Annotated in this window: 40 protein-coding genes (2 of these 40 running past the window's edge); 11 read left to right on the forward strand and 29 right to left on the reverse strand. The window is 72.8% G+C overall.

Going from position 1 to position 57,671, the window contains the following annotated elements:
• The 12 genes from QPK52_RS25710 to QPK52_RS25765 form a co-directional block, all read right to left on the reverse strand.
• Positions 1 to 375, reverse strand: the 5' portion of a protein-coding gene (locus tag QPK52_RS25710; protein WP_410539871.1) for a 3-hydroxyacyl-ACP dehydratase FabZ family protein. It extends 111 nt beyond the left edge of the window; 375 of the gene's 486 nt are visible here — the first part of the coding sequence; it begins with the start codon at positions 373 to 375; its stop codon lies beyond the left edge, outside the window.
• Positions 372 to 770, reverse strand: coding sequence for a 3-hydroxyacyl-ACP dehydratase FabZ family protein (locus QPK52_RS25715; RefSeq protein ID WP_410539872.1), 399 nt, complete (start codon positions 768 to 770; stop codon positions 372 to 374). The genes QPK52_RS25710 and QPK52_RS25715 overlap by 4 nt, the downstream gene beginning before the upstream one ends.
• A complete protein-coding gene (locus QPK52_RS25720) occupies positions 767 to 1,030 on the reverse strand; it encodes an acyl carrier protein (protein ID WP_093663355.1) in 264 nt (87 codons plus the stop codon). Before QPK52_RS25720 ends, QPK52_RS25715 begins: the two co-directional genes overlap by 4 nt.
• A 33-nt stretch (positions 1,031 to 1,063) precedes the next feature.
• Positions 1,064 to 2,179: a beta-ketoacyl synthase N-terminal-like domain-containing protein gene (locus QPK52_RS25725; RefSeq protein ID WP_410539873.1), complete on the reverse strand. Its 1,116-nt coding sequence runs from the start codon at positions 2,177 to 2,179 to the stop codon at positions 1,064 to 1,066.
• Between the two features lie 46 nt (positions 2,180 to 2,225).
• Positions 2,226 to 3,176, reverse strand: a complete 951-nt coding sequence (locus QPK52_RS25730; RefSeq protein ID WP_410539875.1) for a beta-ketoacyl synthase N-terminal-like domain-containing protein — start codon at positions 3,174 to 3,176, stop codon at positions 2,226 to 2,228.
• Entirely contained in the window at positions 3,173 to 4,312 is a 1,140-nt protein-coding gene (locus tag QPK52_RS25735; protein ID WP_410539876.1) for a beta-ketoacyl-[acyl-carrier-protein] synthase family protein, read from the reverse strand. Before QPK52_RS25735 ends, QPK52_RS25730 begins: the two co-directional genes overlap by 4 nt.
• A complete protein-coding gene (locus QPK52_RS25740; protein WP_410539877.1) occupies positions 4,309 to 5,565 on the reverse strand; it encodes a beta-ketoacyl-[acyl-carrier-protein] synthase family protein in 1,257 nt (418 codons plus the stop codon). Before QPK52_RS25740 ends, QPK52_RS25735 begins: the two co-directional genes overlap by 4 nt.
• Before the next feature lie 138 nt (positions 5,566 to 5,703).
• Positions 5,704 to 5,961, reverse strand: coding sequence for an acyl carrier protein (locus tag QPK52_RS25745; RefSeq protein WP_155074276.1), 258 nt, complete (start codon positions 5,959 to 5,961; stop codon positions 5,704 to 5,706).
• 82 nt (positions 5,962 to 6,043) lie between these two features.
• The gene (locus QPK52_RS25750) at positions 6,044 to 7,762 is read right to left on the reverse strand and encodes a phytoene desaturase family protein (protein WP_410539878.1); all 1,719 of its coding nucleotides are present in this window, start codon (positions 7,760 to 7,762) and stop codon (positions 6,044 to 6,046) included.
• An 88-nt stretch (positions 7,763 to 7,850) separates the two neighbouring features.
• Positions 7,851 to 8,570 carry a 2-hydroxychromene-2-carboxylate isomerase gene (locus tag QPK52_RS25755; RefSeq protein ID WP_410539880.1) on the reverse strand — a complete coding sequence of 240 codons (720 nt, stop codon included), beginning with the start codon at positions 8,568 to 8,570 and terminating at the stop codon, positions 7,851 to 7,853.
• Between the two features lie 28 nt (positions 8,571 to 8,598).
• Complete coding sequence (locus QPK52_RS25760) at positions 8,599 to 9,600, reverse strand: hypothetical protein (RefSeq protein WP_410539881.1); 1,002 nt, start codon at positions 9,598 to 9,600, stop codon at positions 8,599 to 8,601.
• 16 nt (positions 9,601 to 9,616) lie between these two features.
• Positions 9,617 to 10,366 (reverse strand): alpha/beta fold hydrolase, encoded by a 750-nt coding sequence (locus QPK52_RS25765; RefSeq protein ID WP_410539883.1) that lies wholly within the window; start codon positions 10,364 to 10,366, stop codon positions 9,617 to 9,619.
• Between QPK52_RS25765 and QPK52_RS25770 the strand changes: the two genes are divergently transcribed.
• Complete coding sequence (locus QPK52_RS25770; protein ID WP_410539884.1) at positions 10,355 to 10,624, forward strand: hypothetical protein; 270 nt, start codon at positions 10,355 to 10,357, stop codon at positions 10,622 to 10,624. The genes QPK52_RS25765 and QPK52_RS25770 overlap by 12 nt on opposite strands.
• A gap of 100 nt (positions 10,625 to 10,724) precedes the next feature.
• Here QPK52_RS25770 and QPK52_RS25775 read toward each other — a convergent pair whose 3' ends face one another.
• The 8 genes from QPK52_RS25775 to QPK52_RS25810 are packed head-to-tail and all read right to left on the reverse strand — an operon-like array spanning position 10,725 to position 42,788.
• Positions 10,725 to 11,927, reverse strand: a complete 1,203-nt coding sequence (locus tag QPK52_RS25775; protein WP_410539885.1) for an NAD(P)/FAD-dependent oxidoreductase — start codon at positions 11,925 to 11,927, stop codon at positions 10,725 to 10,727.
• On the reverse strand, positions 11,924 to 13,702 hold the full coding sequence (locus QPK52_RS25780; protein ID WP_410539886.1) for a non-ribosomal peptide synthetase: 1,779 nt from the start codon (positions 13,700 to 13,702) through the stop codon (positions 11,924 to 11,926). The genes QPK52_RS25775 and QPK52_RS25780 overlap by 4 nt, the downstream gene beginning before the upstream one ends.
• 53 nt (positions 13,703 to 13,755) lie before the next feature.
• A complete protein-coding gene (locus QPK52_RS25785; protein WP_410539887.1) occupies positions 13,756 to 16,833 on the reverse strand; it encodes an amino acid adenylation domain-containing protein in 3,078 nt (1,025 codons plus the stop codon).
• A gap of 30 nt (positions 16,834 to 16,863) precedes the next feature.
• Complete coding sequence (locus tag QPK52_RS25790) at positions 16,864 to 17,688, reverse strand: mycofactocin-coupled SDR family oxidoreductase (protein ID WP_410539888.1); 825 nt, start codon at positions 17,686 to 17,688, stop codon at positions 16,864 to 16,866.
• 47 nt (positions 17,689 to 17,735) lie between these two features.
• A complete protein-coding gene (locus QPK52_RS25795; protein ID WP_410539890.1) occupies positions 17,736 to 18,437 on the reverse strand; it encodes a thioesterase II family protein in 702 nt (233 codons plus the stop codon).
• A gap of 44 nt (positions 18,438 to 18,481) precedes the next feature.
• A complete protein-coding gene (locus QPK52_RS25800) occupies positions 18,482 to 27,346 on the reverse strand; it encodes an amino acid adenylation domain-containing protein (RefSeq protein ID WP_410539891.1) in 8,865 nt (2,954 codons plus the stop codon).
• Positions 27,343 to 35,088: an amino acid adenylation domain-containing protein gene (locus QPK52_RS25805; RefSeq protein WP_410539892.1), complete on the reverse strand. Its 7,746-nt coding sequence runs from the start codon at positions 35,086 to 35,088 to the stop codon at positions 27,343 to 27,345. Before QPK52_RS25805 ends, QPK52_RS25800 begins: the two co-directional genes overlap by 4 nt.
• The gene (locus tag QPK52_RS25810; protein WP_410539894.1) at positions 35,085 to 42,788 is read right to left on the reverse strand and encodes an amino acid adenylation domain-containing protein; all 7,704 of its coding nucleotides are present in this window, start codon (positions 42,786 to 42,788) and stop codon (positions 35,085 to 35,087) included. The genes QPK52_RS25805 and QPK52_RS25810 overlap by 4 nt, the downstream gene beginning before the upstream one ends.
• A 384-nt stretch (positions 42,789 to 43,172) precedes the next feature.
• Here QPK52_RS25810 and QPK52_RS25815 point away from each other — a divergent pair, with 384 nt between their 5' ends.
• The 3 genes from QPK52_RS25815 to QPK52_RS25825 all read left to right on the forward strand — a co-directional run bounded on the left by QPK52_RS25815 (position 43,173) and on the right by QPK52_RS25825 (position 45,520).
• Positions 43,173 to 44,396, forward strand: coding sequence for a cytochrome P450 (locus QPK52_RS25815; protein WP_410539895.1), 1,224 nt, complete (start codon positions 43,173 to 43,175; stop codon positions 44,394 to 44,396).
• Positions 44,397 to 44,400: 4 nt separating this feature from the next.
• Positions 44,401 to 44,598: a ferredoxin gene (locus tag QPK52_RS25820; protein WP_410539896.1), complete on the forward strand. Its 198-nt coding sequence runs from the start codon at positions 44,401 to 44,403 to the stop codon at positions 44,596 to 44,598.
• Between the two features lie 124 nt (positions 44,599 to 44,722).
• On the forward strand, positions 44,723 to 45,520 hold the full coding sequence (locus tag QPK52_RS25825; protein WP_410539898.1) for a hypothetical protein: 798 nt from the start codon (positions 44,723 to 44,725) through the stop codon (positions 45,518 to 45,520).
• A 71-nt stretch (positions 45,521 to 45,591) separates the two neighbouring features.
• On the opposite strand, the gene QPK52_RS25830 is transcribed toward QPK52_RS25825, so the two are convergent.
• The 5 genes from QPK52_RS25830 to QPK52_RS25850 are packed head-to-tail and all read right to left on the reverse strand — an operon-like array spanning position 45,592 to position 47,999.
• Entirely contained in the window at positions 45,592 to 46,572 is a 981-nt protein-coding gene (locus QPK52_RS25830) for a hypothetical protein (RefSeq protein WP_410539899.1), read from the reverse strand.
• Positions 46,569 to 46,979 (reverse strand): hypothetical protein, encoded by a 411-nt coding sequence (locus tag QPK52_RS25835; RefSeq protein ID WP_410539900.1) that lies wholly within the window; start codon positions 46,977 to 46,979, stop codon positions 46,569 to 46,571. Before QPK52_RS25835 ends, QPK52_RS25830 begins: the two co-directional genes overlap by 4 nt.
• Positions 46,979 to 47,392: a hypothetical protein gene (locus QPK52_RS25840; protein WP_143071818.1), complete on the reverse strand. Its 414-nt coding sequence runs from the start codon at positions 47,390 to 47,392 to the stop codon at positions 46,979 to 46,981. Before QPK52_RS25840 ends, QPK52_RS25835 begins: the two co-directional genes overlap by 1 nt.
• Positions 47,392 to 47,748 (reverse strand): DsrE family protein, encoded by a 357-nt coding sequence (locus QPK52_RS25845; protein ID WP_410539902.1) that lies wholly within the window; start codon positions 47,746 to 47,748, stop codon positions 47,392 to 47,394. Before QPK52_RS25845 ends, QPK52_RS25840 begins: the two co-directional genes overlap by 1 nt.
• Positions 47,748 to 47,999, reverse strand: a complete 252-nt coding sequence (locus QPK52_RS25850; RefSeq protein ID WP_410539903.1) for an acyl carrier protein — start codon at positions 47,997 to 47,999, stop codon at positions 47,748 to 47,750. Before QPK52_RS25850 ends, QPK52_RS25845 begins: the two co-directional genes overlap by 1 nt.
• 242 nt (positions 48,000 to 48,241) lie before the next feature.
• Between QPK52_RS25850 and QPK52_RS25855 the strand changes: the two genes are divergently transcribed.
• The 3 genes from QPK52_RS25855 (at position 48,242) to QPK52_RS25865 (ending at position 51,426) form a co-directional block, all read left to right on the forward strand.
• Positions 48,242 to 49,408 carry a beta-ketoacyl-[acyl-carrier-protein] synthase family protein gene (locus QPK52_RS25855; RefSeq protein WP_410539904.1) on the forward strand — a complete coding sequence of 389 codons (1,167 nt, stop codon included), beginning with the start codon at positions 48,242 to 48,244 and terminating at the stop codon, positions 49,406 to 49,408.
• Positions 49,405 to 50,397: a beta-ketoacyl synthase N-terminal-like domain-containing protein gene (locus QPK52_RS25860; RefSeq protein WP_410539906.1), complete on the forward strand. Its 993-nt coding sequence runs from the start codon at positions 49,405 to 49,407 to the stop codon at positions 50,395 to 50,397. The genes QPK52_RS25855 and QPK52_RS25860 overlap by 4 nt, the downstream gene beginning before the upstream one ends.
• Positions 50,398 to 50,538: 141 nt before the next feature.
• Positions 50,539 to 51,426 carry a hypothetical protein gene (locus QPK52_RS25865; RefSeq protein WP_410539907.1) on the forward strand — a complete coding sequence of 296 codons (888 nt, stop codon included), beginning with the start codon at positions 50,539 to 50,541 and terminating at the stop codon, positions 51,424 to 51,426.
• A 134-nt stretch (positions 51,427 to 51,560) separates the two neighbouring features.
• Here the strand turns inward: QPK52_RS25865 and QPK52_RS25870 are convergent, their stop codons facing one another.
• The 4 genes from QPK52_RS25870 to QPK52_RS25885 all read right to left on the reverse strand — a co-directional run bounded on the left by QPK52_RS25870 (position 51,561) and on the right by QPK52_RS25885 (position 53,881).
• Positions 51,561 to 52,328 carry a thioesterase II family protein gene (locus QPK52_RS25870; protein WP_410539909.1) on the reverse strand — a complete coding sequence of 256 codons (768 nt, stop codon included), beginning with the start codon at positions 52,326 to 52,328 and terminating at the stop codon, positions 51,561 to 51,563.
• Positions 52,329 to 52,352: 24 nt separating this feature from the next.
• Positions 52,353 to 52,571 (reverse strand): MbtH family protein, encoded by a 219-nt coding sequence (locus QPK52_RS25875; protein ID WP_410539911.1) that lies wholly within the window; start codon positions 52,569 to 52,571, stop codon positions 52,353 to 52,355.
• An 87-nt stretch (positions 52,572 to 52,658) separates the two neighbouring features.
• Complete coding sequence (locus QPK52_RS25880) at positions 52,659 to 53,000, reverse strand: LysR family transcriptional regulator (protein WP_410539913.1); 342 nt, start codon at positions 52,998 to 53,000, stop codon at positions 52,659 to 52,661.
• Positions 53,001 to 53,323: 323 nt separating this feature from the next.
• Entirely contained in the window at positions 53,324 to 53,881 is a 558-nt protein-coding gene (locus QPK52_RS25885; protein ID WP_410539915.1) for a M23 family metallopeptidase, read from the reverse strand.
• A 342-nt stretch (positions 53,882 to 54,223) separates the two neighbouring features.
• Between QPK52_RS25885 and QPK52_RS25890 the strand changes: the two genes are divergently transcribed.
• From QPK52_RS25890 to QPK52_RS25905, 4 genes are all read left to right on the forward strand, one after another.
• Complete coding sequence (locus QPK52_RS25890; protein WP_410539916.1) at positions 54,224 to 55,027, forward strand: maleylpyruvate isomerase family mycothiol-dependent enzyme; 804 nt, start codon at positions 54,224 to 54,226, stop codon at positions 55,025 to 55,027.
• 586 nt (positions 55,028 to 55,613) lie between these two features.
• Positions 55,614 to 57,314, forward strand: a complete 1,701-nt coding sequence (locus QPK52_RS25895; RefSeq protein ID WP_410539917.1) for a carbon starvation protein A — start codon at positions 55,614 to 55,616, stop codon at positions 57,312 to 57,314.
• Entirely contained in the window at positions 57,311 to 57,568 is a 258-nt protein-coding gene (locus QPK52_RS25900) for a cory-CC-star protein (protein ID WP_093662821.1), read from the forward strand. Before QPK52_RS25895 ends, QPK52_RS25900 begins: the two co-directional genes overlap by 4 nt.
• Positions 57,559 to 57,671: the 5' end (the start) of an ArsA family ATPase gene (locus QPK52_RS25905; RefSeq protein WP_410539918.1), read on the forward strand. It continues 880 nt past the right edge of the window; 113 of the gene's 993 nt are visible here — the first part of the coding sequence; the start codon lies at positions 57,559 to 57,561; its stop codon lies off the right edge, out of view. The genes QPK52_RS25900 and QPK52_RS25905 overlap by 10 nt, the downstream gene beginning before the upstream one ends.

Below are 57,671 nucleotides of genomic sequence, written 5' to 3' on the forward strand. Positions count from 1 at the left end.
CTCGAAGATCATCGTGTCGTTCACGGCGCGCTCCAGCCGGGCGTGCTGTTCGACGGTGTCCCCGGGGAAGACTTGCCGGTGGAACTCGATGCCGCTCATGGAGCCGAACAGCATGACCTGGCCGTCGGCCGCCTCGCCCGCCAGGCGCTTGGCCAGGATGCCCGCCGTCTGCGTCCACGACTCGATCAGCAGGAAGTCCGGGTAGGCGAGGTCGCCCCGCGTCGCCTGCGGACCGAGCCGGGCGTACCACGGCTCGTTCAGCGTGACGGCCTTGACCGCCCGTATTCCCTCGTTCCCCATCTCGACCACGCGGTCGACCAGCAGCATCGGGTACCGGTGCGGCAGCGCGGCGCGGACGCCCTCACAGGTGATCACGCCGTCGCCTCCCGCCGGTAGCGGAGGCGGACCGAGGCGGCCTGGCCGCGCCCGGTGGCCACCCGGGCGCTGCAGCGCCATCCCTCGCCGCGCGGTGACCAGCTCAGCTCGATCGCCAGCTCGTCACCGGGGTAGACCGCGGCCAGGAACCGGCTGGATTCCACGGCCGCCAGCCGCAGCTCGCCGGACTCGGGCGGCTTCGCGGCCTCCGCGGCGCGGCGCACACACTCCATCACGCAGACGCCGGGAAAGATCGGGAAGTCCGGGTAGTGCCCGGCGAAAACGGGCTCGCTCTCGTCGATCGCCACCGAGAACCCGGCCGACCACCCTCCGGAGCCCTCGTCACGGGCGGGTTCGCGCACCGGCCGGGGGACGGCCAGGACCGGGCTGGTCACGAACGCTCCTGCAGCTTCTGCCGCACCAGGTCGTAGGCGCTGTCCAGGGTCCGCACCGAACGCATCTCCGTCTCGGTGAACTTGACCCCGTACTTCCGCTCCAACACGACGACGACTTCGAGGGCCATCAACGAGTCGACCCCCAGTGTCTCCACGAAGTCGGCTCCGTCCCGGACCTCGGCCACGTCGGCGTCGATGGTCTCGGCCAGCAGTTCCCGCAGCTCTTCCCGGTCGAGCCTGGTGACCGCGTCGATTGACATGCTCTTCCCTTTCGTAGGACCGGTGAGCAGCCGTCAGCTCACCGGCAGGCGCAGCGCGGCGCAGGCGACGACGCCGTTGTCGTCCACCGAGGAGACGAGGGCGACGCCGCCTCCGGGAGCCGCCGACTGTTCGGCGACGCTCAGCAGGGACCCGATCTGGAAGGCCGCGGAGGCGGCCGCGGTGTCCCCGATGGGGGCCATGGACGGCGCCCGGTCCAGCACCTCCGCGCCGAAGCGCTCGGCCAGCACCTCGCGCTCCTGCTCGCCGGCGGAACCCGCCGGGCCGGAGACCGAGACCGCCCACACGTCCCCGGAATCCACCCCGCCGCGCCGCAGCACTCCCTCGACGCACGCGGCGAGCGCCTCGCGCAGATCGTCGCCGAAGTACACCCGCGACTCCACGGCGAGTACCTCGGCCAGGGCGCGACCGTCCGATCCCGTCGGGTCGGCGGACTCCAGCATGAACATGGCACACCCCTCACCGAGGAGGGCGCCGGTGGATTCCCCGCCGCGCCGGTGGTGGTCCAGCCACGCCCGCGCGTTCGAGAACTCCTCGGCGGCGCCGTACAGCACGGTCCTGGCGCGGCCGGAATTCAGCAGTCCGCCGGCGTAGCTCAGCGCGGACAGTCCGGCGACGCGGCCGCCGGCGATCGTGGTGTTCGGCCCCTTGAGACTGTGCCAGATGGCGCACTGGCCGGCGGCGCAGTTCATCACCGCGTTGGGCATCAGCGACGGGTCCACGTAGAACGGACGCTCACCCACCAGCGAAGCGCGGGTGAAGTCCATCATGCTCTGCGCGCTGCCGGTGGTCGTGCCCAGGACCAGGGCGGTCTCCTCATCGGAGGCCGTGCGCCGGTCCCCGGAGTCGCGCAGCAGGTCGCGGACCGCGGTGACGGCCAAGCCGGTCACCCGGTCCATCGACCGGGTGCCCTTCTTGCCCAGGACCTCGCGGAGCGCGAATCCGGGCACCACACAGGCGTGGTCGTCCGGACCCGCCCACTCCTCGGAGTCCAGTGCGGACGAGGCGTCCTTCCCGGCCAGCACGCCGGCCACGAACTCGTCCTTGCCGATACCGAACGGCGACACCGCGGACCACGCGGTGATCACCGGCCGGGTCGCGGTCGCCGGCGCGCTCGCCGAAAGGGTCATGGTCACATTCCGTTCTGCTCGATGTCCTCGGAGTCCGGCGGTGCTCTCAGCGCAGGGCCGGTTCGGCCGCCGCCGGCGTGGGCCGGCGCAGCACCAGCGTGGCGACGCCGTCGTCGGTGTCGGTGCCCGCCACCAGCCACACCGGGCCGTCGGCCCCCGCGTCGAGGGCCCCGATCGCCGCCGCGCACTGCACGACGCCGAGCGCCCCGGACAGCTCGCCCCACGTCGCGGTGAGGTCGCGGCCGGGCCGCCCGGCCGGCAGGGCCGGGGCAGCGGCGGCGGGCGCGAACCAGGCGGCCGGCGGCTCGGGCTCGGTCTCGGCGAGCTCCGCGATGTTGCCCGCCACGTCCGGTCCCCGGGTGTGCGCACCGATCACGGCCCGGACGGTGGCGCCGCGGGCCTCGGCGACCTCGGCGCGTTCCAGCACCAGCGCCGCGCCGCCGTCGACGACCGGGCCGCCGACGAGGCCGCGCACGATCTCGTTGTCCGGCTCCACGCCGACCACGACCACGTGGTCGGCACGGTCCGAACGCAGCAGGGCGGCGCCCCAGCGCACCGCGTCGAGCCCGGAGGCGGGCCCGTTGCACAGCGTCAGGTTCGGGCCCTTCAGCCCGAATCTGATGGCGATCTCGGAGGCGATGATGTTGCTGGAGGCGTTGGGGGTGTCCATCGGGCTCACGCCGTGGGTGCCCTCTTCGGCGATCGTCCTGGTCACACGGCAGACGGTGTCCACGTTGCCGAGGTTGGAGCTGACCAGCACCGCCGTCCGGGAGCCGTCGACGGTCGGTTCGCCGTCGCGGAGCAGTCCGGCGTCGGTCAGCACGCGCTGTGCGGCGCACAGCCCGAGCTGGGTGGCGCGGTCCTTGTAGCGCAGGCCCTTCTTGCCCAGGACGGCCGCCGGCTCGACGGCGCCCTCCGGATTCTGGGCCGTCGCCAGGGCGGCCGCGGAGTCGGCTCCCGGCATGGCGACGCCGACGCCGGTCACGGTAATCATCATGCTCCCTCGACAATCGCCACGGCGTTGATCCCGCCGAACCCGAACCCGTGCACCTGTGCCAGCGAAACCTCGTGCTTGGCCTCCTGCCCGCGGACCAGGCGGATGCCGGCGGCCTCCTCGATCGGGTCGTCCAGATTGACCAGCGGCGGCACCTTGCCGGTGGCCATCGTCTGAAGGGTGACCACGAGGCTCAGCAGACCGGCCGAGCCGCTGGTGTGGCCGGTCATCGGCTTGATGCCGGTCACCACCGGACTGCCCGCGGCGTCGCCGAAGACCTCGCCGTAGGCCGTGATCTCGACCAGGTCGTTGAGCGGTGTCCCGGTGCCGTGCAGCATCACCATGTCGATGTCGCCCGGCCGGGTGCCCGCGTGCCGGTGGGCCTGCCGCATCGCCTCGGCGACCTGCTCCCGGTCCGGCGCGGTGGGGTGTTTCGCGTCGCAGGTCATCCCGACCCCGCGCAGCCTGCCCCACAGCCGGCCGCCCGGCCACCGGAGGTCCTCGCGGCGCAGGACCACGGCGGCGGCCCCGTCGCCGAGGATGGTGCCCTTGCGGTTGACGTCCAGGGTGCGCAGCGCGGTCGGCGGGTCCGGCTGGACCCGGTCGGCCAGGCCGTGCATGCTCTCGGTGATCGCGTCGACGCCCGCGACGACGACGGTGTCCGCCTCGCCCAGCGCCAGCATGTCCGCGCCGAGCGCGAGCGTGTACAGCGACGCGGAGCACGCGTTGGAGATGGTGAGGGTGTCGGCCGTGCCGAACCGCTCCCGCAGCGCGGTGCCGAAGTGCAGTCGGTCGACGCCGAACGGCGCGCCGTCGCGCCACCAGAGCTCGGCCGACCGGAGCTCGCGCAATCCGGTGCCCACGAGCACCGGGATGCCGGACAGGTCGTCGCCGAGTCCGGCGTCCGCGGCGGCCTGGCCGACGGCGTCCAGCAGGAACCCGGTGGCCCGCAGCGTGCGGTCGGCGCCCGGCTCCGGCCGGTCGTCGATCTCGAACAGCTGCCTGCCGTTGTACAGCTCGTGGTCGAATCCGCGCATCGGGCCGAGACCGCCGCGACCCGCGCAGAGGCTGCCGAAGACCTCGTCGACGTCCCGGCCGATGCTCGCCACGGCACCGATGCCGGTGATGGGAAGTCTCACCGTGCACCGTCCAGGTACTTGCCGAGGACCACGATCGCGTTGTTGCCGCCGAAGGCGAGGCCGTTGTTCTGCACGACGCGCAGGTCGGCCTCGACGGACTGGTTGGGCACGCAGTCGATCTCGCACTCGGGGTCGGTCTCGCGGTGGTTGATGGTCGGCGGTATGAAGCCGTGGTGGATCGACAGGGCGCAGGCTATGGCGGCCAGGGCGCTCGCGGCTCCCATGGTGTGGCCGAGCATCGACTTGAGCGAGACGGTGCGCGGCGGGGCGTCGCCGAACACGTCGTGGATCGCCCGCGACTCGGTCACGTCGTTGGCCTTGGTGCCGGTGCCGTGCGCGGAGATGAGGTCGACCTCCTCCGCCTTGACGCCGGCGTTCTCCAGGGCGATCTCCATGCACCGGGCGACGCTGTCCTGGTTCGGCGCGACCTGGTGGTAGGCGTCGCAGTTCATGCCGTAGCCGAGCACCTCGGCGTAGACGCGGGCACCGCGCGCCCGCGCGGAGGCGAGGCTCTCCAGCATCAGCACGCCGGCGCCCTCGCCGGTGAGGATGCCCTTGCGGTCGACGTCGAAGGGGCGGCACACGTCCGGGGCGATCGTGCCGAGCCGGTAGAAGCCGGTGAAGGTCTTGCGGCACATCGCGTCCGCGCCGCCGCAGAGCGCGTAGTCGACTTCGCCGGAGCGGATCGCGTCGAAGCCCTGGCCGATCGCGTAGTTGCCGGCCGAGCAGGCGGTGGCGATGGTCACCGCCTCGACGTTGGACAGGCCCAACTCCTGCGCGGCGGCGATGGACAGCCGGTTGGGGGAGACGCGTCGGGCCACGGTCGGGTCCATGGCGGCCGGGCCGGAGGCGACCTCGGTCCCCACCAGGTGGTCGAGGTCGTAGGACTCCCCGTCGGTGGTGCCGATGGAGATCATGCCGCGCTGGGCGCGCAGGACCTCCAGGTCGGCGCCGGCGGCCTCGACGGCCATCCGGGCCGCCGCGACGGAGAACTGCGTGGCGCGGCCCAGGGTCTCGACCGGCAGGTTGTGGATCCAGCGTTCCGGCTCGGCCCCGGCGATCTCGCAGCCGTTGGCGTGCGCGAATCCCTCGGTGTCGAACAGCGTGATCGGCTTGGCGCCGCTGCGGCCGGCCCGCAGCCCCTCGGCGAACTCATCGGCGCCCACACCGATGCTGGAGAACACGCCGAACCCGGTCAGCACGACCCGGGACGCCGCGTCGTCACGCGCCGCGTCAGAAACGTTCACAGACATCAATCTCCCTCGGTACGGCCTGGTCGCCTTGGATGAGGACGGGAACGGAGCACCGACAGGCGGTGCCGGGGGGGCCGCCGGACCCCGGAGGCCCGGCGGCGTGCCGCCGGTCCTCCGGTCACTCGGTTCCAGCCGCGCCTACTTGGCGTTGATGGCCTCCTCGACCACGGCGTAGACGCCGTCGAGGTTGACCATCCGCTCCAGCTCGGACTGGTCGATCGTCACCTTGAACTCCTTCTCCAGGCCCGCGAGGATCTCGATGGCCCGCAGCGAGTCCGCGCCGTGGTCCTCCTTGAAGAGGCTGCTGCCGGTCACCTCGTCCTCTTCCAGCTCCAGGACGTCGCAGACGATCTCCTTGATGCGTGCCTGGCGGTCGGCGTCGATGCTCGTGGTCATCTCAATCTCTCTCTGTTCGTTCGATGGTTCGTTCGGTCGTTCACGGCGACCCGCGCGGCCGTGACCGGCGGGCCGCACGTCCTCACCCGGACATGCCGGCGAAGTCTCCGCGTCGGGGCCGGAGCGGTCCGGGCGATCGCCGGATGCTGCCCCGGCAGATCTCCCTCGGGTCCCAGCCGTCCGGTCGGTCGGGCAGCAGGTCCGGATCGCCGTACACGGCCCCCTGGCGGGCGGCGGCGAGCAGGGGCTCACCGAGGATGTCGGCGGCGCACGAGATCCCGCCGAGCATGACGCCCGCGATGCCGTTGCCCGCCTGCGTGCTGGCGCCGACGACGTGCAGCCCGTTGATGCTGGTCGCCGTGCCGGGGCGGGCGGTTCCGCCCCACTCGGCCATGCCGAAGGGGGTGCCGCCGGAGGAGAGCGTGTACCGCTCGTGGGTGAGCGGGGTCGCCGCCTCCAGATGCGTGATGTGCTCGCGCAGCGGCCCGACGGCCTTCTCGGCCGCGCGCAGTGTGGCGTCGATCAGGTTCTTCTTGCGCTGCAGGTAGATGGGGTTGCGGCGGTAGGCGGCGCCGCCGGCCGGCCCCTCGTCGACGCCCCACCAGGCGTAGTCCGGCGGGCAGAGCGTCATCACCTGGAGGTTGGCGTGGCCCGGCGGGCACAGGGCGCGGTTGTGCGGGTCCTTGAGCGAGGCGAAGGAGCAGAACAGGAACGGCACCTCGCCGGTCTCCCCCGCGCTCGCCCGGGCGAAGTAGTCGTCGATGTCGTCGGTGTCGTACCACCACAGGTTGGCGTTGGGCCTGTCCCGCAGGTCTATGTCGAGACCGAGGTAGAGCACCAGCCACGGCATGCCCATCCGCGCGTTCAGGGTGCGGTTCACGACCGACTTCGGGAAGTGCTCCGCGCCGACCAGTTCGAGCACCGTGCGCGGGTAGTCCGCGTTGGACACCACCAGGTCCGCCGTGATCACCTCGCCGCCGTCCAGGCCGACGCCGACGACCCTGCGGTCCTCCACCAGGACGCGGCGCACCCTGCTGCGGGTGCGGACCTGCCCGCCGTGCGCCTCGATCACCTCGACCAGGCCCGCCGCGAGCACCTGCCCACCGCCGGCCGGGTAGTAGGCCCCGCGCAGGTAGTGGTCGGTGACGCTGGTGTGCCGCGCCACCGTGGCCTGACGCGGGGTCAGGCCGTAGTTCGGGGCCTGCGCCGCCAGGACGGTGCGGGCCCGCGACGACAGGCCGCAGTGGTTGAACAGGTCGTCCAGCGTCCGCCTGCCCCACTGCCGGATGGTGGCGGTGTTCGCCGCGATGTCCGGCGCGGACCAGGCGTGGGCCTCGAACAGCGCCGCGCGCTGCTCCTCGCCGAGGGACGAGCAGACGTCGACGAATGTGTTCAGCCCGTCCGCCTCGTCCGGCATGGCCTCCGTGAGGCGTCGCCGGTACTCCTGCCATCCGGCGGGCATGTCGACCGACACCCCCGGCACCCTGATCAGGTCGAACCCGTCCTGGTCCATCTCCAGGAAGTCGACCCGGTCGCGGAGCCCGACCCCGGACAGGATGGACGGGATGACACCGCCGGGCGCGCAGTCGCCCAGGTAGTGGACGCCGACGTCGAACTCGTAGCTGCGGCGTCGCCGGAACACGTGGCTGTTGCCGCCCACGATCGAGAACTGCTCCAGCACCAGGACGCGCTTGCCCGCGGCGGCCAGGTAGGCGCCGGCGGTCAGGCCGCCGAGGCCGGCGCCGACCACGATGGCGTCCCAGTCGGGGCCCGGCGCGGTGCCGTGCGCGTTGCTGTTCACAGTCGTCTCCTCGTCGCTTGCCGCAGTGATGCTTGCCATGGCTGCCGGAGCGGTGGCCGCGGTGCGTGCCGCGGCCACCACCCCGGCCTCAGCCGCAGCCGCCGGCGTGGCCCTGGTCGCCGCCGGCCGGCAGCAGGTCGGCGTGGGTCGCCGGGTCCGGCGCGTCGACGGCCGGCGCGTCGGACCGCTCGGTACCGAGGACGGCCCGGACGAAGGGGGCGACCCGGTCCACCCCCCAGTACTTGTCCCTGCCGTTGATGAAGAACGGCACGCCGAACAGGCCGTCGTGGGCGGACTCGGCAAGCAGGGCGGCGCCCCGCTTGCGCAGCTGGGGATCGCTGGCGGCCGTGGACAGCCGCTCGGCGTCGAGGCCGAGCTCCTCCGCGATGGCGGCGATCACCTCGGGCTCGGAGATGTTCTTGCCCTCCTGCCAGCGGGCGCGGTACGCGGCGGCGACGAACTCCTTGCCGCGGCCCTCGTCCTCGGCGGCGATCCACGCCAGGTGGGCCACCTCCCAGCACGGATTGCGGTCGATGGGCCAGGTGATGTCGGCCAGCCCGCGCTCGGTGGCGAGCCTGCGGGTGTCCTGCAGGATGTAGAAGTTCTTCGCCCGGCTCATGGCGACGATCGGGAGGGTGACGCCCTCGTCGGCCAGCAGCCGTGCGGTCTCCTCGTCCGGCTCCCAGAACGGCAGCCAGTCGATGGAGTCGAGCACCTCGGGGTGGGTGCTCATCAGGTCGCGGTAGGCGAACCAGGAATACGGGCTGCGCAGGGAGAAGTACCAGCGCGGCCGACGGCGGGAAGCCATGGGGATCCTCCGGGCGTGTCGTCGTGGGTCACTCGCCGCGCAGCGCGCGCAGGACCTCGTCGTCGAAGACGGCCATCTGCCACTCCGACTCCGGGGTCTCCTTGTGGCAGTAACCGTGGGTGATCGAGCCGGTGGCGGTCTTGACGAGCTTGCCGTCCCGCACGACGTAGAAGTCCAGGCGCGAGGTGTAGAGCATGTCCTTGAAGACGGACTCCACGGTGTAGACCGTGTAGAGGTTCTCCTCCATGATCGCCTCGTCGGTGAACTGCAGCTTGCACTGCGTCACGACGGGGATCCAGCCGCGCTCGTCGAGCATCCGCTTGATGCTGATGCCGCGGGAGGCGACGAAGAGGTGCTTGGCCTCCTCCATCTGGCGCAGGTAGCCCGACATCTGCATGCGCTCGGTGAAGTGGCAGTAGTAGTAGGGAATCTTCCACTTCCAGCCGACGGCGTTGTCGTCGCCGATGATCTCGGCGAGCACCGGGTCGGTGTCGGTGTCCTCGCCGCGGTGGAAGGCGCCGGCGAAGTCGTCGACAGGGGTGGCGGCCAGCTCGGTGGGCTCCGCGGTGGCGAGCCGGTCGACCACGAAGCGCTCGAGTTCCGCGGGCAGCGGGGCCGGGTCGTCGATGTTGGTGTCGCGACGCAGCAGCACCCGCAGCTTGGAGGTGACGGCCTTCTTGGGCGCGCCGTCGCGCTGCACGGTCGCGCTCACCGCGAAGACCATCTCGGTGTCGGTCTCCCGGATCTTCGGGACCACCTCCAGCAGCACGTCGTCGTCGAGGGTGAGGACCGTGTGCAGCCGGGTGTCGACGCCGACCACGTCGAAGTTGACGCCGTGCACCAGGTACAGCTCGGTGGCGCCGAGACCGACGGCCCGGAAGTGGTCGAGCACCGCGGCTTCGAGCAGGTAGTTGTCACACTTGAAACCGATCGCGGTGTTGATGTTGCCGCCCTCGTAGGACGGGCGCATGGTCACCGAACTCGGTTCGTTCAGCAGCTTCTTGATCTCGACATCGGTCAGGGTGGCCATCGGTGTGCTCCCGTACTCAGTTGACCGCCGCCGGGGGGTGCCCGGCCGGCAGGGTGGTGAGGAATTGCCGGACGGTGAGCGAGAACCGCTCCGGACGTTCGGCCATCGGTGTGTGCCCGCAGTCATCGATCCGGTCGATCGAGGCGTTGCCGAGCCGGGCGGCGAGGATCTCGCCCTCGGCGGGCGGCGCGATCGGGTCGCGGTCGCCGACGATGACGTGAACGGGCAGGCCGACCAGTTCGACGGGCAGGAAGGGGGTACGCAGGTAGGCGTGCAGGTAACGGACCACCCAGTGGGGACCGAGCTGCGCGCACGCGTGCTCGGCCATCTCGGTCCGCAGGTCCCGGTCCAGGGGCTTGCGGGCCATCAGCCGGATGCCGTCCTCCGCGCCCAGACGCAGCCGGTCGAGGAATCCGGGCAGTTCGGCCCAGGAGAAATCCTCCGGCCGCTGCCGGAAGAACGGCGAGACCAGCACGGCGCCCCGGATGCCGAGTTCCTCGCGCGGATCCGCGCCGCCGGCCGCGGCCTCGGCGAGCAGGGCCAGCAGCAGGACCGTCGCGTAGGAGTGCGCGACCACCACGTCCACGCCGCCGGGGACCCGCGCGATCGCCTCGGTGATCCAGGCGCTCTCGTCCCGTTCGGGTATGGCGAACGGACCGCCCGCCCGCCAGGGCAGGCCGGCGGTCCACAGGTCGAGGTCGGGAGGTCGGTGTGCGGCGAATGCGTCCCAGCAGCTCTCGCTGCTGCCGAGGCCGTGCAGCAGCAAGGCGCGGTGTCCCGCTTCGGCGGGAGCGCCTCGCTGTCGGAGCACGAGCGGCTCGACATCGCCTTTCTGGAGCACCGGATATCCCTTTCCGAAGGAATTCGGACAATGGAGAGTGACGCCGGTCAGAATTCCGTCCGGCAAACCGCCGCCGACGCTAGCAACATCTTCCGCGCCGGCAAACGCCTCATCAAGGATTTTGCAGTGACATGCAAACCGCCGTGCGCCGCACGCAGGCCGGCGTTACCGCATTGGCTGTGAAACCGGCTCCGTGTGGCACCTGAACGACGAAATGATGCGTTGCGCACTCGATCATCCCGGAAATGCGGCGTGCCGAAAGAGGTCTTTCAGCAAGCTGCGACTACAGATTTTTCCAAGCGGCGACGACGTCGTCCGCGCCGGACGGCGCGTCCAGCGACCGCCGGGCCGCCACCAGGGCCTTCGGCCAGTTCACGGTCAGCGCGGCGCCCAGGCGTGCGCCGCGCCGGTAGGCCACGGCGAAACGGCGCAGCGGGCCCGCGCCGCGCACCACGGTGACGTCGTCGCCCGGGTCGGGGCGGCCCAGCAGGGTGATCTTGCCGCCGTACTGGTCGGACCAGACGAAGAACGCGTGCCGGTAGGCCACCGGCGCCGGCCCGACGATGCCGCGCACGACGGCGTCGGCCTGCTCCACGGCGTTGGTCCAGTGCTCGACCCGCAGGTGGCGTCGGAGCAGCGGGTCGTGGCAGCGGGCCACGTCGCCGATCGCGTACACCGTGTGGTCGGCGTCGACCGCGCAGTGCTCGTCGCACAGGACGCCGCCGTCGTCGTCCAGCGCAACGCCGGAGCCTGCGAGCCAGTCCGTGTTCGGCCTGACCCCGATGCCCACCACGACGGCGTCCGCGTCCAGCGTGCGCCCGTCGGTGAGCGCCACCCCGGTGACCACCGGATCGCCGACGAGTCCGGCGACGGAGACGCCGCACAGCAACCGCACGCCGTTGTCCTCGTGCAGCAGGGCGAGTTCGGCCGCCACCTCCTCGCCGAGCAGTCCGGACAGCGGTGCGGGCAACGCCTCCACCACGGTCGTCCCGATACCGCGGGAGCGGGCCGTGGAGGCCACCTCGGCTCCGATGAAGCCACCGCCGACGACGACCAGGCGGCCTGAGCCGATCCGGTCGAGATCGGCCCGCAGCGCCTGGCAGTCCGCGAGCGTGCGCAGCAGGTGCACGCCCCGGCGCGGCATGCCGGGCAGCGTGCGCGGTGACGCGCCACAGGCCAGGACCAGCCGGTCGTACTCCAACTCGTCGCCGGTGTCCAGCCGCAGTACGCGGCGTGCCGGGTCCAGCGCCGCGGCGGCCGCGGTGTGCCGCTCCGCACGCCACTGTCCGGCGCTGCCCAGCGAGGCGCGGTCGGGCGCCCAGTCGCCGGCGAGGATCTGCTTGGACAGGGGAGGCCGGTCGTAGGGCGCGTCCGGGTCCGGGTCGACCAGCGCGATCGAACCGGTGTAGCCGGCCTGCCGCAGCCCCGACGCGACGCGGCTGCCGCCGACCGAGGCGCCGACGATCACCACACGGCGCACGCTCACGGCATCGCTCCGTCGGCGACGAGCGCGTCCTCCGGGGCGGTCTCGGCCAGGGCGCGCGGGGTGCGCAGCTCCAGCACGTCGCGCAGGCCGAAGGCCCAGCCGGCCCTGCGGGCCTTGGTTGCCAGACGGGCGGCCCGCAGGCTGTCACCGCCCCGGGTGAAGAAGTCGTCGTCGAGGTGGACCGCGGGCACGCCGAGGACCTCGGCGAACAGGGCGCACATCAGCGCCTCGGCCGCGGTTTCCGGCGCGGCGCCCGTGGGGGCGCCCTGGGCCGGCGGCTCGGGGAGCGCGTCCTTGTCGAGCTTCCCGTTCGAGGTCAGCGGGAGTTCGTCGACCACGACGACCGCCGAGGGGACCATGTAGGAGGGCAGCACCCGGCGCAGGGCCTCCCGCAGCGAGGCGGGATCGGGGGCGGCCCCTTCCACGGGCACCACGTAACCCGCCAGGTACCGGTCGCCGGAACGGTCCTCGCGCGCGATCACGGCCGCCTGCCGCACCCCGGGCTGGGCGGCGACCACCGAGGTGACCTCGCCGAGCTCGATCCGGTAGCCGCGGATCTTCACCTGGTCGTCGGTGCGGCCCAGGTACTCGAAGATCCCGTCGGGCCGCACCCGCACCGTGTCGCCGGTGCGGTACATGCGCCCGCCGCCGAAGGGGTCGGCCACGAACCGTTCCGAGGTGAGGCCGGGACGGCCCAGGTAGCCGCGCGCGACCTGGCCGCCCGCGATGTACAGCTCGCCGACGACGCCGGCCCCGACCGGCCGCAGCCGCTCGTCCAGCACGTACAGGTCGGTGCCCGGCGTCGGGAGCCCGATGGGGGTGGCGCCGGGCTCTATCCCGTCGTGCGGCCCGATGCGGAACGTGCAGCACCCGACGGTCGCCTCGGTCGGACCGTACTCGTTGATCACCGCCGCGCCGGGGTGCGTGCGCCGCCACCGGTCGACGACGTCGCCGATCAGCATCTCGCCGCCGACCACCAGCTCGCCGGTCGGGGACAGCGTGCTCGGCAGCGCGGTCAGCAGCGGCAGGTGCGACGGGGTCGCCTTGACGAAGCCCGGCCGGTCGTGCGCCGCCCAGTCGTCCTCCGGCTCCCGGTCCAACGACGCGACACGGACGCAACCGCCCAGGAGCAGCGGCCCGTACAGCGCGGTGACCGTGAGGTCGAACGCCACGGGGGAGTGCAGCAGCGCGCCGTCCGCGAGGCTCGGGTACTCGGCGCAGGCGAACTCCAGGTAGCGCACGAGGGTGTCGTGCTGCACCGCGACGCCCTTGGGCCGGCCGGTGGAGCCGGAGGTGTAGATGACGTAGGCCAGGTTCTGCGCGGTGAGCGGCGCCACCCGGTCGACGTCGGTCGGGTCGTGGTCGGGGACGCCGGCCGCCTCGGCGGCGGCGACGGCCTCGGCGACGGCCGTGGTCCGCACACCGCCGGCGCCGGCGCCGGGCTCGGCGTCCTGGACCAGCATCAGCTCCAGCCCGGTGTCCTCGACGATGAACGCGGCCCGTTCCGCCGGGCAGTCGCTGTCGATCGGGACGTACGCCGCGCCGGCCTTGAGGATGCCGAGCAGCGCCACCACCAGATCGGCCGACCTCGCGAGCCGGACCCCGATCAGTCGCTCCGGGCCGAAGCCGCGGGCGATCAGGTGGTGCGCCAGCAGGTTCGCCCGGCGGTTCAGCTCGGCGTAGTCCAGCTCCCGCCCGCCGCAGCGGACGGCGGTGGCGTGCGGCGTGCGTGCCACCTGTCGCCGGAAGAGGTCGGGGAGGGGCGTTTGAGCCATCGTGTCTTCCTATTCCTTCGGAAACGGGAGTGCCGCGGGCACGGGCCCACGGATCACCCGGCGCGACCCGCGGCCAGCTGACGGACCGTCGGACGCAGGTACAGGTCGCGCATCGCCACCGTGAAGTCGCCGCGCCGACGCAGCGCGGCGCCCACGCGCATGGCCAGCAGGGAGTTGCCGCCGAGGTCGAAGAAGTTGTCGTCCGGGCCGACCGGGACGCCGAGCACCTCCTGCCAGACCTCCAGCAGTGCCGCCTCGAAGGCGTCGCCCGGTGCGGCGGCGCCGCCGTCGGCCCCGTCCGCGCCGGCGCCCTCGGCCCGGCGTCCGGGGACGGCGCTCTCCCGAGCGACGACCGCCGGGGCGGGCTTGGGGAGCTTGCGGGTGTCGAGCTTGCCGTTGGTGGTGAGCGGCATCTTGTCGAGCGCGGTGATCGTCGACGGCACCATGTACTCGGGGAGGAACCTGGCCGCGCGCTGCCGCACGGCCGCGGTGTCGTCCCCGTCCATCACCACGAACGCGTCGAGCTGTGCCGTCGCCGGGTCGTCCGGGTCGGCCCGGTTGAGCAGCACGGCCGCCGCGGTCACCTGCGGGTCGTCCAGCAGCACCGAGCGGATCTCGTCCAGTTCGATGCGGAAGCCGCGCAGCTTGACCTGGCTGTCCAGCCGGCCCAGGTGCTCCAGCCGCCCGTCGGGCAGCAGCCGGCCCTTGTCCCCGCTGCGGTACATCCGCTCGCCGGTGCGCGGATCGGTCAGGAACCGCCGGCCGGTCAGCTCCGGCTTGTTCAGGTAGTGAGACGCGACGCCCGCACCGCCGACGTAGATCTCACCGGCGACGCCCACCGGCAGCGGCCTGCCCTCGGGGTCGGCGACCCGCACCCACCAACCGGGCAGGGCGCGCCCGACCGACTTCGACCCGGCGAGGGACTCGGCCCTGGTGACGGTCTGCGCGGTCACGTGCACCGTCGTCTCGGTGATGCCGTACATGTTGACCACCCGGCACCCGGTCTCCGGGTGCCGGTCGAACCAGGGCAGCAGCATCCGCGGGTCGAGCCCCTCACCGCCGAAGACCACCAGCCGTACCGGGGCGGGGTCCGCCCCGTCCCGCTCGACCTCCACCAACTGGGCGAAGGCCGACGGGGTCTGGCTGAGCACCGAGACCCGTTCCCGCGACAGCAGCCGGTGGAAGTCCTCCGGCGAGCGCGACACCCAGTAGGGCACGACGACCAGGCGTCCGCCGGTGAGCAGACAGCCCCAGATCTCCCACACCGAGAAGTCGAAGGCGCTGGAGTGGAACAGCGTCCAGGTGTCGTCCTCGCCCAGGCCGAACTCCCCGGTGGTGGCGGCCATCAGGGCGAGCACGTTCACGTGCGGGACGACCACGCCCTTGGGCCGGCCGGTGGAGCCGGAGGTGTAGATGACGTAGGCCGGGTCGTCCGGGCCGGTCGTCGACGACGGCGGACCGTCGCACCGCGCGGGCGCCAGCTCCGCGAGCTCGGCCGTGCCGATCACCCGGACGCGGTCGCCGCCGGGGAACTCCGCGTGGTCGGTGACGACCGTGGCGAGTCCGGCGTCGGCGGTGGTGTAGGACAGCCGGTCCCGGGGGTAGGCGGGATCCATCGGAACGTAGGTCGCGCCCGCCTTGAGCACGGCGAGCAGCGTGACGATCAGCTCGGCGGACCGCTCCAGGCACACCCCGACCCGGTCGCCGTCGGCCACGCCGAGCCCCCGCAGGGCGTGGGCGAGCCGGTCGGCCCGGCCGTCGAGTTCGCCGTAGCTCACCTGGTCGTCCTCGAAGCGGACCGCGACCGCGTCCGGCCGGCTCGCGGCGATCGCGGCGATCACCGCGTCGATCCGCTGCGGCACGAAGGACTCCGCCGGGCCGGGCCGGCCGAGAGCGTCCAGGTGGTCCAACTCGTCCTCGTCCAGCAACGGCACGTCCGAGACGGGGGTGTCGGGTGCCTCGAGGAGCATCCCGTGCACCCGGCACACGTGCCGGAGGAACTGGTCGGCGATGCCGGCGGACAGCTTCCGCGGCGAGAAGTCGCAGCGCAGCACCCGGTTCCCCGTGGCGTCGCGGACCACCGAGACGGTCACCGGGAACGGCGGGAGCTGGAACGGCAGGTACTCGGCCGAGGCCGCGCCGGGCAGGTCCGCCGCCGGGTCGAGGTCGGCGAAGACCAGCCCCGCCCCGGCGATGCCGGCGGGATCGCCGCCGGCGGCCTCCACCTCGCGCCGGAGTTCCTCGGTGTACCACGCCGGCCCGGCCGCGACCGCCGCGCGGACCTGCTTGTCGAGGGTGCCCAGCGTGTTCGCGCCGTCCACCGCCACCGGTACCAGGGCGATCCCCTCGACGGGAGCGCCGTCGTCGGTGTCGGTGTCGGTGACCAGCGCCGCGAGGACGGGCCTGCCCACCCCCTCGTAGCGGGCGAGGACGACGCCGAGGGCGGCCGTCCAGCTCTCGGTGTCCCCCTCCGGGTGCCCGGCGGGCAGCGGCAGCAGGGCGGTCTCGGGCACGTCCGGGTCGTGCGGCCGGCCGAGTCCCCAGTCAAGCTGGGCGCCGGGGTGGCACTCGGCGATGTCGGCGGCGTGCCGGGCGGCGTCGTACCGCCGTCCGCCGTTCGCGGTCCGGGCGGCGCAGGCCTCCCGGTCCGCACGGGGCGGTGCGCCGCCGAGCAGTTCCGCGACGAACCCGCGCAGCGCCGCGGCGCCGAGCGCCGCACGGTGCGCCACCACGACGAGTTCGGCGACACCGTCGGCGTAGTGCAGCAGCACTCCGCGCACGGGGGCGTCCCGGTGGGCGACCACCGGCCGGACGAGTTCCCGCGCCCGCCACCGCTGTGCGGCGGACTCGTCGGAGCGGCACGGCACGCGCTCGGTCCACAGCCGTGCGGCGCCGCGGAAGGCCGCCGCCGCCCCGGCGGCGGGGAGCAGCGCGGCGGCCCGGTCGGCGAACCGCCGCGCCAGCACCTGCGGCCCGTCCGCCGGCAGCCCGCCGGCGAGGCGCACGCTCAGCGCGTGGCAGACCGCGCCGGGCGCTTTCCGGTCGTTGTCCGGGATCCGTTCACCGGAATGGACGACGGTGCGCCGCGCCGGCGTGAGAGCTGCGAAGGCGTCCTGTTCAGAGATCGACACCACTGGTCCCCTTGGCGTGATTGCGGTGGTTCACCGGGCGGTGAAGCCGCCGTCGACGGTCAGCACGGAGCCGGTCACCTGCCTGGACTCGTCCGAGGCCAGCCAGACGGCGGCCTGGGCCACGTCCTCCGGCTCGATCAACGAGTTCATCGGCTGCGACTGGACGAAGGTCTCCTCGTGCTCGGCGACCGGCAGGTCGAGCGACCGCGCGATCTCGGCGAGCATCCGGCCCTCGACCTGGCTGTCGTCCCGGATCGAGCCGGGACACAGGGCGTTGACCCGGACCTTCAACGGCGCGTAGTCGAGCGCCGTCGCCTTGGTCAGCCCGATCAGGCCGTGCTTGGAGGCCGCGTACCCGGCGAAGTGCCGGTAGCCGACCAGGCCGGCGGTGGACGAAACGTTGATCACGCTGCCCGACCGCCGGGCGACCATGAGAGGGCCGACCACCGAGGTCATGCGCCAGGCGCCGGACAGGTTGACGTCGATCATCACCTGCCACTCCTCCTCGGTGATCTCGTGGGCCGACTTGCCCGACGGCGCCACGATGCCCGCGTTGTTGACCAGCACGTCGACCTTGCCGAACCGGTCGCAGACCTGCTCCACCACCGCGCGCAGCGCGGCGAGGTCGCGGATGTCGGCCGCCGCCGCGAGCACGGAGGCGCCCTGCTCGCGGCAGAGCCGCGCGGTGTGGTCGAGCTGGCTGGTGGTGCCGAGCGGGTAGGGAACGCCGGGGATGTCACCGCACACGTCGAGCAAGGCGAGGTCGGCGCCCTCCCGACTGAACGCCAGCGCGCAGGCGCGGCCGACACCACGCGCGGCTCCCGTCACGATGACGGTCTTTCCTTGCAGACGCACCAAGACTCCTTACGTTGAGGACAATCGGCGGACCCGCCCGCGCCGGCTCACCCGGGGCAGACGTCCGCGAGCACCCGGATGAGGCCCTCGGGGTTGTCGACCAGGTACATGTGGCCGCCCTCGACCTCCGCGAACCGGAAGTCCCTGCTGGTGGCCTTGCTCCACTCCATGGCCTGTTCGGTGGTCACGAGCGTGTCGGTGGTGCCGCGGACCGAGACGATCGGCACGGGCAGCGGGTCGTCGGACCGGGGGACGTAGCTCTCGTGCATCTCGACGTCGGCCCGCAGCGTGGGCAGCAGCAGTTCCCGCATCTCCGGGTCCTCGAGCGCGTCGTGCCGGTAGCCGGCGAACTCCTTGACCCGCGCCAGGAACTCGTCGTCGTCCAGCCCGCTCGCGCCGTTCTCCCGCCGGGTCCACGGGCCGGGGGAGCCGCTGATCACCAGCGCGGCCAGGTCGACGCCGTCGGTCGCGGCCAGCCGGTGCGCGATCTCGTAGGACAGCACCGCCCCCAGGCTGTGTCCGAACAGGACGACGGGACCGGCGCCGGAGACCCGCTCCAGCACCTCGGGCAGCAGCCCCTCGGTGGCCGCGGCCACGTCCCGGTAGGGCTCCTCGGCGAAGCGCTGTTCCCGGCCGGGCAGCTGGACGGCCGCCAGCTCGAACCTGTCCTGGCACAACGGCACCCAGGGGCGGAAGACCGAGGCGCCCGCGCCGGCGAACGGCACGCAGAGTACGACCGCCTTTGGCATATTCATTCCCTCTCTGTCACTGTCGGGTGAGCGCCGTCGGGGCGTCACGCACGATCTCCACGGGCGGTCCCGGCCAGCTTCTTGGCCAGCACCGCCCCCATCTCGGCGAGCGGCTCCGGCCGCATCAGGTCGTTGTGGGAGGTGGCGACGGTGTGGATCTCCAGCCCGCCGTCGACGTGGTCCAGCCAACGGTCGGGGTCGCCGACCGGGTCGACCGTCGCGGCGAACATCACCGCCCCCGCCCGGCAGCGGCCCGTGAGCGCCTCCGCGTCGGCGCGGAAGCTGTTGGCCATCACCTTCTGCAGACGCCGCATCCGATCCGTCGACAGGCCGGCGAGGTCGTTGCCGGAGGACCGCACCGCGGCCATGACCGTGTCGAAGTCGACCGGACCGTCCAACTCCGACGCGTCGACGCCGGCCGCCGCCAGGATGCCGTCGAGGAACTCCCGCTCGGAGAAGCTCGCGCCCGCCTCGACCTCGGTGCGCGGGTAGGCGTCCAGCAGCGCGAGCAGCTCGACCTCCTGGCCCGCGGACTCCAGCAGGACGGCCATGGCGTGCGCGATCCGCCCGCCGAGCGACCACCCCAGCAGCCGGTAGGGGCCCTCCGGCTGCACCGCGCGGACGCGGGCCACGTAGTCGGCGGCCATCTCCTCGATCGACTCCGGCAGCGGGTCGTCGTCGCCGAGACCGGCCGCCTGCAGGCCGTACAACCCGACCCCCGCGGGCAGGTGCTCGGCGAGACCGGCGTACGGCCAGCTGAGCCCGCCGAGCGGGTGCACGCAGAACACCGGCGCACCCTCGCCGCCGGAGCGCAGCGGCAGCAGCCGGCCCAGCGGCCCCGCCGCGTCGCCCCGTCCGAGGCGGACGGCCAGCGCCGCCACCGTCGGCGCCTCGAAGATCGACACCACCGACATCTCCACGCCCAGCCGGGCCCGGACCCGGCTGATGAGCCGGGTGGCCAGCAGCGAGTGTCCGCCCAGCTCGAAGAAGTTGTCGTCGATGCCGACCGTGTCATGGCCGAGCAGCTCGGCGAAGATCTCGCAGAGCGCCGTCTCGGTCCCGTCGCGCGGGGCTCGGCTCGGCCGGCGTTCCAACTGCCGGGGCGCGGGGAGCGCCTTCTTGTCGACCTTCCCGTTGGGCGTGACCGGAACGGTGTCGATCGCCGTGTAGTGCACGGGCACCATGTGGTCGGGCAGCACGGTGGCGAGGTGGTCGCGCAGTGCCGCCAGGTCCACCGGCGTCGCCGGATCGGCGCGGGTGACGTACGCGGCCAGCTGCAGGTCGCCCGAGGGCGCCTTGTGAGCGGTCACGATCGCGGTGCCCACCGCGGGGTGCCGCGCGATCGCGTGCTCGATCTCGCCGGGCTCGATGCGCTGTCCGCGGATCTTCACCTGGTCGTCGGTGCGGCCGAGGAACTCGATCACCCCGTCCCGGGTGATCCTGGCCAGGTCGCCGGTGCGGTAGAGCCGTGATCCGGGCGGGCCGAACGGGTCGGCGACGAACCGCTGCGCGGTCAGGTCCGGCCGGCCCAGGTAGCCGTGCGCGAGCTGCACGCCGCCCAGGTACAGTTCGCCGCTGCTGCCGACCGGGGCCACAGCGAGCTGGGCGTCCAGCACGTAGGTCCGGGTGTTCCAGATCGGCCTGCCGATCGGGACCACCACGCCGCCGGAACCGGTGGCGCAGTCCCAGGCGGTCACGTCCACGGACGCCTCGGTCGGACCGTAGAGGTTGTGCAGCTCGGCCCCGAGCAGTGCCCGGAACCGGTCGCGCAGTCCGGCGGGCAGCGCCTCGCCGCTCACGAGGACGCGGCGCAGGCCGGTGCACCGGGCGGCCTCGGGCTCGGCGAGGAAGACCTCCAGCATGGACGGCACGAAGTGCGCCGTGGTGACGCCCGTCTCCCGGATCAGCCGGGCCAGGTAGCCCGGGTCCCGGTGCCCGCCCGGCCTGGCGGCCACCTGGACCGCGCCGGCCACCAGCGGCCAGAAGAACTCCCAGACCGACACGTCGAACCCGGACGGGGTCTTCTGCAGCACCCGGTCGTCCGGGCCGAGCCGGTAGGCGTCCCGCATCCACAGCAGCCGGTTCACGATGCCCCGGTGCGGCACGACGACGCCCTTGGGCCGGCCGGTCGAGCCGGAGGTGTAGATGAGGTAGGCGGGGGAGTCCGGCAGCGGACCCGGCAGCGCGCCGGCGTCGGCCGGCAGGGCGTCCGACGCCTCCTCGGTGCCGGGGTCGTCGAGCACGACCAGGTGCTCGACGGTCTCCTCGGTGCCGTCGGGCAGCCTCCCGCGCGCATCGCGGGTGGTGACCACGACCGCCGGGGCGGCGTCGGCCAGCAGGTAGGCGATCCGATCGGCCGGGTAGTCCGTCTCGACCGGCAGGTACGCCGCGCCCGCCTTGATCGTGGCGAGGAGGGCGACGGTCAGTGCGGCCGAGCGGGGCACGGCCACCGCGACGACGTCGCCGCGGCGTACTCCGCGGGTGGTGAGCAGTGCGGCCAGCCGGGTGGAGCGTTCGTCGAGTTCGGCGTAGGTGAGGTGGGCGTCCTCGGCCACGATCGCGGGCCGGTCCGGGGTCCGCGCCACCTGGGCGGCGAACAGCCCGGCGATGGTCTCCGGCTCGAAACCGGACGCCGTCGCCGGCGGCAGCTCCAGCATCCGGCCGGTGTCGTTCCACTCGGTCAGCAACTGCTCGCGCTCGGCGGAGCCGAGGATGTCGATCCGGCTGAGCGGCACCGCCGGGTCGGTGACACCGGCGGTGAGCAGCCGGACGAACCGCTCGGCGAGGCGCGCCACGGTCTCCTCGTCGAACAGGTCGGCGCTGTACTCGATGGACATGTCGATGCCCGCCGGCGCGCCGTCGAGGTCGGTGCGTTCGATGAAGTTGAAGCCGAGGTCGAATTTGGCGGCGCCGAGTTCGCCGTCGATGGGGTGGGCGGTCAGGCCGGGCAGGTCCAGGGATGCCTGGGCGTTGTTCTGCAGCACGATCATGACCTGGAACAGCGGGTGGCGGGCCAGGGAGCGGGTGGGTTGGAGGGCGTGGACGAGTTGTTCGAAGGGCAGGTCCTGGTGGGCGTAGGCGGCCAGGTCGGTGGTGCGGGTGCGTTCGACCAGTTCGCGCAGGCCGGGGTCGCCGGAGGTGTCGGTGCGCAGCACCAGGGTGTTGACGAAGAAGCCGACCAGGTCGTCCAGGGCGGTGTCGGTGCGGCCGGCGATGGCGGTTCCCAGGGGGATGTCGGTGCCGGCGCCCAGTCGGGAGAGGAGTCCGGCGACGCCGGCCTGCAGGACCATGAACAGGCTGGAGCGGGTGGAGCGGGCCAGGCCGGTCAGGTCGCGGTGGAGTCGGGCGCCGAGTTCGGTGGTGACCAGGCCGCCGCGGTAGCTGGAGACGGCCGGGCGGGCTCGGTCCACCGGGAGGTTGAGTTCGTCGGGGAGGCCGTCCAGGGCCTGGCGCCAGTAGGCGAGTTGGGCGGCGATGGGGGAGTCGGGGTCGTTCTCGTCGCCGAGGGTGTCGTGCTGCCACAGGGCGTAGTCGGCGTACTGCACGGGCAGTGGCTGCCAGGTGGGGGCGGTGCCGGTCAGGCGGGCGCGGTAGGCCTGGCCGAGGTCGCGGGCGAGGGGGGCCTGGGACCAGCCGTCGCCGGCGATGTGGTGGACCACCAGGCACAGTACGTGTTCGGTGTCGGTGAGGCGGAACAGGGTTGCGCGGACGGGCAGGTCGGTGGCGAGGTCGAAGCCGGTGGAGGCGGCCCGGGCCAGCGCGGCGGGCAGGTCCTCGGCGGTCACCTCGGTCACATTCAGGGGCAGGGTGGCGTCCTGGGCGGGGATGATCTGCTGCCAGGGCCGGCCGTCGGTGTCGGGGAAGACGGTGCGCAGTGATTCGTGGCGGCCGATCAGGTCCTGCAGGGCCGCGCCCAGTGCGGTGGTGTCCAGTGTTCCGGTCAGGCGGACGGCCAGGGGGATGTTGTAGGTGCCGCTGGGGCCTTCCATGCGGTTGAGGAACCACAGTCGGCGTTGGGCGAAGGACAGCGGGATCCGTTCGGGGCGTTCGGCCGGGCGTACCGGGGGGCGTCCGCCGGTGGCCGAGTCCACCACCCGCTCCGCCAGCGCCGCCACCGTCTGCGCGTCGAAGATGTCCCGGAAGGGCAGTTCGATGCCGAAGGTGGAGCGGACCCGGCTCACCAGCCGGGTGGCCAGCAGCGAGTGCCCGCCCAGGTCGAAGAAGCTGTCGTCGATGTTGGTGACCGGCTTGCCGAGCAGCTCGGAGAACAGCCCGCACAGCGTCTGCTCGATGTCGTTGCGGGGGGCGCGCGCCGCGCTGTGCCGCGGCTCGGGCAGTGCCGTGCGGTCGATCCGGCCGTCCGCGGTGCGGGGGAAGGCGTCGACCGCCATGTAGTGCACGGGCACCATGTGGTCCGGGAGCACGGCGGCGGTGTGCTCCCGGAGCGCCCCGGCGTCCGCGGGGGCCTCCGGGTCGGCGGGCGTGTGGTAGGCCACCAGCACGGCCTCGCCGCGGCGGCCGGGGCGGGCGGCCACGACCGCCGCGTCGACCGCGGGGTGCCGGGCCAGGACGTGCTCGACCTCGCCGGGCTCGACGTGCCGGCCGCCGACCGTGACCCGGTCGTCGGTGCGGCCGAGGAGTTCGATCACCCCGTCCCGGGTGATCCTGGCCAGGTCGCCGGTGCGGTAGAGCCGTGATCCGGGCGGGCCGAACGGGTCGGCGACGAACCGCTGCGCGGTCAGGTCCGGCCGGCCCAGGTAGCCGTGCGCGAGCTGCACACCCCCGATGTAGAGCTCGCCGCCGCTGCCGACGGGCAGCGGTGCGAGATGGGCGTCCAGCACGTAGACCCGGGTGTTCCGGATCGGCCGGCCGGCCGGAGCGTACGCGCCGGCCGGCCCGGTGGTCCCGTCCCACGCCACGGCGTCGAACGACGCCTCGGTCGGCCCGTGCAGCACGTGCAGCTCGGCCCCGAGCAGTGCCCGGAACCGGTCGCGCAGTCCGGCGGGCAGCGCCTCGCCGCTCACGAGGACGCGGCGCAGGCCGGTGCACCGGGCGGCCTCGGGCTCGGCGAGGAAGACCTCCAGCATGGACGGCGCGAAGTGGACCGTGGTCACCTCGGCGCGCCGGACCAGCCGGGCCAGGCGGACCGGGTCGCGGTGGCTGCCGGGCTCGGCGACCACCTGGGCGGCTCCGGCGACCAGCGGCGCGAACAGTTCCCAGATCGAGACGTCCAGGTCGGCGGGGGCCTTGTGCAGCACCCGGTCGTCCGGGCCGAGCCGGTGGGCGTCCCGCATCCACAGCAGCCGGTTCACGATGCCCCAGTGCGGCACGACGACGGCGCGCGGGCGGCCCTCCGGGTCGGAGGTGTAGACGAGGTAGGCGGGGGAGTCCGGCAGCGGACCCGGCAGCGCGCCGGCGTCGGCCGGCAGGGCGTCCGGCGCCTCCACGGTGCCGGGGTCGTCGAGCACGACCACCTCGGCACCGGTGTCGGGCAGGACGGAGTGGACGCCGCGCGTGGTGACGATCGCGGCCGGGGCGGCGTCGGCCAGCAGGTGGGAGATCCGCCCGGCCGGGTGGTCCGTCTCGACCGGCAGGCACACCGCGCCGGCCCGCAGCACCGCCAGATGCCCGACGGTCAGTGCGGCCGAGCGGGGCACGGCCACCGCGACGACGTCGCCGCGGCGTACTCCGCGGGTGGTGAGCAGTGCGGCCAGCCGGGTGGAGCGTTCGTCGAGTTCGGCGTAGGTGAGGTGGGCGTCCTCGGCCACGATCGCGGGCCGGTCCGGGGTCCGCGCCACCTGGGCGGCGAACACCTCGGGAACGGTGCCGGGCGCGTCGGACTCGACGGCGTGCCCGGTGTCGTTCCACTCGGTCAGCAACTGCCGCCACTCACGCGGTTCGAGCAGGTCGAGCTGGCTGAGCGGCATCGACGGGTCAGCGACCCCCAGCGACAACATGCGGACCAGGCGCCGGGCGAGGCGCGCCACGGTCTCCTCGTCGAACAGGTCGGCGCTGTACTCCACCGTCACCTCGACACCGGCGGGAGCACCCTCGGCGTCCTTGCGTTCGATGAAGTTGAAGCCGAGGTCGAATTTGGCGGCGCCGAGTTCGCCGTCGATGGGGTGGGCGGTCAGGCCGGGCAGGTCCAGGGAGGCCTGGGCGTTGTTCTGCAGCACGATCATGACCTGGAACAGCGGGTGGCGGGCCAGGGAGCGGGTGGGTTGGAGGGCGTGGACGAGTTGTTCGAAGGGCAGGTCCTGGTGGGCGTAGGCGGCCAGGTCGGTGGTGCGGGTGCGTTCGACCAGTTCGCGCAGGCCGGGGTCGCCGGAGGTGTCGGTGCGCAGCACCAGGGTGTTGACGAAGAAGCCGACCAGGTCGTCCAGGGCGGTGTCGGTGCGGCCGGCGATGGCGGTTCCCAGGGGGATGTCGGTGCCGGCGCCCAGTCGGGAGAGGAGTCCGGCGACGCCGGCCTGCAGGACCATGAACAGGCTGGAGCGGGTGGAGCGGGCCAGGCCGGTCAGGTCGCGGTGGAGTCGGGCGCCGAGTTCGGTGGTGACCAGGCCGCCGCGGTAGCTGGAGACGGCCGGGCGGGCTCGGTCCACCGGGAGGTTGAGTTCGTCGGGGAGGCCGTCCAGGGCCTGGCGCCAGTAGGCGAGTTGGGCGGCGATGGGGGAGTCGGGGTCGTTCTCGTCGCCGAGGGTGTCGTGCTGCCACAGGGCGTAGTCGGCGTACTGCACGGGCAGTGGCTGCCAGGTGGGGGCGGTGCCGGTCAGGCGGGCGCGGTAGGCCTGGCCGAGGTCGCGGGCGAGGGGGGCCTGGGACCAGCCGTCGCCGGCGATGTGGTGGACCACCAGGCACAGTACGTGTTCGGTGTCGGTGAGGCGGAACAGGGTTGCGCGGACGGGCAGGTCGGTGGCGAGGTCGAAGCCGGTGGAGGCGGCCCGGGCCAGCGCGGCGGGCAGGTCCTCGGCGGTCACCTCGGTCACATTCAGGGGCAGGGTGGCGTCCTGGGCGGGGATGATCTGCTGCCAGGGCCGGCCGTCGGTGTCGGGGAAGACGGTGCGCAGTGATTCGTGGCGGCCGATCAGGTCCTGCAGGGCCGCGCCCAGTGCGGTGGTGTCCAGTGTTCCGGTCAGGCGGACGGCCAGGGGGATGTTGTAGGTGCCGCTGGGGCCTTCCATGCGGTTGAGGAACCACAGTCGGCGTTGGGCGAAGGACAGCGGGATCCGTTCGGGGCGTTCGGCCGGGCGTACCGGGGGGCGTCCGCCGGTGGCCGAGTCCACCACCCGCTCCGCCAGCGCCGCCACCGTCTGCGCGTCGAACAGGGCGCGCACCGGCAGTTCGATCTCGAAGACGCTCCGCACCCGGCTCACCAGCCGGGTGGCCAGCAGCGAGTGCCCGCCCAGATCGAAGAAGTTGTCGTCGATCGAGACCGAGGGCACGCCGAGGGCCTCGGCGAACAGCCCGCACAGCACTTCCTCGTGCGGCGTCCTGGGCGCACGGCCCCCGCCGGATACGGCGGTCAGGTCGGACACCGACGCCCCACCGGTCGCCTCCGGGGCCGGACGGGGAACCGTCCACCCCTCCGGCAGCGCCACCGACGCCGTCACCTCGGCGACCGGCCGCGCGCCGTCCTCGGCGACGGCTTCCAGCAGCCGCTCCAGGCCGGCGAGGAGGCCGTTGGCGGTGTCCTGGGTGAACAGGCCCTCCCGGAACCCCAGCCGCAGCTGCATGCGCTCGCCGGGCACGACGATGAGCGTCAGCGGGTAGTGCGTGGCGTCGGCGCCGCGGACGCCGGTGATGGTGAGGTCGCCGAGCGAGCCCTGCAGGGAGTCCGCGTCCACCGGGTAGCTCTCGAAGGCGACCAGGCTGTCGAACAGCCGGCCGTGCCCGGCAGCGCGCTGGACCTCGGTCAGCCCGATGTAGTGGTGGTCCAGCAGGGCCGACTGCTCGTCCTGGACCCGCAGCAGCAGGTCCCGCAGCGACTCCTCCCCACCGAGCCGGACGCGCACCGGCACGGTGTTGATGAACAGGCCCACGATGCTCTCGACGCCCTCGATCTCGGGCGGACGGCCGGAGACGGTCGCGCCGAACACGATGTCGTCGGCGCCGGTGAGCCGGGACAGCAGCAGGCCCCACGCCACCTGCACCATGGTGTTGACGGTGATGCCGAGCCTGCGGGCGAGCGCGGCCAGCTCCGCGCTCCGCGCCGCGGACAGGTCGGCGGTGACCTGGCCGGGCAGCGCGGCGACGTCGTCCCCGGCCTCCGGGGCCACCAGGGTGGCGCCGTCGAGGCCGTCGAGCGCGGCACGCCACGCGTCGAGCCCCGCCTGCTTGTCCTGCTTGCGCAGCCACGCCAGGTACAGCTTGAACGGCGGCGCGGGCGGCAGACCGGCCGCGTCGCCGCCGCGCTGGTACAGCTCGAACAGCTCGCCGAGGACCAGCGGCATGGACCAGCCGTCCAACAGGATGTGGTGGCAGCCGAACATCAGCCGCCAGCTGCGCTCGGCCAGGCGCACCACCGTGAACCGCAGCAGCGGCGGGTCGGTGAGGTCGAAGCGCACGGACTCCTGCGCCGCGACCAGCTCGGCCAGCCGCGCGGCCCGCTCGTCCTCGCCCAGCCCGGACAGGTCGTGCACGACGACCGGGGTCTCGAACTCGCGCGGGACGACCTGCACCGGCCTGCTGAGGTTCTCCGACAGGAAGCCGGCCCGCAGGTTGCTCCGGCGCACCAGCAGCGCCCTCACCGCGTCGCGGAAGACGTCCAGGTCGAACGGGCCCTCGAAGTCGATGGCCAGCCGCACGGTGTAGACGTCCAGCGCGTCCCGGTCGTAGGTCGCGTGGAAGAGCATCCCCTCCTGCAGTGGAGCGAGCGGAAGGATGTCCTCGAAGAGTTCCTTGTTGGTCACTGGGTCTTCCTCCACTCCGCTTCCAGCACCCCGATGTCGTCGAGTTCGAGGTCGATCAGTGACAGGTCCGACGGGGTGAGGTCGGCGGGCCGCTGCTCGCCCGCGTGCTCGGCGAGCGCGGTGAGCGCACGGAACCAGCCGTCGGCCAGCCGGCGTACGTCGCCGGGGTCCAGCAGGCGTCGCGGCCACGTCCAGTTGGCGACCAGCCGCGGGCCGTTCGGGGTGTCCTCGACGAGGACGTTGAGCGACACCGAGTGCGATGCCGGCATGTCCGGGTCGCCGCCGAGTTCGCGCAGCACGTCGCCGTCCGCCGACATGCTCCAGTCGTCGGTGTCGGCGTCCCCGGCGACCGCCGCCCGGCCCAGGTAGTTGAAACCGAACTGGGGCGGGTCGAACCCGGCCAGTTCCTCCCGGGTGCGCGGGTTGAGGTGGCGCAGCAGGCCGAAGCCGATGCCCTCGTCCGGCATCTCCCGCAGCGTCTCCTTGACCCGGGCGAGGGCCTTGCGCAGCGCGGCGGAGTCGGTGAACACCCGGCCCCACGAGACCGGACCGAGGTCCAGCCGGACCGGCGCGAGGCTGGTGAACCAGCCGACGGTGCGCGAGATGTCGAGGTCGACCCCCTCCGGGATCTGCCTGCCGTGGCGCTCGACGTCCACCAGCACGGCGGTGCCGGCGCCCAGCCCGCTGCGCCGCCGCCAGTCGGAGACCGCGAGGGCGAACGCCGTCAGCAGTACGTCCTCGACGCCGCAGCGCGCCGCGGTGGGCACTGCGGTCAGGAGCCGCTCGGTGACCTGCTCGGTCAGGGTCAGGGCGAGCGCGTCCTGCGTGCCCATGGTGTCGACGGCCGGGTCGCGCGGCTGCGCGGTCACCGGCACGTCCTCGTCGCGGAGCTGGTCGGCCCACCAGGCGACCTGGGCGGCGCGGGCCGGCTGGGCGGCCAGTTCGGTGAGCCACTGCGCCCAGCGCCGCCACGAGGTTCCGACCGGCTGCAGCGCGGCCTCCCGGGACTCGGCCGCCGCCTGCCACGCCGCGGCGAGGTCGGGCACGAGGATGCGCCAGGACACCCCGTCGACGGCCAGGTGGTGGCCGGCGACCAGCAGTCTGCCCGGCTCCTGCGGGCCGGCGTCGAACCACACGACCTGCAGCATCGCGCCGTCCGTCGGCGACAGGCGGGAGACCGCCTGCTCGGCGTGCATGACGATCGCGGCCCGCGTCTTCTCGCGGTCCGCACCGGCGACGTCGACCCGCGTGACGCAGTCGGCGGCGTTCACCGCGCCGCGCGGCCGGACCTCGTAGGACCACTGGCCGCCGGTGACCGTCAGCCGCAGCCGCAGCGCGTCGTGGTGGTCGAGCACGGTGCGGACGGCGGCGGTCAGCGACTCCGCGTCGACCTGTGCGGGCACCCGCAGCAGCACCGACTGGTGGAACCGCTCCATACGGCCGCCGAGTTCGCGCAGCCAGTGGGTCATCGGCGTGAGGGGCACCTCGCCGATGCCGGCGTCCGGGTCCTCGGGGGGCAGCTCGTCGACGGTGCGGGCGACCGCCGCGAGGGCGGCGACCGACTTGTGTTCGAACACGTCCCGGGGGGTGATGACCAGTCCGCCCTTGCGCACCTGGCCGACCAGCTTGATGGAGACGATGCTGTCGCCGCCGAGTTCGAAGAAGTTGTCCTCGACGCCCACCTCGGGCAGCCCGAGGACCTCGCGGAACGCCTCGGCGAGGATCTCCTCGGCCTCCGTCGCCGGCCCCTGGCCGGTGCCGCCGGTGGTGAGCTCGGGTGCGGGCAGTGCCGCGTGGTCCAGCTTCCCGTTCACCGTCAGCGGCAGGGCGTCCACCACGACGAACGCCTGCGGCACCATGTACTCCGGCAGCCGCTCGGCCGCCCGGGCGCGCACCGCCCCGACCTCGCAGCCCGCCTCGCCGTCGGGCACCAGGTAGCCCACCAGCTGCCGCACTCCGGGCCGGTCCTCGCGGACGACGACCGCTGCGCCGTCCACGCCGGCGCAGCCCGACAGCACCGACTCGATCTCGCCGAGTTCGATGCGGAAGCCGCGCAGCTTCACCTGGTTGTCCCGGCGGCCGACGAACTCCAGCTGTCCGTCGGCGAGTCGGCGCACCACGTCGCCGGTGCGGTAGAGCCGGGAGCCCGGTGCGCCGAACGGGTCGGCGACGAACCGCTCGGCGGTCAGCCCCGGCCGGCCCAGGTAGCCGCGGGCCAGCCCGACCCCGGCCACGTACAGCTCGCCGGGCACGCCGACCGGGCACGGGTTCATTCCGGCGTCCAGGACGTACACCCGGGTGTTGGCGATCGGCCCGCCGATGGGCGGGGTGACCGTTCCGTCCACCGGGCCGCTGGCGGTGGCGCACACGGTGGTCTCGGTCGGCCCGTAGGCGTTGATCACCCGGCGGCCCGGCGACCACCGGGCCGCGAGGTCGCGGGGGCACGCCTCGCCCGCGGTCACCAGGGTCAGGCCGGGCGGCGCGGCCTGCGGCTCGGCACCGGACAGCGCCGTCGGGGTGAGGGTGGCGTGGGTGATCCCCTCGGTGCGCAGGAAGTCGGTGAGCGCCTCGCCGAGCACCGGGCCGTCGGCCGGGGTGAGTACCAGCGCGGCGCCGTTGAGCAGCGCCATCACCGTCTCCCAGGCGGCCGCGTCGAAGCTCGGTGCGGCGAACTGCCCGACCCGGCTCTCGGCGCCCACACCGAGCCACCGGGCCTGCCAGGCGGCCAGGCTGCCCAGCCCCCGGTGCGGCACCACGACGCCCTTGGGACGCCCGGTGGACCCGGAGGTGTAGATCACGTAGGCGGGGTGGTCGGCGGAGAGCGGGACCCGCCGTTCCGCATCGGTGACCTCGGCCCCGGACAGGCCCGCGAGCGCGTCGACGACCGCGGGGCCGTCCAGGATCAGCGGATCGGCGACCTGCCGCGGCAGCCGGTCGGTCAGCTCGGAGACGGTGACCACGAGCGCGGGGTCGCTGTCGCGGACCATGTAGTCGATCCGGTCGGCCGGGTGGTTCGGGTCGACCGGTACGTAGGCCGCGCCGGCGGTCATCACCGCGAGCAGGGCGGTGGTGAGGTCGACCGACCGCGGCAGCACCAGGGCGACCCGGTCCTCCGGCCCCACCCCGCGCTCGATCAGCAGCCTGGCGAGCCGGTTGGCCCGGTCGGCCAGCGTGGCGTAGTCGACGGTGACCCGGTCGGAGACCACCGCGGGCCGGTCGGCGAACGCGGCGGCCCGTTCGGCGAACAGGGCCGGGACGGTGCCGGCGGACACGGGCCGGTCGGTGTCGTTCCAGCCGGTGATGAGCTGTTCGCGCTGCTCGGGGGAGAGGATCTCCAGTCGGCGGACCGGCCGGGTCGGGTCGGCCGCGGCGGCCCGCAGCAGCGTCACCAGGTGGGCGGCGATGCGCTCCGCGCTCTCCCGGTCGAACAGGTCGGTGCTGTAGTTCAGGATGCCGGAGATCCCGCCGGCGTCCTCGGCCAGGCTGAGTTCGAGGTCCACCTTGGCGACCGGCAGCAGCACCTCCTGGGCGGTGACCCGCAGGCCGGGCAGCTCGATGTCGCGGATGTCGTTGTTCTGGTAGGCGAGCAGCACCTGGAACAGCGGGTTGTGCGACAGCGAACGGTCGGCGCCGACGAGGTCCACCAGCCGCTCGAACGGCAGGTCCTGGTGGGCGTAGGCGCCGAGCGCGGTCGCGCGGACCCGGCGCAGCAGGTCGACGAAGCTCGGGTCGCCGGAGACGTCGGTGCGCAGCACCAGGGTGTTGACGAAGAAGCCGATCAGGTCGTCGGCCGCGGCGTCCGTCCGGCCGGCGACCGGGGTGCCGATCGGGATGTCCTCCCCGGCGCCCAGGCGGGACAGCAGCGCGGCCAGGGCGGCCTGGAAGACCATGAAGGGAGTGGTGTCGGTCTTGGCCGCGAGCGTCCGCAGGCCCTCGTGGAGTTCGGCGTCGATGCGCACCGGCACCGAACCGCCCCGGTGGGTGGCCACCGGCGGGCGCGGACGGTCGGCCGGCAGCTCGATCTCCTGCGGGGAGCCGGCGAGCTGCTCGCTCCAGTACGCCAGTTGGGCGGCGGCCGGGCTGTTCTCGTCCCGCTCGTCGCCCAGCACGTCCTGCTGCCACAGCGTGTAGTCGGCGTACTGCACGGGCAGTGGCCGCCAGGTGGGGGCGGCGCCGGTCAGGCGGGCGCGGTAGGCCTCGCCCAGGTCGCGGACGAGGGGGGCCTGGGACCAGCCGTCGCCGGCGATGTGGTGGACCACCACGCACAGCACGTGCTCGTCGTCGGTGAGGCGGAACAGCCAGGCGCGCACCGGCAGGTCGACGGCGAGGTCGAAGCCGGCGGAGCCCGCGGCGTCCAGCGCGGCGGACAGCCCCGCCTCGGGGACGTCGGAGACCTCGATGGCCACGGTGGCCTCTTCGACCGGGACGACCCGCTGCCACGGCTCGCCGTCGGCGTCCGGGAACACGGTGCGCAGCGCCTCGTGCCGGCCGACCACGTCGTTGAACGCGGCGGTCAGCGCCGCCACGTCCAGCGCGCCGGTCAGCCGCACGGCGAACGGGATGTTGTAGGTGGCGCTGGGGCCCTCCATGCGGTTGAGGAACCACAGCCGGCGCTGCGCGAACGACAGCGGCACCCGCTCCGGCCGGTCCGCCGGACGCAGCGCCGCCCGGACGGCCGTCGGGGAGTCGGTGAGCCGGACCGCGAGCGCGGCCACGGTCGGTTCCTCGAAGACCGTGCGGATGGGCAGTTCGACACCGAGGACCGCACGGACCCGGCCGACGAGGCGGGTGGCGAGCAGCGAGTGGCCGCCCAGCTCGAAGAAGTTGTCGTTCACCGACACCGAGGGCAGTCCGAGCACCTCGGCGAAGAGCCCGCACAGCAGTTCCTCGTGCGGCGTGCGCGGTCCCCGCGCCTCCTCCGCGTCGTACTCGGGAGCCGGCAGCGCCTTCTGGTCGAGCTTGCCGTTGGTGGTCAGCGGCAGGGCGTCCAGCGCGACGATCGGCCGCGGCACCATGTACTCCGGCAGCCGCTCGGCCGCCCACGTCCGCAGTTCCTCGGTGTCCAGCCCGGCCCCCGCGGCCGGCACCGCGTAGCCGACCAGCTGCCGCACTCCGGGCCGGTCCTCGCGGACGACGACCGCGGCCTGGCCGACGGCGTCGTGGCCGGCGAGCACCGACTCGATCTCGCCGAGTTCGATGCGGAAGCCGCGCAGCTTCACCTGGTTGTCCCGGCGGCCGACGAACTCCAGCTGTCCGTCGGCGAGTCGGCGCACCACGTCGCCGGTGCGGTAGAGCCGGGAGCCCGGTGCGCCGAACGGGTCGGCGACGAACCGCTCGGCGGTCAGCCCCGGCCGGCCCACATAGCCGCGGGCCAGCCCGACCCCGGCCACGTACAGCTCGCCGGGCACGCCGACCGGGCACAGCCGCAGGTCGCCGTCGAGCACGTAGACCCGCTTGCCGTCGAGCGGACCGCCGATCGGCACCGGGTCCGGTACGGGCTCGCCCGCGGGCAGCTTCCGCGCGCTGGCCATGACGGTGACCTCGGTCGGCCCGTAGGCGTTCACGACCGTGGTCTCCGGGCAGGCTTCGAGCACCCGGCGCACCGACGCGGCGGTCAGCGCCTCGCCGCCGGTCCACACCTCGCGCAGCGGCCGGAACGTCTCCGGCGCCTCGGCCGCGATCAGCCGGAACAGTCCGGTGGTGAACAGCGTGGCGGTGATCCGCTCCTCGACGAGGGTGCGGGCGATGGTGGCGACGTCCAGCTCACCGGGCGGGCCGACCACCAGGGTGCCGCCGTTCAGCAGCGGAATCCACATCTGGTAGGTCGAGGCGTCGAACGCGTGGGCCGACTGCAGCAGCACCCGCTCCTGCGCGCCCCCGGCGAACCGGCTGTCGGCGGCCAGGTCGCCGATGCCGCGGTGGGTGACCGCGACGCCCTTGGGCAGACCGGTCGAGCCGGAGGTGTACATGATGTAGGCGACCCGCTCCGGGCCCGGCGGCATCGGCACGCCGCCTTCGGGGACCGGGTGGTGGTCGGGCAGGTCTCCCTGTTCCAGGATCAGCGATACCCCGCTGTCGGCGAGGACGTGGTCGCGCCGGGCCGGCGGCCAGCGGTGGTCGATCGGCACGTACACCGCGCCCGCCCGGATCACCCCGAGCACGGCGAGCACGAACTCGACGGAACGGTCCATGGAGATGCCGACCGGCTCCTCGTCGCGCACGCCGCGGTCGCGCAGCCAGGCGGCGATCTGCTCCACCCGGTCGGTCAGCTCCGCGTAGGTCAGCGACCGGCCGCCGCACACCAGCGCCTGCCGCTCCGGCGCCTCGGCGGTCCGCAGCGCCAGCAGCTCCGGCAGCGTGCGCGCCGGGGCCGGTGCGGGAGCCGGGTTCCCCTCGTCGAGCAGCAGGGCCCGCTCGGCGTCGCTCAGCAGGTCGATCGCGCCCACCGGCACGGTCGGGTCGTCCACGAAGGACTCCAGCACGGTGACCAGCCGGGTGCTGAGCGCCTCGATCTCGGACGCGTCGAAGGCGTCGGGCCGGTAGGTGAAGCGCAGTTCGAGCGAGGGGCCGGGCATGACCATCAGGGCGAGCGGGTAGTGCGCGCCGTCCGTGGAGAAGACGTCGGCGACCGACAGCCCGCCGGGCAGGGTCAGCGCGGCCGGGTCGACCGGGAAGTTCTCCAGCACGGTGAGGGTGTCGAACAGGTCGCCGTGCCCGGCGGCCCGCTGGATCTCCGCCAGGCCCAGGTACTGGTGGGCCATCAGCTTCCGCTGTTCCTCCTGGAGCCGCCCGCACAGCGCCGGCAGCGTCTCGTCCCGCCGGACGCGGACCCGCACCGGCACGGTGTTGAGGAACAGTCCGACCATGGTGTGCACGCCGGGGATCTCCGGCGGCCGGCCGGCGAGGGTCATGCCGAAGGTGACGTCGGTGCGGTCGGTCATCCGGCCCAGCAGCAGGCCCCACGCGGCCTGCACCACGGTGTTGAGGGTCAGGCCCAGCTCGCGGACGCGCTGCGTCAGCCGGGCGGTCGTCTCCGGCGACAGCCGGCCGCTGACCTTGCTGGGCAGCACCGAGGTGGACCGGTCGTCGGGCATCGCGGCCAGCATGGTGGGTCCGTCGAGCCCGTCGAGCGCACCCCGCCATGCCTCGGCGGCGGCGGCGCGATCCTGCTTCGCGAGCCACGCCAGGTGGTAGCGGTAGGGCGTCACCGCAGGCAGCGCCGTGGCGTCGCCGCCCGTCGCGTACAGCTCGAACAGCTCGCGCACCAGGATCGGCGCCGACCAGCCGTCCAGCAGGATGTGGTGGTTGGTGACCAGCAGTCGGTGCCTGTCCTGCGCGGTGCGCACGACGGTGAACCTCAGCAGCGGCGGCCGGCGCAGGTCGAAGCGGGCGGCCCGGTCCCGCTCGGTGACCTCGCGGAGCGCGGCGTCCCGCTCCTCCTCGGGCAGGTCGGTCAGGTCGACCTCCCGCCAGGGCAGCTCGACCGACTTCGGAATGAACTGCAGGGGGCGCGCCCCCTCGTGCCGGAAGCCCGCGCGCAGGTTGCCGTGCCGCTCCAGCAGGGCACGCGCGGCGGCGTGCAGGGCGGGCACGTCCAGCGGTCCGTCGATGTCCATGCCCAGCTGCATGACGTAGACGTCCGGGCCGGTGCGGTCGTCGTACTGCGCGTGGAAGAGCAGGCCCTCCTGCAGCGGGGTGAGCGGCAGTACGGCTTCCAGCGACGAGTTGTGCTCCGTGCTCATTCCGAAACGCTCCAATTCGACTGGAACTGGTCGAGCTCGTCCTGCGAGACCAGGGGGATGTCCCACTCGCCGTCGGCCGCCCGGTCCGCCCGGTCCGTGTCGTCGGACACCTGTGCGGCCGCCGCGGCGATGGCGCGCACGGTGCGGTGCGCGAACACGTCCTGCGCGGTGAACCGCAGGCCCTCCGCCCGCGCCCGGCTGACCAGTTGGATGGAGACGATGCTGTCGCCGCCCTGACGGAAGAAGTCGTCGTCCGCCCCGACCCGGGCCAGCCCGAGCACTTCGGCGAAGAGCCGGGCGACGATCGCCTCCTGCGGCGTGGCGGGCTGCAGTTCCGAGGCGGGCGCCGCCACGTCGGGCGCGGGCAGCGCCTTGTGGTCGAGCTTCCCGTTCGGGGTGACCGGCAGCGCGTCCAGCAGCACCAGCGCGGTGGGCACCATGTAGTCGGGCAGCCTCTTGGCCAGCGCCTCCCGCAACTCGGCGACCAGCACGCCGTCCCGGCGCCCGGCGAGCGGGTCGTTGGCGTACCGCTCGGGGACCGCGTCCGGCAGGTACAGGTCCCGGTAGGCGGGCACCGTGCCGTCCGCGTGGGCGGCCGGTACCAGCACCGCGTCCAGCCGGCCGTCGACCGCCCCGGCCGTCCAGGTGACCAGCGCCCGGTAGCCGACCGGGGAGCCCACCTCGTGCAGGGCGTTCACGTCGACCCCGCCGGGCACCTCGATGCCGTCGATCTCGGCGACCGCCGTCAAGTCGGTGGTGAGCCTGCCGTTGGGGATGCCGGTGACCCGCAGCGCCGCCGGGCGCTCGTCGCGCAGCCGCGCGGCCAGCCCGGCCAGGCCGCCGACGTCCTCCCAGGCGACGGCCGGCGCGGCCGCCAGCGAGACCGGCGCGGCCGGCCGCTTGTGCAGCACCACGTCGTAGCGGTAGCGGCTGAGCTCGTTGTCGTACTCCCCGCGCTTGATCCGGACGTCGGCGCCGCCGAAACCGTCCAGGACATCGGCGAGGGAGTCGAACAGGGCGGGGTCGACCAGCAGCTCGGTCTCGCGCTCGACGGCCCGGTCCACCGCGTACCGCGCGGCGGCGGCGCTGTCGCCGGGGCTGGAGGTGCGGTGGACGGCCGCCCGCATGCAGCGCAGCAGCCGCAGATCGCGGATGTCGCCGAGGAAGACGGCACCGGTGTCGCCGAGCAGGGAGAACGCCTTGCCGATCACGTCGACCAGGTAGTCCACGCTCGGGAAGTACTGCGCCACCGAGTTGATCACGACCGTGTCGAACGTCCCGGCCGGCAGGTCGTCCAGCACGTGCGCCGGGCAGGCGGTGAACCGGGTCCGCTCCGCCAGCACCGGGTCCGCCGCGGTCTGGCGCCGCAGTGTCTCGATCACCGTGTTGGACAGGTCGGTGCCCCAGTAGAGCTCCACGTGCGGCGCGACCGGCGCCATGATGAGCCCGGCGCCGACGCCGATCTCCAGCACCCGGCGCGGCTTCAGCTCCAGGATCCTCTCGACGGTCGCCGCCCGCCAGGCCCGCATGTCCTCCTCGGGCAGGACCGAACCGTCGTAGCTGCTGTGCCAGCCGCTGAAGTTCTCGCCGAGCGGCGGGCCGTCCTGGGCCGCCGCGCCGTACACCTCTTCGTTGATGACCTGCCACTTGTCGACCTGATCGGTCTCCAGGCCGATGTCGCGGGAGCCGTCGCCCTGTTCGGCGGGCACCACGTAGCCGACCAGCTTGCGCTCGCCGGGCCGGTCCTCGCGGATCACGACGGCCGCCGAGGCCACCTGCGGCTGTTCGGTCAGCGCGCTGGAGATCTCGTCCAGCTCCACCCGGAAGCCGCGCAGCTTCACCTGGTCGTCGGCCCGGCCGACGAACTCCAGCTGCCCGTCGGAGCGCCAGCGCACCACATCGCCGGTGCGGTACATCCGCTCCCCCGGCGCGCCGAACGGGTCGGCGACGAACCGCTCGGCGGTCAGCCCCGGCCGGCCCAGGTAGCCGCGGGCCAGGTTGATCCCGGACACGTACAGCTCGCCGACGACGCCGGCCGGGACCGGGCTGAGCCTGGGGTCCAGCACATACGCCCGCGCGTTGGCGATCGGCGTGCCGATCGGAGGGGGGACCGCGCCCGACAGCGGCTCGCTCATCGTGGCGCACACGGTGGTCTCGGTCGGCCCGTAGGCGTTGATCATGCGGCGGCCGCGGGACCACGTCCCGGCCAGCTCCGCCGAGCACGCCTCACCGGCGACCGTCAGCGTCATGCCGGCCGGCACCGCGGCCGGGTCCAGGCCGGTCAGGGCCACCGGCGGGATCGTCGCGTGGCTGATGCGGTGCTCGGTCAGGAAACGGGCCAGTTCGTCACCGAGCAGCAGGCCGCCGCCGATCGGGAGCACCAGCGTGGCGCCGCTGAGCAGGGCGATGCAGGTCTCCGACACCGCGGCGTCGAAGCTCGGCGCCGCGTACTGGACGACCCGGCTGTCCGGCCGGACCGCGAACCGCTCGACCTGCGCGGCGGCGAGATTGCCGATGCCCCGGTGGGTCACGACGACGCCCTTGGGCCGGCCGGTGGAGCCGGAGGTGTAGATGACGTAGGCGGGATGGTCGACCGAGACGGCGTCCCGCCGCTCCGCGTCCGACAGCGCGGCGGCCGGCCGCCGCGCGATCTCCGCCGCGGTCGCGGCGTCGTCGACCACGACCCGGGCCACGCCGGGCAGCACATCCTCGGCCATCCCCGCCACCGCGGCGGTGGTCAGCAGCAGGGCGGGCGCGCAGTCACCGGCCATGAAGACGACCCGCTCGCGCGGATAGCCGGGGTCGACCGGCACGAACGCCGCACCCGCGGTGACCACGGCGAGCTGCGCCACGACGAGGTCCACCGACTTCGGCATGACCAGCAGGACGCGGTCCTCCGGGCCGACCCCTCGGTCGACCAGATGCCTGGCCAGCCGGTTGACCCGCTCGCTCAGCTCGGCGTACCGCAGTTCGTCGTCGCCCGCGATCACCGCGACGGCGTCGGGGGTGCGCTCGGCCTGCGCGGCGAAGAGCGCGGGCAGCGTGTCGACGCGCACGGCGCGGCCGGTGTCGTTCCAGTCGACGAGGATGCGCCGCCGTTCGTCGGCGTCGAGCACGTCCAGTTCGCTCAGCCTGCTGTCGGGCCGTCCGGTCGCCTGGTCCAGCAGCCGGACCAGGCGGCTGATGAGCAGCTCGACGGTCGACCGGTCGTACAGGTCGGTCGCGTACTCGACGGCACACGCCATGTGGCCGTCGTTCTCGTCCTCGCCCTGCACCTCGCGGAAGTCGAAGAGCAGGTCCAGCTTGGCGGTGTGGGTGATCGCGGGTTCGATCCACGCGTCGAGGCCGGGCAGGTCCAGCACCGGGGTCTCGTTGTTCTGGAAACCGAGCCCGATCTGGATCACCGGGTGCCGGCCGGCCGAGCGCTCCGGGTTGAGGGCCTCCACCAGTCGTTCGAAGGGCAGGTCCTGGTTGGCGAAGGCTGCCAGGCCGTCCGTGCGGGCCCTGCCCAGCAGGTCGGCGAAGAGCGGGTCGCCGGTGAGGTCGGTGCGCAGTACCAGGGTGTTGACCAGGAAGCCGACCAGGTCGTCCAGCGCCTCGTCGGTGCGTCCCGCGATCGAGATGCCCAGCGGGATGTCCTCCCCGGCGCCGAGCTTGCTCAGCAGCGCCGCCAACGCGGTCTGCACCACCATGAACGGGCTCACGTCGTACTCGCGCGAGCACCGCATCAACTGCTGGTACTGCCGGTTGGAGAGCTCGAAGCGCAGCGTCTCGCCGCGGTAGGAGGCGACGGCCGGCCGGGGCCGGTCGGTGGGCAGGGTGACCTCCTCCGGCAGCCCGGCCAGGTACCGCTTCCAGTACGCGAGCTGGCCGGAGATGGCCGAGTCCGGGTCGTCCTCGTCGCCCAGGATCTCGCGCTGCCACAGCGTGTAGTCGGCGTACTGCACCGGCAGCGGCGCCCAGTCGGGGGCCTTCCCCTGGCAGCGGGCGGTGTAGGCGGTCTGGAGGTCGCGGGTGAGCGGCACCAGGGACCAGCCGTCGCCGGCGATGTGGTGCACCGGCATGAGCAACGCGTGCTCTTCCTCGGACACGGCGAACAGGTGTGCGCGGATGGGCGCCTCGGTGGCCAGGTCGAACCCGATGCCGGCGCGTTCGGCCATGGCGTCGGCCAGCCGGTCGGCGGCGATGTCGGTCACGCTCATGACCGGTGTCGCCTCCTCGGCGGACAGGATGTGCTGGCGCGGCGTGCCGCCGGTGTCGGGGAAGACGGTGCGCAGGCTCTCGTGCCGGGCGACCACGTCGCCGATCGCGGCCTGCAGCGCCTCGCGGTCCAGGGAGCCGTTGAGCCGCACCACGAGCGGGATGTTGTAGGTGCCGGCGCCGCCGTCGATCTTGTCGACGAACCACAGCCGCAGCTGGGCGAAGGAAAGGGGGATCTCCTCCGGTCTGTCCATCACGGTCAGCGGGCGCCGGGCCTTGGGGACGTTGCCGTTGCCGGCCAGCCAGGCGATCAGCGAGGCCGGTGTCGGCGCCTCGAAGACGGTGCGGATGGCGAGTTCGACGCCGAACGCCGCGCGGATCCGGCTCACCAGCCGGGTCGCCAGCAGCGAGTGGCCGCCCAGATCGAAGAAGTTGTCGTCCATGGAGACCGACGGGACGCCCAGGATCTCCGCGAAGAGACCGCAGAAGATCTCCTCCTCCGGGGTGCGGGGCGCCCGGCCGCCGGCGGCGGCGGCGAGGTCCGGGGCGGGCAGGGCCCTGGTGTCGAGCTTCCCGTTCGTGGTCAGGGGCAGCGCGTCCAACTGGACGAACCACGACGGGACCATGTGGTCGGGCAGCGCGGCGGCGGCGTGCTTGCGCAGCTCCGCCGTCTCCAGCGCGACCCGGCCGCCGCGGCCGTCGGGGCCGCCGACGACGTAGGCCACCAGCCGCTTGTCACCGGAGGCGTCCTCGCGGACGGTGACCGCCGCCTGCCGGACGTCGGGATGGCGCAGCACCGCGGACTCGATCTCGCCCAGCTCGATGCGGAAGCCGCGGATCTTGACCTGGTGGTCGGCCCGCCCCAGGTACTCCAGGTTCGGGCTGCCGTCCGGGGCCCAGCGGACCATGTCACCGGACCGGTACATGCGCTGTCCCGGCGGCCCGAAGGGGTCGGCGACGAACCGGGTGGAGGTCAGGTCCGGGCGCCCCAGGTAGCCGTCCGCGACGGCGGGCCCGCTGACGTACAGCTCACCGAGCACCCCGGGCGGGGACGGGCGCAGCGCGGTGTCGAGGACGTAGACGCGCAGGTCGTCGATGCCCAGGCCGATCATGCTGCCGGTGCCGGCCGTCGCGTCGGCCGCCGTGAGCGCCAGCTCGGTGGTGTGCACCGTGGTCTCGGTGATGCCGTACATGTTGACCAGCCGCGGACTGTCCTCGGCGTGCCGCTCGTACCAGTCGGCCAGTCGGCCGATCTCCAGCGCCTCGCCACCGAAGATCACGAACCGCAGGGCGAGCTCGCCGCCGACCTCCGGGTGGTCCCGGTCGGCCTGGATCAGCTGGTAGAAGGCCGACGGCGTCTGGTTGAGCACGGTGACCCGCTCCCGGACCAGCAGCCGCAGGAGGTCCTCGGGCGAACGGCTCACCGCGAACGGCACCACCACGAGCGTGCCGCCGTACAGCAGCGGACCCCAGATCTCCCACACCGAGAAGTCGAAGGCGTAGGAGTGGAACAGCGCCCACACGTCGTCCGGTCCGAAGCCGGTCCACCGGTCGGTCGAACCGAACAGCCGGATCACGTTCTGGTGGGCGACCATGACGCCCTTGGGCCGGCCGGTGGAGCCGGAGGTGTAGATGACGTAGGCGACCTGGTCGGGCAGGATCGGACCGCCGCGTTCGTAGTCCTCGACCGGGGCGGCCGGCAGCGCGGCGAGTTCGGCCTCGGTCTCCGGGTCGTCCAGCCCGATCTCCGGCACGTCCACGGCCAGTTGGGCGAAGGCGTCGCGCTGGGCGGTGATCACCGCGGCGGGCTTGGCGTCGCCGAGCATGTAGGACACCCGGTCCGCGGGGTACTCCGGGTCGATCGGCAGGTAGGCGGCGCCCGCCTTCAGCGTCGCCAGCAGCGACACGATCGTGTCCGTCGAGCGCGGCACCGCCAGCGCGACGAGCTGTCCGCGCCGCACGCCGCGGTCGATCAGCAGCCGGGCCAGCCGGTTGGACCGCATGTCCAGTTCCCGGTAGGTCAGCGACCGGGCGCCGGCATCGTCGGGGCACACCACCGCCGTGTTGTCCGGATGCGAGGCGACCGCCGCGGCGAACCGCTCGGGCAGGGTCGCCTTCCCGACCGGTTCGAACGTGGACGCCGCGCCGCCCCACACGTCGACCAGGCGCGTCAGCATCTCGGGCTCGACGATGTCCAGGCTGCCGATCGGGCGGTCGGGGTGCTCGGCGAGCTCGCCGAGCAGCCGGGTGATCAGGCGGTGGTGCCGCTCGACCGCGTCGGGGGCGTACACGTCCGGGTTCGCCGACACGTCGAGCTGGAAGCCGCCGTCCTGCTGGGCGTACACGATCAGGGAGAAGTCGTCGTCGTGCCCGGCGATCATCGGCCGCACGGTCGCCGGCAGCTCCGCGAAGTGCAGGTTCGGCGCGACGACGCTCAGGTTGACCCGCGGCCCGATCAACCGGCCGTCCGAGCCCAGGAGCTTGAGGTCGCGCCGCAGGTCCTCGTAGCGGTAGCGCTTGTGCCGGGACGCCTCGCGCATGCGCTGGTGCGCGTGCCGGATGAGCTCGTTCGCCGTCATGTCCGGACGCACCGTCAGCCGCACGCCGACCACGTTGGAGACCATGCCGGGCACGGTGCGCGCCACGGTCGTCGAGCGGGCGGCGACCGACAGCGCGATCACCACGTCGCTGCTGCCGGTGATCCGGCCGGTGTACGCGCCGACGGCGGCCAGCACGGCGGCCGGCCAGCCGACGCGGACGGCACGGGCCGCGTCGCGGATCCGGGCGCCCGTGCCGGGCATGACGTGCCGGGTCCCCCGCACCAGGCTGGTCGGCAGTCCGGTCGGGCGATCGCCGAGGCTGGCGGCGGTCGGCTTGTCGGCGAACCGCTCGGTCCAGAAGTCCCGGTCGGCCTCGAAAGCGGCGGACCGCCGGTAGGCCGACTCGTCGTCGATCAGCTCGCGCAGCGACGGGAACGCGCCGGCGGTGGGGTCCTCACCGGCGACGAGCCGCGTGTAGACCTCGGCGAGGCGGGCCGCGACGAGGTTCGCGCCGAAGCCGTCCATCACCAGGTGGTGGTAACGGTGGTAGAAGAAGAAGCGGTCGGCGGCGACCTTGATGAGCGCGAACCGGTACAGCGGGCCCTCGAACACGTCCACCGGGGTGTTCGCGTCCGACCACATCCACGCCTCGGCCTCCTGCTCCGGCCGGTCCTCGGCGCTGAAGTCCAGGACGTGCAACGGCTGTGCCGACCAGTCGGCGACCGGCTCGACCACCTGCACCGGGCCGGTCCCGTCGTCGGTGAACCGGGCGCGCAGCGCCTCGGCCTCGGTGACGACCCGGCGCATGGCGGACACGAACAGCTGCGGGTCGACGGCTCCCGCTATTTCCAGGCACAGGGCCGCGTGGAATGTCGCGTTCGGACCGCTCAGGCTCTGCGCGTACCAGATTCCGGCCTGGCCGGCGGTCAGTGGCAGAACCGTGGCTGACGAGTCAGACATCTGTCCTCTGTTTCTTCGGGCCAGGCCGATCTGGGTGTCCGGTCAGGGGGCCAACGGTCGGCAGGACGGACGACTTCGGTCCTCCTGCCACCAGTGCGAGTCGGCCGGCTCACCTGCTGCGGAAGGCAGGCACCGCGCTGTTTCGGCGCACTCCGGCCTTCGCGGACTGAGGTTCATCGACGTTCCAGCTAAACGAATACACGATCGAGCAATCCCTGTCGCGCGCAGATGCATTTTCCGGAAACGACCCCAGGATCATAGGAATTCAAATTCTTTGAATCGACCGGGCTGCAACAAGTGGCAAGTGGCTCCGGCGAACGGGAGCCGGTCCATAGCATCGGCCCCAGCAGGGTCAGAGACCACAGACAGACAAGGGGTAACGCCATGACCGACGCCGTGGAGAGGGGGGCGACCTGCCCCGTCGCCCCTCGCGGCTGGCCCAATCCGCTGCTGCCCGAGTACGACCAGCTGCCGGAAGGCCGTCCGCTGACGCAGGTCACGATGCCGTCGGGCAGCAAGGCGTGGCTGGTCGCGCAGCACGACCACATCCAGCGACTGCTGGCCGACGACCGGTTCAGCGTGGAGCCGCACCCCACGTTCCCCATCCGGTTCCCCGCGCCGCAGGAACTGCTCGACATGATCGCCAGGGACGCCAAGAACCTGCTGGTGACCATGGACCCTCCGCGCCACACCCGCGTCCGCCAGATGGCACTGCCGGACTTCACCATCAAGGCCGTGGAGAAGCTGCGGCCCCGGGTGCAGGAGCTGGTCGACGAATACCTGGACCGGATGGAGGCCGAGGGCAGCCCCGTCGACCTGGTCCAGGCGCTGGCGCTGCCGCTTCCCGCCCAGGTGATCTGCGAGCTGGCCGGCATCCCCGAGTCCGAGCGGGACACCTTCACCCGCAACGCGGCGATCATGGTGGGCACCCGCCACTCGTACACCATGGACGAGAAGCTGGCCGCCAACGAGGAGTTGATGAAGTACTTCGCGACCCTCGTCACCGAGAAGCAGAACAACCCCACCGACGACATGCTCGGCAACTTCATCAGCCGGGCGAGCCGGACCGACGAGTTCGACCACCACGGTCTGACCCTGATGACCAAGATGCTGCTGCTCGCGGGTTACGAGTTCATCGTGAACCGCATCGCGCTCGGCATCCAGGCGCTGCTCGACCACCCCGAGCAGCTCGCCGCGCTGCGGGCGGACACCCCGGGGCTGATGCCCAAGACGGTGGACGAGGTGCTGCGCTACTTCAGCCTGGTGGACGAGATCATCGCCCGGGTGGCACTCGCCGATGTGGAGATCGACGGCGTGACCATCAAGGAGGGCGAGGGCATCCTGGTGCTCAAGGGCCTGGGCGACCGGGACCCGGCCAAGTACTCCGACCCGGACACCTTCGACATCCACCGCGACGCGCGGGACCACCTGGCCTTCGGCTACGGCGTCCACCAGTGCCTGGGCCAGCACGTCGCGCGCCTGATGCTGGAGCTGTGCCTGACCAGCCTGATCCACCGCTTCCCCGAGCTGCACCTGGTCGAGAGCGACGAGCCCATCGAACTCGTCGACGGGCTGCCGCCGGTCCACAAGCTCACGGTCGGCTGGTGACCGGATGAAGGTCCACGCGGATCGCGACCGCTGCATCGGCGCCGGACTGTGCGCGCTGAACGCCCCGTCGGTGTTCGACCAGGACGACGCCGGTCTGGTGGTCGTGCTGAACGACTCGCCTTCGGACGCCGAGGCCGCGGACGCCCGGAAGCTCGCCGAGGACATCTGTCCGTCGAAGGCCATCCTGATCTCGGACGGCTGAGGGCCACCGCCCGCCCCGTCCCGCCACGGGCCGCGGGTCCGGTGCCCTCCCGTGTGGGCATCGGACCCGCGGCCTCTCCCGTTCCGTACCCCTATCCCAGCGCCGACCGGAGTGGACAGCTCACATGACAAAGCCCAGCGGATGGAAAGTGCTCAGCGCCGGTCGGGAGGCCGGGCTCGTGCTCGCCGTCGACTTCGCCACCACGGGCCGGTCCGACTCGAGTTTCTCGGACCTCGTCCCGCTCCTCTCCCCGGAGTTCACCGTGTGGGAGACCAGGCAGCCGCACACCACCGACGGGATGTCGGCGGAGGACTACCTCGCGCTGTGGGCCGACGAGGTCACCGGCAGCGGCCGTACGGTGCGGGCGGTGCTCGGCTACTGCGCCGGCAGCGTGTTCGCCGGTGAGCTCGCCGCCAGGATCGCCGCCCGGCAGGCCGAGGCGCCCCGGTTCGTGATGTTCGATCCGGAGGTGCCGTCACCGGCCGGCCTGTACCGGGACTTCGCCGCCATGATGAACCAGTTCGCCTCGGTGCTGTCGCCCGAGGAGGTGGCCGCCGCCCAGCGGGAGGGCGTCGCGGCGCAGGCCGACGCTCCGGACTTCGCCGCCTACGGCGACGAACTGGTCCGGATCTTCATGGAGCGGGCCGGTGCGGCGTTCGCCCGCGAGGAGCTCGACACGGAGCTGCTGGACGAGTTCGTCGCGGTGTTCCGGTCGTTCGTGTCCTACCTGAACGCGGCGCGGCAGATCGACCCGACCGCCGCCTGGCGCACCGCGACCGCGGTGAGTTCCCGCGAGCCCACCGAAGGGGCCGCGCTGGCCGAGCGGTCCGTCGAGGTTCCCGTCGACCACGCCGACATCCTGCGCAGCAAGCGGGTGGCCGAGGCGGTCAACGAGATCATCGGCGTGTACGCGTCCTCCTGACCGGTGTTCGACGGGTCCGCCCCGAACCGCTTCAGCGGTTCGGGGCGGACCCGTCGAACACCGGTCGCGGGTCAGGACGCGCCGGCCATCGTGCGGTCGACCTTCTCACGGGGCCTGCTGGAACCGATGAGGGCGCCGACCGTCATCACGCACCGGTCGCCGTCCCAGGTCTGCCCGGACACGAAGACGTTGTTGGACATCAGCCGGTCGATGCGGGCCACGTGGCGCAGCACGGCACCGGGACGCACCTCGCCGGTGAAGCGGCAGTCGCGGAACGCCGCGGCCACCGGCACGCCCTCCGCGGTGCCGGTGGACAGCCACAGCAGCACCGAGGACTGGCCGAAGGACTCCAGCATCAGGGCCCTGGGGTACATGTAGCGCGACAGGGGCAGGCCGTCGGCCATTCCCTGGTAGCAGGGCTCCGAGCCGGAGACCGCCTTGACGGTGGTGATCTGCCGACCGGGATCGAACGCCTCCACCCGGTCCACCAGGAGCATCGGGTGACGCACCGGCAGCCGGTCCAGGATCTCGGTGTAGTCCGGTCCGGACGGACCGGGGGCCGGGAGGAGCGGCCCGCCCACCGGTGTCGGCAACTCCCCGGCGTCGCGGTCGCCGAGCACCACCTTCACCGCCGCGACCGGTGTGCCGTCGTGGCGGGCGCCGTCGGCGGCCACCAGCCACCGCCCGTCGTCGGTGGCCTTCGCCGTGACGTCCAGGCGGATCTCGTCGCCGCCCTGCATCGGCGCCAGCCAGCGCCCGGAGCGGACCTCGACCAGGTTCAACGGCTCGTCCGCGCCGACGAGGGTGGTCGTCGCCTGGCGGAGCGCCTCCAGCACGAACACCGCGGGCAGCAACGTCAGCCCCGGGAAGTGCCCGACCATGTACGGGTCCTCGGGGTTGACGGTCTTGTACAGCAGGAACCGGAGGTCCGGCCCGTCGGACAGCACCTCGATCCGGTCCACCGCGCGCAGCGGGGTCGCGAAGGTGTGCCGGTCGTGGTGCCGCGGTCCGTCGCCCGGTCGCCCGGTCCGCGGGGGGAGGGCGCCGGTCACACGAACCACACCTGGTCGTACCGCGGCCAGCGCACCGCCAGCTCGGCCGAGCCGAGGCAGGTGGTCCCCGCGACGAGCTGCTCCGGGGCGAAGCCGAGCGCCGTCACGGCGGCCTCGTCCACGAAGACGTCGAAGCCCTCGGCGACCAGATCGCGCACCGAGCCCCGGTAGTCCGGCAGCGTGTCGAGCACCATCGTGCCCAACCGCACCGACGGCCGGTAGGCGTCCTCCTCGACGGCCATGGTCACCGCCGCGCCGCGCAGCGCCACGTCCATCCGTTCGAACTGGCCGTGCAGGTCGAGCAGGCCGTACAGGGCGTGGAAGAACTGTGCCTCGACCGCGCCGCGGTAGGCGCGGTCGAGGACGCACAGCACGCTCGGGCCGCGTTTGGTGCGGGTGGTGGTCATCAGGCCCCTCCGAGGTAGAGAGTCTGCTTGGCCCCGGCGACGGTCGCCGCCAGTCTGAGCGGGGACCGGTGCCGCACCTGCGGTATGTGGTGGGTGGCGCCGCGCTCCTCGGTGCACGCGGTGCACCCGATCCAGGCGAAGCGGCCCTGACCGTCGGCGATCATCCGCTGGACGATCGCCGAGGGCGAGGGGTAGTGGCCCTCGGGGTCGCGGGTGTTCGGCAGCTTGGTGTCGCCGAAGGTGTCCTGGGTCATCATCGTGGCGTAGCCGCACGCCCAGACCCGTACCGAACCGCCGTTGTCGAGCACCGCCTGGGAGAGCCGCAGCGCCGAGGTCACCACGTCGCTCGAGTGCGGAGCCGCCGTCAGGATCAACAGCAGGTCCCACATGCGGCGTTCCATCGTGGTCGCCATCAGTGCCACACCCCCCGGCAGCCGTCCTGGGTCAGCGCCGCGGCGGCGACGTCCATGCCGGCGAGCCTCACGTGCGGCGACAGCTTCGTCGCGCCGAGCGCACGCTGCGCCGCAGAGAAGTCGTCCACGAGGATCTCGACGCCGGCCGCGGCCAGCCGCTCGATCTCGGGTGTGCCGGTGCCCACGGCGCTGAGCACGCCGTCCTCGACGAGGAAGACCCGCACCCGGTGGCCGGCTTCGGCGAGCGCCGCGGCGTCCAGGAGGAAGGCGCCCGCGTTGGGGCCGGCCCAGTTCCCCTTGCTCTCGATCAGGAAATAGGAAGCGGCGTCCGCGGCACGGGCCGTCTGCGCGTCCATCAACCGCGCAGCTTCCGGTTCAGCAGGTCCAGGATGTCGGGGAACCTGCGGACCGTGCCGAGCTCCTCCTCGGGAATCTTTATCTGGTACCGCTGCTCGAGCGTGACCGCGAGTTCCAGCGCCACCACCGAGTCGACTTCCAGCTCCTCGATGAGGAGCACCTCGTCGGTCAGCTCCGACGGTTCGACGTCCAGCGTGTCCGCCACCAGCTCCCGAAGTTCCGACACGTCCAGTGTGGTTTCGGCACTCACCGGAATTCCCTTTCCTCGGGCCGTTCGCGCGGTTTACCCTCCGGTATTCCGCGTCTGTTTCTTCCTGAAGAACGCGACACCGCGTCGATCTTCGCCGATGTTATGGCAGTGCGCCGAAGGCGAGGAGGTGCCCGCCTGATTGCTGCAGGTACTTGCAAGGACTACGGGCCTCGATCTTTACGAATGCATCCTGATCGGCGTCGGCAATTGTGTCGCGCTACCCGGAGGAGCGAGGTGCACCGGTGACGGTCGTGGTCACGGGACTGGGGGCGGTGAGCTGTTTCGGCAGCGGAACAGCCGCCCTGTGGGACGGTCTGCTCCGCGCGGACCGGCGGCCGGTGCCCGCGCCGGACGCCTGCGGGCTGCCGACCCGGCCCTACCTGTACGCGGCGCCCGACCCGGACCCCGTCTTCCCGGACGCAGCGGCGTCCGGCGGCGAACCGGCCGGGCGGACCAGCGCACTGGTGGCGGCCGCCGTCGCGGAGGCCGTCGGGGACGCCGGCCTGACGGCCGGGGACCTGCGCGACGCCGGCCTGACCGTCGGCACCTCGCTCGGCGACATCGACCTGGCGGAGACACGCGAGGCGTCCGGCCGGCGTCTCGCCACCCACCGCGTCGCCGCCGTGCTCGCCGGCCGGTTCGGCATCGGTGGCCCCAGCCAGACCCTCTCCACCGCCTGCTCGGCGGGGGCCTACGCGGTCGGCTGGGGCGCCGAGCTGATCGAGACCGGCCAGGCCGACACCGTCATCGCCTGCGGCGGGGACGCCTTCTCACGGGTCGCGATCGGTACACTGCAGCGGTTCGGGCTGGTGGACCCGGAGTGCTGCAGGCCCTTCGACGCCGATCGCGCGGGCATGGTCACCGGCGAGGGCGCCGCCGCCGTGGTGCTGGAGTCCGCCGAATCCGCCCGGCACCGGGGCGCCACCGCGCGGGCCGCGCTCGCCGGCCACGGCTGGAGCTGCGACGCCCACCACCCGATGGCCCCCGAACCGTCCGGCGAGCAACTGTTCCGCTCGGCCGTCCGGGCGCTCGACGGCGCCACCGAGGCCCCCGGCGCCGTCGTCCTGCACCGAGCCGGGGTGGCGGGCAACGACTCCGTGGAGTCCGCCGCGGTCGGACGGGCCGTGGCGGCCGCCGGCGGCGGCGCCGCCGAGGTGGCCGGGTACGCGCCGAAGGCCGTGATGGGCCACACCGCGGGCGCGGCCGGGGTGTTCGGCTGTGTGATCGCGGCCCTGATCCTGCGGCATGGGGTGGTCCCCCCCAACGCCCACGTCGCCACGCTCGACCCCGAGTGCCCGCTGAGGGTTCCGCTGGGAGAACCCGCCCCGCTCACCCGGCCGTCGGTGCTGGTGAGCGGTACCGGCTTCGGGGGCAACAACGCCGTGCTCGCCTGGAAGGCCGTCGGATGACCGTGCTGATCACCGCGGCGGGCGCCGTCGCCGAGGAGCCCCGGCCCGCCGAGGGGGACGGCACCGGTGCCGCCGCGTGGTTCGACCCCGCCGCCCACCTCGGCCGGCGGGGCTGGAAGTACCTCAGCCCGGCCACCCGGTACCTGCTGGCGGCGGGCAACCAGGCACTCGGCAGACGCCACGACGAGCCGCCGCTCACCGGGGCCCCCGCCGAGCGCTTCGGCGTGGTCACCGGCACCCAGTACGCGATCGCCGGGGTGCACCGGAGGATGGACGACACCCTCGCCACCACGGGCGTCCAGGGGATCAGCCCCGCCCAGGTGCCCGCGTTCTCGATGAACACTCCCGGCAGTCAGCTGGCCATCAGCACCGGCGCCCGCGCGTTCTCGGTCACGCTCACCAATCCGGTCACCGCGGGCCTGGAGGCCGTGCAGTTCGCCGTGACCGCGCTGCGCACGGGCCGGGCCGACCGGGTGGTGGCCGCGGCGACCGACCAGGTGCCGGCCGGGGAAGAGGGACGCGACCGGTACGACGCCGCCGCCGCTGTCGTGCTGTCGAGGGGCCCGGCTCCGGTCTCCGGCGAGGGCGTCGGCGTCCTCGCCGGGATCACCGGAGGGATCTCCCGGTTCGTCCACCGGGGCGCCGACGGCGACCGGGACCCGGCTGCCCTCGCCGCGAGCTGCGGACGGGTCGCCGCTCTGGCGGGCGGGGCGCGGAACGTGCGCCTGGTGGTCAGCGGACCGGCCGCCGCCGCGGAGTTCGGCGGTGCGGTCCGCGACGCCGTCGTCGAGTCCCTCGCCGAGGCAGGCGGCTCGGTGCGGGACCCCGCCGGGGCGGTCAGCCGGGCACGGCACTGCTCGGTCTCGGGCCTGCTGGAGCTGATCGCGCTCGCCCGGGCCGGGGGGACCGGACTGGTGGTGTCGGTGTCGGAATCCGGGCATCTCACCGCGATAGCCCTCGACGCCCCCGTTCAATCCGAATTCCATTGAACAGCGGATGTTCACTGATATGCGCGGATGATTTTGACCGGTCTGCTGCGGCCCGGATACCATACTGGCATGACAGTCACGGCAGAGCGGCCGACCGATCGATTGACGAAAATACGCAGAATATCCGGTTATGGAGCCGCCGTGGCGGTGACACCGTATCTGCTGATTAAAGTCGTCTGGACTTTCGGTCTCTTCATTCCGACCGAACAAATGGGCGGCGCCGACTGGCGGGCGATCAACGCGGCGACCGCCTTCCTTGCCGCCGTCGGCATCCTGCTGGCGATGGCGTTCTCCAGGCCCTGGGGCGAACGGCTGCCCGCATGGCTGGTGGCCCTGCCCGTGTGGGTGGGAACCGGCCTGCTCGTCCCCATGCTGCTGCTGGCACCGGTGCTCGGCCCGGCCGCGATGAGCCGGGACCAGGAGGCGGGCTCCCCCGACTTCTGGATCTACGAGCAGATCCTCGTGATGATCTCGCTGGTCGGAGTGGGTGTCGGTCTGCCGCTCGCCCTGGCGGGGTATGCCAGGGCGCGGTGGCCGGAGGCGCTGGGCGGTCCGATCGACTGCGGGGAACCGCCGGGAAGCACCCGGCCGCTGCAGACGGTCATGGCCAGGCTCGCCGCGGTCGGTTGCGTCCTGCTCGGCTGTGTCAAGGTGTTCTGGGCGGCCGGCGGCACCCTCGGCCTCGACCCGGCCATGCTGGACAACCGCGACGTGTGGTGGCGCCTGCTGTCGTTGAGCACCGGGGTGTGGGCCTTCGCGGGGGCGTGGGGCATCCTGGTGCTGACCACCCGGCGCGGGTCACGGAGGTTCCTGCCTCCCATGGCGGCGGCATGGGTCTCGTCGGGCATGCTGTTCTCCTACAGCATCTACAACCTCCTCACCCTCACCGACATGCAGCAGCCCGCCCCGGAGTACCCGCTGGCGGGCGCGCTGGCCAGGGAGGTCGGCGCGGTCCTGGGAGTGATGATGGGGATGACCCTCCTACTGGTCCTGTACGACCGCAGGCGTGTCCTGCGCGGCGATTCCTGAGGCGCCGACCGGAACGGTCCGGGTCCTGTGACGGGCTCCGGACCGTTCCGGGAAACGGGCACCGAACGCCGAAGCCTCCGGCGCGGCGTCCTCCGAGGAGGCGCCGCGCCGGAGGCTTCGGCGTTCGGTGCCGGCTAGCGGGTGGCGCAGGGAACGGGCAGGGAGCACCACTCCGGCAGCCTGGACCACACGTCCGGGGTGTAGAAGTGCCCGCCGGGCAACTCGACCGCCTCGAAGGCGCCGTCCGTCAGGGACCTCCAGTGCCGCTCGACGTAATCGAAGGGCTCGCAGTCCTCGGCCCCGTAGAGCACACGCAGCGGCACCGAGACCCGGGAGCCCTCGACGAACCGGTAGGACTCCGACACCACGAGATCCGCCCGGAGCAGCTCCACCGCGAGCTTGACGAGCTCCGGCTCGTTGGCGACCACCGCGGTCATCTGCCCGAACTCCCGCATCCACCGGACGAGGGCTTCGTCGCTGTCGTCCGAGCGCGGCACGTGGCTGCGTACCTCCCGGCGCTTGTGCGGCGCCACGCCTCCGGAAACGACAAGGGCCGAGGGCGGCGCGACACCGAGGCGTTCCAGCTGTGCCGCGGTCTCGAAGGCCAGCCACGACCCCATACTGTGGCCGAACAGGATGTAGGGACGGTCGGCGAGGCTGCGGACGGCCCGCACCACGTCGTCGCGGAGGGCGGTCCAGTCACGCGCGAACGGCGTGCCGAACCGCGACTCCCGGCCGGGATAGCAGATCAGTGCCAGTTCCACGTCGTCCGGCAAAGTCCTGGCCCACTGCCGGAACGGCGCGGTCCCACCGCCGCAGTAGCTCAGGCACACCAGCACCCGGTCGGCGTGCGGCCGTGGCTGCGGCCGGTGTACCGCGGCAGCGGCGGATTCCGTGTACATGATCGTCCTTTCCGCCGCGGGGTCCTACCGGGCGCCTTCCATCCGGCGCACGAGGCTGAGCGGACGCATGTCGGTCCAGTTCTCGTTGACGTAGTCCAGGCACGCCTGCCTGCCGTCCTGCCCGTGCACCACCGTCCAGCCCGCGGGAACCTCGGCGAAGGCGGGCCACAGCGAGTGCTGACCCTCATCGTTGACCAGTACGTAGTACTGGGCGTCGTTGTCCTCGAAGGGGTTGCTGCTCATCGTCTTCTCTCCAAGCGTGTTCGGCGTTCGAGGCGGCCCGGGGACGGGCCCCGGTACAGGCCGGTACAGGGGGTCCCGGCGGCGGTACTAGGCGGTGCGCTGCCGGACCATCGGCACGGCGGTCCCTGCGGGGGCTTCCCCGGCCTCGGCTTCGGCCTCGTGCTCGCCGGTGTGGCCGCCGCGCGGATCACGGATGCTGTCGATCAGCATCAGCACCGCCCGCACCGAGGGCAGGATCATGTGCCCGTCGCCGGTCAGCCGCGCACCGCTGGGGTGCCGGGTGAACAGCTTGAAACCGAGGGACCGTTCCAGACACTGGATCTGATAGGTGATCGCCGGCTGGGAATATCCCAGCTGCCGCGCCGCGACATCCATGCGTCCGGTTTCCGCGATCGAAACAAAGGCCCTGAACTCGCGCTCGTGCATCATTCCCTCACATGTGGCCCCTGCCGCCACAGAGTTCGACCACAAAACCGCCGTATCGAGAACCCTACAGACGCCGGACACGCCTTTCCCCCTCTTGTTTCAGGAAGCTGCACCGGGCACCGGCGGCCTTTCCGGGGCGCCGCCGCCGGGCCCGGGAACGAGCCCGCCGGCCGGGACGGAGCGCCTTCGGACCCGGCCGCGCCACCCGCGGCCCGTCGCTCCCGGCGCCGGACGTGGGCGCGCCCGGGGGCGGGGACGGGGTGCGGCGGCACCCCGTCGACCGCCTGCACCGGCGCGGCGGGAATGCGCCGGGACCGGGCGGGAGGTCAGGCGCGGGTGTTCACGCTCACCGGCCAGGAGCCGGTGGGGGGCGTCCAGCCCTGGAGCGTGGCGGGGATGCCCACGCGGGTGTTGCAGTCGATCACCTGGAAGTGCAGGTGGGGGCCGGTGGACGCCCCCGTGCTGCCGGACCAGCCGATGATCCGGCCCTGCGGCACCCAGTCGCCGGTGTTGTAGATCGCCCGGTTCAGGTGCGCGTAGTGGGTGCAACGGCCGTTGGAGTGCCGGATGATCACCTCGATGCCGTTCTGCCAGTACGGCGACCAGTTCGAGACGAGGACCGTGCCGGCCTGCGCGGCGGAGACCTCGTAGTTCGCCGGGAGCCCGAAGTCCCAGGCGTACTCGTTGTACGGGCCGTAGTGCGAGTACGTGCCCTCCGGCCCCTGGGTGACCTGGTAGGCCTCGCCGGCCGGGTAGGGGAGTTCGTAGTAGTAGTCCGCGGCCGCGGCCGGGGCCGCCCCGGCCAGCGAGATGCCCGCGACCGCCAGCATCGCGCCCGCCGCCGCGGCGATCCTGCGCAGGACCGCTCCCGTTCCGTTCACCATGTGTCTCCTTGTCTCAAAGCCCGTCGGGGACCGGACCCCGAGGCCCGCACAGGCCCCGGAGGGACCTGATCGACATGTCAGGTCCTGGACAACAATCCCGGTTGACGGAGCACCGTACAAGAGGGGAAGGGCCGGGCCTACGCTTCCGGGGGCCCTGGCCAAGGCCGCGGAACGGTCTCGAAACGGCCCGTGGGGAGCGGCTGCCGCGGCGCGGCCGTCGTTCGGAGGCCCGGCCGGCCGGGTCCGCCGATGTGCCCGCACCCGGCGAGGAGGCCCTGCCGCGCCCCGGGCCGGGGACGTCCGGTGAGTTAGCCTCGGACCCAGGAGACAAGGAGGTGCCGTATGGCCGGGCCCGGCGTCTCTGCGCAGGACCTTCCCCGGACCTCTCCCGCCCGGGCGCGCACGGTCAACGAGGTCGAGATACGCGCCTCGCTCGCGATGATGGGCTCGTTGGACGCCGGGGCGTGGTCGAGGCCGACCGCGTGCACCGGATGGACCGTCCGGGACGTGGTGGCCCACGAGGTGGGACAGTTCGAGGAACTGCCCAAACCCTGGCTCATGATCACGCGCATCCGGCGGGCCCGGCGCGCCCATCCCGAGCTGGGCGCACTCGACGGCCACAACGCCAGCCAGGTCGAGGACCGGGCGGAAGCGCCGGGGGAGCGGCTGGTCGAGGAGTTCGCCCGCGTCGCCCCGAAGGGGGCCCGCTCACTGGCCCGTGTGCCGGTTCCGGTGCGGCGCCGGTTGCGCATGAGCATGATCTTCCCGGAGGCGAAGGCGCTGCCGGAGGACTCCATGGAGTACCTGCACAGCGTGCTCCTGGCTCGCGACACCTGGATGCACCGTGTCGACATCGGCGATGCCACCGGCACCGAGCCGGTCCTGGACGCCCACGACCGCGAGATCATGGGCCAGGTGCTGCTGGATCTGGCGCTCGGCTGGACCGGTCCCTGCTGCCTGCTGGATCTGTCGGGGCCGGCCGGTGGCCGCTACCGTCTCGGCGGCGGTCCTCCGGTGGTCACGCTGCGGGCCGATGCCGTCGCTTTCGCCCGCCACCTCTCGGGCCGCCCGCCCCTCGGTGAGCTGGTGTCCGAGGGCGACGCGGAGGCGGCGGCGGCCCTCACCGCGGCCCGGGTCGTCTTCTGACCCGCGCGGTCCCGTGTGGATATCGCTTACCGCGGATATCAAGGACCACCAATCCCTCACAACGTCACCGGTCCAAGCTCAGTGGTTCACCTTGTGTCGAATCGGCCGATATGCGCCAACTGGATAAACGGGATGTGCGGAGAGTGCGGCGCCCGCCCGGTGCGCTGGTCGTCGCCGGTCTTCGGGGACTCCTCATCGCCTGATCGGTCGCCTAGCATGAACGGACTATGAAGGGAGCGTTTTCGGTCAACATCGATAAGTCCGGCATCGAAGTCGGCGTCGGCGGCGGCACCCACCACGGCGTGCACGGCGGAAGCAGTGCCCCCGGGTCGGTCGAGGCCGGCCTGCGTCCCGGTGGACTGCTCACCGAGGGCTGCGGCGCAGTCGCCGTCCAGGCGCGGCCCACCGCGTCCGGATCCGCCGCCAAGCTGTGTGATAGGGGCGCACGCAGCCGGTTCCCCCGTCCCGGCCGCCGGCCTGCCCCGGCGGAGGAGGGCCACGCTCCACCGTCTTTGCTGTCTGCCTGCCAGGCGCACGCTTCGTGTAGACCGGCGTCCCGTCTTCCAGAACCCAGAGGGCCTCTCGTATGAACGCACTTCCCCTGCTCCTGATCGGCCTCGCGATGTTCGCGGGCGGATACGTCCTGTACTCGAGATTCCTGGGCAACCGGGTCTACAAGCTCGACGCGTCCTTTCAGACGCCCGCGCACGAACTGCAGGACGGCGTGGACTATGTCCCGACCAACAAGTTCGTTCTGTGGGGACACCACTTCACCTCGGTCGCGGGCGCAGCGCCCATCGTCGGCCCCGCGGTCGCCGTCATCTGGGGTTGGCTGCCCGCGTTCCTGTGGGTCACCCTCGGCACGGTCTTCTTCGCGGGCATGCACGACCTGGGTGCCCTGTGGGCCTCGGCGCGCAACAAGGGCCGCTCGATCGGCACGCTCTCCGGCCGCTACATCGGCGGCCGGGGCGCCAATCTCTTCCTCGTCGTGATCTTCCTGCTGCTCCTGATGGTGGTCGCGGCCTTCGCGGTGGTGATCAAGAATCTACTGATCTCCACACCCTCGGCGGTGATCCCCGCTTGGGGCGCGGTCGCGGTGGCGCTGCTGATCGGCCAGGCGGTCTACCGCTACAAGATGAGCCTCGGCCTGGTCACCGTGGTCGGCGTCGCGGCGCTCTACGGCCTGATCCTCCTCGGCGACGCCGTCCCGGTGGAGCTGCCCGACCCGATCCTGGGCATGTCTCCGGCGACCTTCTGGATCATCGCTCTCTTCGTCTACGCCGGCATAGCCTCCCTGCTGCCCGTGTGGGTGCTGCTCCAGCCTCGCGACTACATCAACGGCGTCCAGCTCTTCGTCGGGCTCGGCATCCTGTTCGTCTCGGTGCTGCTGAGCGCCCCGACGATCGTCGCCCCGGCCTTCAACGACGCCGTGCCCGCGGGCACCCCGGACCTTGTGCCGCTGCTCTTCGTCACCATCGCGTGCGGCGCGATCTCCGGCTTCCACGGCATGGTCTCCTCCGGCACCAGCTCGAAACAGCTGGACAAGGAGACCGACGCCCGTTTCGTCGGCTACTTCGGCGCGGTCGGCGAGGGCCTGCTCGCGCTCGGCGCGATCATCGCCGCCGTCGCGGGCTACCGCACCCTGGCCGACTGGGAGGCCGTTTACAGCGCCTTCGGCGAGGGCGGCGTCGCGGCGTTCGTCGAAGGCGGCGGCGCGATCCTCAACAGCGGCCTGGGCCTGCCCGTATCGCTGAGCTCGACGGTCCTGGCCACCATGGCGATCCTGTTCGCCGCCACCACCATGGACACCGGCGTGCGTCTGCTGCGCTTCGTCGTCCAGGAGGCCGGCGAGGTCGCGAAGGTGAAGATCAACAATGTCGCCGGCACCCTCATCACGCTCGCCGTCGGCGCGGGACTCACCTTCAGCCAGGGCGCCGGGGGCGAGGGAGGCCTCCGCATCTGGCCGCTGTTCGGAACCAGCAACCAGCTGCTGGCCTCCCTGACGCTGTCCATCGTCGCCGTCATGCTGATCCGCAAGCGGCGCAATCCGGCGCCTGCGCTGATCCCGCTCGTGGTCGTGTTCGTCATGGCGTTCTGGGCCGCGGTCGTGCAGCTCGGCGACTTCTACGACGCCCAGGACTGGCTGCTGCTGATCATCGACCTCGTCATCATCGTCGCCGCCCTGTGGGTCGCCTTCGAGGCGGTCGTCGCGATGCGGCGGGCGTCCCGGGAGCCGCCGGAGGCTCTCGACGCCGATGTGACGGAGAAGGCCGGGCTGACGAAGTGACGTCCCGCTGGGCCTCGTTCCGGGCCGGGCTGGAGGAGTTCTACGCCGGTCCCTACCGGCGTACCCTCGCCCGCGCCCGGCGCGAGGAGGACGATCTCTTCCGGATGGTGGTCCTCGCGGAGGCACTGGGCGTACCGGACCCGGCGGCGTACTACACCGCCGAACTGATGCCCGCCCTCTACGAGGACTTCCACGCCTGGCACCGCCGTATGGGCATGGACCGCTCGCCACTGGAGCACGTCGGGTGCTGCTAGACCTCATCGCCTCGCGCAGGGTCGTCTTCGTCGGCGGCAAGGGCGGGGTCGGCAAGACGTCCGTCGCCGCGGCGCTCGCCCTCGGCCGTGCCCGGTGGGGCGC

Source organism: Streptomyces sp. KL2 (assembly GCF_046529545.1).
Lineage (GTDB): Bacteria > Actinomycetota > Actinomycetes > Streptomycetales > Streptomycetaceae > Streptomyces > Streptomyces radiopugnans.

Bases quoted from the DNA above. Each gene is read 5' to 3' on its own strand.
- QPK52_RS25720 (WP_093663355.1), bottom strand. From the start codon at position 1,030: ATGTCAATCGACGCGGTCACCAGGCTCGACCGGGAAGAGCTGCGGGAA.
- QPK52_RS25725 (WP_410539873.1), bottom strand. From the start codon at position 2,179: ATGACCCTTTCGGCGAGCGCGCCGGCGACCGCGACCCGGCCGGTGATC.
- QPK52_RS25730 (WP_410539875.1), bottom strand. From the start codon at position 3,176: ATGATGATTACCGTGACCGGCGTCGGCGTCGCCATGCCGGGAGCCGAC.
- QPK52_RS25740 (WP_410539877.1), bottom strand. From the start codon at position 5,565: ATGTCTGTGAACGTTTCTGACGCGGCGCGTGACGACGCGGCGTCCCGG.
- QPK52_RS25745 (WP_155074276.1), bottom strand. From the start codon at position 5,961: ATGACCACGAGCATCGACGCCGACCGCCAGGCACGCATCAAGGAGATC.
- QPK52_RS25755 (WP_410539880.1), bottom strand. From the start codon at position 8,570: ATGGCTTCCCGCCGTCGGCCGCGCTGGTACTTCTCCCTGCGCAGCCCG.
- QPK52_RS25760 (WP_410539881.1), bottom strand. From the start codon at position 9,600: ATGGCCACCCTGACCGATGTCGAGATCAAGAAGCTGCTGAACGAACCG.
- QPK52_RS25780 (WP_410539886.1), bottom strand. From the start codon at position 13,702: ATGGCTCAAACGCCCCTCCCCGACCTCTTCCGGCGACAGGTGGCACGC.
- QPK52_RS25795 (WP_410539890.1), bottom strand. From the start codon at position 18,437: ATGCCAAAGGCGGTCGTACTCTGCGTGCCGTTCGCCGGCGCGGGCGCC.
- QPK52_RS25805 (WP_410539892.1), bottom strand. From the start codon at position 35,088: ATGAGCACGGAGCACAACTCGTCGCTGGAAGCCGTACTGCCGCTCACC.
- QPK52_RS25810 (WP_410539894.1), bottom strand. From the start codon at position 42,788: ATGTCTGACTCGTCAGCCACGGTTCTGCCACTGACCGCCGGCCAGGCC.
- QPK52_RS25815 (WP_410539895.1), top strand. From the start codon at position 43,173: ATGACCGACGCCGTGGAGAGGGGGGCGACCTGCCCCGTCGCCCCTCGC.
- QPK52_RS25820 (WP_410539896.1), top strand. From the start codon at position 44,401: ATGAAGGTCCACGCGGATCGCGACCGCTGCATCGGCGCCGGACTGTGC.
- QPK52_RS25825 (WP_410539898.1), top strand. From the start codon at position 44,723: ATGACAAAGCCCAGCGGATGGAAAGTGCTCAGCGCCGGTCGGGAGGCC.
- QPK52_RS25835 (WP_410539900.1), bottom strand. From the start codon at position 46,979: ATGACCACCACCCGCACCAAACGCGGCCCGAGCGTGCTGTGCGTCCTC.
- QPK52_RS25840 (WP_143071818.1), bottom strand. From the start codon at position 47,392: ATGGCGACCACGATGGAACGCCGCATGTGGGACCTGCTGTTGATCCTG.
- QPK52_RS25845 (WP_410539902.1), bottom strand. From the start codon at position 47,748: ATGGACGCGCAGACGGCCCGTGCCGCGGACGCCGCTTCCTATTTCCTG.
- QPK52_RS25860 (WP_410539906.1), top strand. From the start codon at position 49,405: ATGACCGTGCTGATCACCGCGGCGGGCGCCGTCGCCGAGGAGCCCCGG.
- QPK52_RS25870 (WP_410539909.1), bottom strand. From the start codon at position 52,328: ATGTACACGGAATCCGCCGCTGCCGCGGTACACCGGCCGCAGCCACGG.
- QPK52_RS25875 (WP_410539911.1), bottom strand. From the start codon at position 52,571: ATGAGCAGCAACCCCTTCGAGGACAACGACGCCCAGTACTACGTACTG.
- QPK52_RS25880 (WP_410539913.1), bottom strand. From the start codon at position 53,000: ATGATGCACGAGCGCGAGTTCAGGGCCTTTGTTTCGATCGCGGAAACC.
- QPK52_RS25885 (WP_410539915.1), bottom strand. From the start codon at position 53,881: ATGGTGAACGGAACGGGAGCGGTCCTGCGCAGGATCGCCGCGGCGGCG.
- QPK52_RS25890 (WP_410539916.1), top strand. From the start codon at position 54,224: ATGGCCGGGCCCGGCGTCTCTGCGCAGGACCTTCCCCGGACCTCTCCC.
- QPK52_RS25895 (WP_410539917.1), top strand. From the start codon at position 55,614: ATGAACGCACTTCCCCTGCTCCTGATCGGCCTCGCGATGTTCGCGGGC.